This is a genomic window from bacterium (assembly GCA_024224155.1).
Classification (GTDB): Bacteria; Acidobacteriota; Thermoanaerobaculia; order Multivoradales; family JAHEKO01; genus CALZIK01.
This window is the reverse complement of the sequence record JAAENP010000114.1, coordinates 1-57,671: the sequence shown is the minus strand read 5'-3', so window position 1 is coordinate 57,671 and position 57,671 is coordinate 1. Positions and strand designations below refer to the sequence as shown.

The following is a 57,671-nucleotide window of genomic DNA, read 5'->3' as shown; positions in this document are numbered from 1 at the left end:
GTGGGCGACCCGATCGAGAAGCCCGGCCACCGAGGCGCCGGCTCCCAGTTGCTCCTGAGCTCGCGCCATCAGCCGGTGCAACAAGCGCTCTCCGGGGGCGCCTTCGTCGGCTTCCTGGGCCAGGATGTTGGCGTGAACCCGAATCTGCGTCGAGCGTTGGGCGAGCTTGGGGTCGGAGGCCAGGAAGGACTCCACGGCGCGCATCACGGTCGTCTTGCCCGAGCCCGAGGCGCCGATCAGAAGCACGTTGCCCGCGGGAAGGCCGGCGAGCTTCTTGGAGATCGCGACCGCGATCTCGCGCACGGCGGTCTGCTGGCCGAACACTTTGCGCTCGAGAGCGGCCGCGATCTCCCGAGGCGATGGAAGCGAATCTGTCACTGGCGTCCGAGTTTGGCGCTCCGGACTCACGGGCGTCAATAGCGGCCCTTTTCGCCGATAGAGCCCGGCCCAGACGCCGGCTCGACGGTCCTGGCCCGGAAAGTGTGCGGTTGATGTCGACGTTCAGCTAGGATTGGCGCCCCATGAAGAAGCTAGCGACAGTTCTCGCCGTTTTTGCACTTACAATCTGCGCTCTCGGACCGAGCCCGGCCGCTGGCGACACCGACGAAGCCCGCTTTCTGACCCGTGTTCGACGCTTGACCTTCGAAGGCCGACGCGCCGGCGAAGGCTACTTTTCACCCGACGGGACGAAGATCGTGTTTCAGAGCGAGCGCGATCCCGAGAATCCGTTCTACCAGATCTTTCTGATGGACCTCGAGACCGGAGACACCGAGCTGGTTTCGCCGGGCCACGGCAAGACGACCTGCGCCTTTCTGCGGCCGGGCTCGAACGACGTGCTCTTCGGCTCGACTCACCACGCCCCTGAGTCCCTGCGCCTGCAGAAAGAGGAGCTGGAGCTCCGCGCCGCCGGCAAGGAGCGTCGCTACGCCTGGGACTACGACCCCGAAATGGAGATCTGGGTGCGAGAGAGCGAGAGCGGCGAGTATCGGCGCTTGACGAACGCTCGCGGCTACGACGCCGAGGCCAGCTACTCGCCCGACGGAGAGTGGATCGTTTTCTCCTCGACTCGTGACGCCTACAGCCGCGAGCTCTCGCCCGAAGAGGCCAAAGCGCTCGAGATCAAGCCGTCCTTCTTCGGAGAGCTCTATCGCATGCGTTCCGACGGCAGCGATCTCGAACGCTTGACCGACGCCGAGGGCTACGACGGGGGGCCATTCTTTTTCCCGGACGGCAAGCGCATTGTCTGGCGGCGGTTCGATCGGGAAGGGCTGACCGCGGACATCTGGACGGCCGCGGCCGACGGGTCCGATGCACGCCGGATTACCGACTTTGGTGCCATGAGCTGGGCTCCCTATGTGCACCCCTCGGGCGGGTACATTCTGTTCGCATCGAACAAGCTGGGGTTCTCGAACTTCGAGATCTACATGGTGGACGTGGAGGGACTTCGGGAACCGGTGCAGATCACCTCTACCGATGGCTTTGACGGCCTGCCGGTGCCGACGCCCGACGGCAAGCGATTGTTGTGGACCTCGAGCCGCCACCAGGGCGAAGGCGGCCAGCTCTTCATGGCGGAGTGGAACCATCAGGCGGCTCTCGAAGCGTTGGCCGAGAGCCCGCTACGCTCGGTCGCTCAGTGAGACGAAACCGGCTTCGGAGGTCGGCGCGTGTGGCCGTCCCGCCACCGAGTGACGTGAACCGGGCCAGCAGGAACGAGGACTCACCCATGCTCACGCAAAGTACGCAAACACTCGCGGTTAAAGCTCTCCTGACCCTGGCGCTGATCCTGGCGTTGCCGGACCATCTCTCGGGTGCCCAATCGGATCTCCGTAACCATGTCGAGACCCTGGCGTCGGACCCCTGGCAAGGACGCATGACCGGAAGCGAGGGAGCAAAGGCTACCGCCGACTACCTGGCCGAGCAGCTCGACGCTCTCGGCGCCTCGCCGCTTCCCGGTCAGGACGGTTTTGAGATCGAGTTCGAGTTCACCGCGGGCACCAGCGACACCGGGTCATCGGTGTCGGTGGTCGCCGGGCCGGAGAAGAACAGCGGCAAGGACGAGAGCTTTGCCGGAACCGGCTTGGTGCAGGCACTCTCCTTCAGTGAAGACGGATCGGTAACGGCGCCGGCTGTTTTTGCAGGCTACGGCATGGTGGTTCCCGACGACGGCGAGTTCTCCTATGACAGCTATGCCGGAATCGACGTCGAAGGCAAGATCGTGGTGGCCTTGCGCTACTTCCCCGAAGACGCCGAGGACGAGACCCGCGGTCGCTTGTCGCGGTTCTCGGGACTGCGCTACAAGGCCCTCCAGGCGCGCGAGCGTGGCGCGAAGGCCATGGTGGTGCTCACGGGCCCGCGATCCCCGAATGCCGGCGAGGTCGTGCCGATGGCTTTCGACGCGGCGACCGACTCGGGTCTGTTGGCGGTGAGCGTCAACGGCGAGATCGCCGAGCGCTTGATCTCGTACGGCTCCAACAAGACCCTGGAGCAGATCCAGAAATCGTTCGACGACGCCAATCCGCACGTCACCGGGTTCAATCTCGAAGGCCTGGAGCTGACCGTCAAGGCCAGCGTCAAGCGAGAGCGGAAGATCGGTCGCAACGTCGTCGGCTTGTTGCCGGGCGCGCCGACGTCGGGCTCCAACGGCTCTGACGGTTCCGAGGCCGGCTTCGAAAAGCCCTACGTGGTGGTCGGGGCTCACTTCGACCACCTCGGCAAGGGCCGCACCGCGGGTTCGCTCGCCGACAAGGAGGAAGCGGACGGCATTCACTACGGCGCCGACGACAACGCCTCGGGTGTGGCCGCAGCCCTGGCTGCGGCCGGCAGACTGGCGGGGAAGGCCGGGGGGCGCCGGATCGTGCTCGCCTTTTGGTCCGGCGAGGAGATCGGGATTCTAGGCTCGGCCGACTTCGTCAAGGAGAAGGTGCTCGACCCCGAAGATATCGCCGCCTATATCAACTTCGACATGGTCGGGCGCTCGAAAGACAACAAGCTGTCACTTCAGGCCGTCGGCTCGAGCCCCGAGTGGTCGGGTCTAATCGAGAAGTCCAACGTGCCGGTCGGGTTCGATCTCAGTCTCCAGGAGGATCCCTATCTGCCGACCGACAGTTCGTCCTTCAACGTGGCTTCGGTGCCGACGCTGAATTTCTTTGCCGGCAGTCACGAGGACTATCACAGGCCTTCCGACACCGCTGACAAGATCAACTACGAGGATCTGGAGCGAATCGCTCATCTGGGGGCCCTGGTTACGACCCGCGTGAGCCGGATGGAGAAGCCGCCGGAGTTCGTCAAGGTCGAGCGCAGGGTCGAAGAGGGCGGCGGCCGCGATGGCGTCCGTGCCTTCACCGGCACGATTCCCGATTACGGCACCGAGGTCGACGGACTCATGCTTTCGGGCGTCATCGAGGGTGGCCCGGCCGACGAGGCCGGCCTCGAGGGCGGCGATGTCATCATCGAGTTCGGCGGCCAGGAGATCTCGAATGTCTACGACTACACCTACGCTCTGGACGCGGTCAAGGTCGGCGAGCCGCTCAAAGTCGTCTACCTGCGTGACGGCGAGAGGAAAGAGACCGCGATCACTCCCCGCGCTCGCTAGTCTAAGGAGGTCGAGATACGGATCCGGTGGATGGCCTCGGCCTTGCCGGTCGTGCCGATGATGGCCGCCGTGTGGCCCGACGCCAGGAGCTCGTCGAGAGCCGCTTCGGCGCGGTCGGCAGGGACGCCGAAGAGCAAGCCGCCCGAGGTTTGGGGATCGAAGAGCAGGGGAAAGTGTGGATGTCGGCGGGCTTCCGGCTCGATCTGCATGCCGCGGGCGGCTTTGGCATTGTCCTCGTGGAAGGTGCTGCGCAGGCCGGTCTCGAGGAGCTCGAGGCTGCCGGGAAGTGCCGGCAGGGAGCGCACGTCGATGGTGGCGGCGAGATCGGCGGCGCGGAGCATGCCCGCCAAGTGACCCGCCAGACCGAAGCCGGTGACGTCGGTCGCGGCGCGAGCGCCGAATCGGCGGGCTACCGCGACGGCGTCGCGGTTCAGCCGCAACATGGAGGCGAGCGCCTGCTCGAACCAGGGACCTCTAAGCTCGCCGCGCATGTCGGCCCGCATGAGCACTCCGGTACCCAGGGCCTTCGAGAGGATCAACCGCTGTCCGGCCTCGAGCCGGGCTTGCACGAGCAGCCGCTGGTCGTTGTCGGCGAAACCTTCGAGGTGAAAGCCGAGCTGAAGCTGGGCGGCGGTCATCGTGTGACCGCCGAGCAGGGTGACGCCGATCTCATCGAAGGCCGCCTGCGCTCCGGCTAGGAGCTGGAACAGGGTCTCCTCTTGCTCCGGGCCGGAATCGCGCTCGGGAAGCGCCACGAGTGCCTGTGCGAATCGAGGCTCGATGCCCTTGGCCAAGAGATCGGAGGCGGCGTTGATCGCGGCGACCCTGCCGACCAGATACGCATCGTCGGTGAAGGATCGGAACTGATCGACGCTCGAGACGATGCGTTGCCCTCCGGGAGCCGAGTAACAAGCGGCGTCGTCGGCGCCGGCCATACCCAGCTCTACCGAGCTGTCCTCGCTTCCCGGTGGCAGCCGCGACAGGGCACGCTCCAGGGCGAGCTGGCCGAGCTTGGCGGCGCAACCGCCGCAGAGTACTTCCGAGTCACCGTCCTCGAGCGTGCCAGCGTTCATGCCCGCGGAGTCGAAGGCCGTCTCGTTCCCGGGGTGGTCGAGAGGCTGAAAGCGGTACATGAACTTCCGGTCGATTCGGTCCTTGAGCCTGAACACCCATTCACCTTCGAAGGAAAGAAACCACTTGCCGCCGATCGCGCCGCCGTCTCCGGTGTTGATCAGGGTCAGAAAGTCGTGCTGTGGCCTGTATCTGTCGAGCAGGGCTTCGCCCGCGAGCAGGCGGCGGAGATTCGTGGTCAGCACCGGACCTTGGCGAACCGCGTAGACGCCCGCCTTGGGCGTCCGGGGATATCGAGTCAGGGTCGAGCAATCGCCGACGGCAAAGATGTGGTCGTGATCCTCGAGTTGAAGGGTCGAGCGGATCTTGACGAAACCGCGCTCGTCGGTGGGCAGGTTCGAGTCGCGAAACAACGGATGGCTGACCGCGCCCGTCACCCAGAGCAGGAGATCGAACGGCTGCTCGGATTTGGAGCTTGCGCCGGCTTGCTTCAGGAAGACGCGGTCGGCCTCGACGCGATCGATGCGTTGGCCGGCCACGATCTTGATGTCTCTCTGGCCTGCGGCGCGTTCGGCTCGGCGACGCATGCCGGCCGAGTAGCCCGCCAGGATCTCGGGTCCGGACTCGATGACGGTGACGTCGACCTTGCGCCCCAGTTCTCGCAGGCGGTGGTCGAGCGCGAAAGCCACTTCGACGCCGCCGGCGCCGGCGCCTGCAACCACAATGCGCACACACTCGGTGGCATTGCTTGCACGGAACTCGTCGAACAGGGAGTCGAGCCTCGAAACGAACCCGGTGATCGGCCGGGTCGGGATGGCGTGCTCTCGCACGCCGGGGGTCGAGAGGCCGGCAACGGTGGAGCCGATGTTGATCGACGCGAGCTCGAACGGTACCGGTGGCCGACCCTGGAGAACAACTCGTTTCTCCTCGGCCTCTATTCTGATGGCGCGCGCGATGATGACTCGCGCACCAATTCGACGAGCGAGCGGCAGCACGTCGATCTCGAGCTCTTCCTGTTTGTACTGGCCCGCGACGAACCCCGGGACCATGCCCGAGTACATTGCCACCGGCCGGTCGACAATCAGCGTGATCCGCGTGTTCGGAGGCGGCTCCATGGCGAAGCCTTCGAGCACCTGGACGTGCGAATGACCACCACCGACGAGGACCAGATTGGTTTGCTTGTCGGTTGGGGCTCGCATGGTCGTGGACTCTGATCGCGCGCCAAGAACTGTAACGGATTCGCGAAGCGTGGCATTGCAGTTGTTGCAGGCAAACGCTCGAGCTCCGTTTCGACCGCCTTGGCGACGGCCCGCGCCTCGGCGCCGATCCGTAAGCAGCCGGCCAGGGGACGCCGCGGGCTTCTCGGCCTGCTGGCGTTAGGCCCTCGGCTGCGCGCCGCTACGCGCAAGCCTCTGCGGTCTCCGAGTCGTCCTTTCGGACGCTTGCGGCGAGCCCCCTGGCCGGCTGCTTGCCGATCGTTTTAGCCTCAGCGCGTTCTGAAACGAAGAGCCGGTCTCGGCCTCGGTTGACCCTTCTCTGGACGTACGGTATCGATTGCTAGGATGGCTGCATGCGGGTCGCCACCTGGAACGTCAACGGCCTGCGCTCGCGCCTGGATTTCGTCAAGCTCTGGCTCAGAGAGCGCCAGCCCGACGCGGTCGCCCTCCAAGAGCTCAAACTGGAGGACGACAAGTTCCCGCACGACGCGCTCGAGTCCGAAGGATATTTTGCCGCCGTTCACGGTCAGAAAGCGTGGAACGGGGTTGCCGTACTGGCGCGGACGAAGCCGGAGTTGGTGCAGAAAGGACTATCCGGTCAAGAGGAGTTCGGCTCCAGGCTGCTGACGGCCAAGGTCGGCTCTTTGAGCTTCACCAGCCTCTACTGCCCGAACGGCAAGAGCGTCGATCACGAGGATTTTCGCCGCAAACTGGCCTGGCTCGAATCTCTGGCCGACCACCTCGAGGTGAGCTCGATAACCGCCCTGCCGGCCATCGTCTGTGGCGACTTCAATATCTGCCCGCAGGGAATCGACAGCTACAACGAAGCCGGCAAAGCCGGCAAGATCTTTCACACCCGAGAAGAGCGGCGGAGTTTCCAGGCCTTGCTCGATCTCGGTTTTGTCGACCTTTACCGGCGAGAGCACCCCGAGCGCCAGGCATTCTCCTGGTGGGACTACCGCGCCGGCTCTTTTCACAAGAACCAGGGGCTCCGGATCGACTTTCTCCTGGCGAGCCCGGGAGCGTCTGAGGTGCGCGAGGTCGAGATAGACCGAGAGTTTCGCAAGAAACAAGAGGGCCTGACGCCATCCGATCATGCTCCTGTCTGGGCGGACCTCGATATATAAATCGAACGCTCGCTCTTTATTTGCTCGATACATCCCCCTCTCCGGGGGGTGACACCCCGAGAGAGGGGTACCTACCGCCTAAAGCCTTGCCGGGGCCTCAGTCGAGCGCCGCCAGGGTCTCCAGCCGGGCCGCTTCGAACTCGTCCCCGGTGTTCCAGGTCGGCAGGTCGTCCTGTTCGGCGAGGTACAGGCCCATGTTGAATCCGAGCACGGTGTCCTGGATCATGCCGTCGAAGTCCCAGTCATCCACGAGCTCGTCCGACGGCTGGTGATAGTGGACGGCCTCCCAAGCCTCGATCTGCTCCTTGCCCCAGCCTTCCGGCCGGTCAACGAACTCGGTCCCGGTGTCCAGATAGATCGCGGGCACGCCGACCTTGGCGAAGTTGAACTGATCGGAACGATAGAAGAAGCCACGATCCGGAAACTGGTCGGGCTTGACGGTGCGCTCCTGCTCGGCGGCGAACCTCTCGACCACGGCATCCAGCGATGACTTGCCGTAGCCGATGTAGGTGACGTCCGCGGTCCTACCCCAGATGTTGGCGCCGTCGTAGTTGATGTTCGCTGCCAACCGGCCGGCGGGAACCGGCGGGTTCTTGGCGAAGTAGGCTGAGCCCAGAAGGCCCTGTTCTTCGGCCGCAACGAACGTCAGCATGATCGAGCGCCGTGGCTTGTCGGGCAGAGCCGCGAAAGCGCGCGCAATGGCCAGGACCTGGGCGCAACCGGAAGCATTGTCGAGAGCTCCGTTGTAGATCTCGTCCCCCTCGTCGTTCGCTTTGCCGATTCCGATGTGATCGTGGTGGGCTGAGTAGACGATGTACTCCTCGGCCAGCTCGGGATCCCGACCGGTGAGAGTCGCCACGACGTTGGCGGTCTGGACCCGTTGGACTTGGTTTGTGAGCGACAGCGAAGTCGTCACGCCCAGCGGCACGGGCTCGAAATCACGGCTCTTGGCGGCCTCTCTCAGCTCGTCCAGATCCAGACCTGCGAGCTCGAAGATCCGGTACATAGCATCTTCGGAAGTCCAAGCGGGGATCTGGATGCGGGGCTCGCCGGCAGCCGGAATCTCGAACTGGGGGCCGGTCCAGGAGGTTTGAACGACCTGAAACGGATAGCCCGCCGAAGGAGTCGTGTGAATGATGATCGCGCCGGCCGCACCGAGCTCGGCGGCCTTTTCGTACTTGTAGGTCCAGCGACCGTAGTAGAGCCGGCGTACGCCCTCGAAGATCTCGTCCGACCAGTCGGGATCGTTGTTGACGATCACGAGCACTTTGCCGGAGACGTCCGTGCCCTTGAAGTCGTCCCAACCGTACTCTGGCGCTTGAATGCCGTAGCCAACGAAGACCAGTTCGGCGCTGTCGATCGAGGCGGTTTCTTCCTGCACGCCGCTCGAGGCGATGTACTCGTCCCACCATTCGAGGGAAATCGACTTGCCGCCCTTGGTGAAGGTCCAGGTCTTGGGAGCCGACGAGTCGACACCGACGATGTCGAAGGGCTGTTCCCAAGAGCCGTCTTGGGCACCGGGGGCGTAACCCATCTCTTCGAGCTCGGCGATCAGGTACTGACGTGCCATCGCGTCGCCCTCGCTGCCGGGACCGCGGCCGCCGTACTTGTCGCTGGCAAGCTCGGCGATCGGGGCTCGAAGTGCGTCGGTGGTGATCTGCACCAGGGCGCCGGCGGCCTCGGCCATGACCGATTCGGTCGACGCGAGCTCTTCGGCGGGCGGAGCGCAGGCGACGGCGCCCGCGAGCGCGGCGACGGACAAGACAGAACCGATTCTCTTCATTGAAACTTCCTCCTTGTTCGGGCGGGAGAGCGAGCGTTCAGAACGAATGCCCGGAGATGCCGTAGTCGCCAAGAGTACGCCGGTTGTTGACTCGAGTCGAGCGTTGCCTGGCCGCGGTGAGGAATGACCGCGTGATATAAGTCCGGTTCGGATGAGTCGATCAACCTTTGTTCGATAGGAGAAGATGGATGAGCGAAGAAGAGAAGCAGAGCCTCTGGGACAAAGCCAAGGATCTGGCCGGCGACGCGGTCGAGAAGGTTCAGGACGTTGCCGAAGATGCCGTCGAGACGGCTGGCGATGTGGCCGAGGCGGCCATGGACAAGGCTGGCGACGCCAAGGATGAGGCCCTCGGGCTGGGTTCCTCGGCGGTGGACAAGGCGGGAGACGCGATGGGCGCGGTCGCCGACAAGGCCGGCGATGCCAAGGACGCCGTGGTCGGGACCGCCAGTGCGGCCATGCACAAGGCCGGTGACCTCGCTCACGCCGTGGGTGACAAGGTCGGCGATGCCAAAGACGCCGTGGTCGACAAGCTCGACGGTGACGACGACGACGACACCGCCAAAGCCTGAGAGCCACGATTCTCTTGAGGGTGCCGGTGCCGAGGGGCACCGGCCTTTGTTGGATAGACTCGAGACAGTGCGCAAGTGCCTCACGAGCAGTGCCGCGGTCGCTCTGCTCGTGATTGCGGCGGCGACGTTTGCCGCGACCGAGCCCGCGGAGATCTGGTTACCGTTGGGCGAGGATCTGCGAATCAGACGTCTGGCCGAGGATCTATGGCTCCATGAGTCCGACACGGAATGGGGGCAGCGGACCGTACCGGCGAACGGCCTGATCGTGCGCGGGCGCCGGGGGGTCATGGTCGTGGACACGCCTTGGACGGAAGACCAGACCGCGCGGCTTCTGGACTGGATCACCGAGAATCTCGAAGCGCCAGTTCTTGGAGTCGTCGGCACACATTTCCATCCCGATGCGTTCGGCGGCATCGCGGAGGTGCACCGCCGGGGGATCATGACCTGGGGCCACGCTCTGACCGGAGATCTTGCGGCCGAGCAAGACCGTGAGGCTCCGAGGCAGAGCTTCGAGGATCGCTGGGGCCTATCTCTCGGCGACGAGCGCGTGGAAGCGGTGTACCTGGGGCCGGGCCACTCGCCGGACGGTCTCATGGTCTGGCTCCCGGCGCGCCGGATTTTGTACGCGGGCTGTGCGGTCAAAGCGCTCGACTGGAAAAGCCTCGGCTACCTTGCCGACGCGGATCTGGCGCACTGGCCGGCAACTCTCCGGGCCGCCGAGACCTTCGAGGCGGAGACCGTGATCCCTGGCCACGGCTCCCCCGGAGGGCCCGAGCTTCTGGCCCACACGCTGGGCTTGTTGGAACAACAAGACGCCCCCTCGGGACCTTGAGGACAAAGAAAAGGAAGTCGGAGCTCGAGCTCCGACCCCCTCGTCCTACCGTGCCCGCCGAGACTAGCTCTTGGCGAGCGAATCCCGGATCTCGGTCAAGAGCTTGACTTCGTCCGAAGGCTCGGGCGGAGCCGCCGGCGCCTCCTCTTCCTTCTTTCTCATGTTGTTCATCGCTCGGATCATCATGAAGATGACGAAGGCGATGATCACGAAGTCGACGATGTTCTGGATGAACGAGCCGTACTTCATCAGCGCGGCGCCGGCTTCCTCGGCGGCCGCCAGCGATTCATAGGTGTTGCCATCGAGCGCCGTATACATGTCGGCGAAGCTGACGCCGCCGGTGAACTTTCCGATCACGGGCATCAGGACGTCGTTCACCAAGGAGGCGATGATCTTGCCGAAAGCGCCGCCGATAATGATACCGACCGCCATGTCCATGACGTTGCCCTTCATGGCGAACTCTTTGAACTCGGACACCATGCTCATACCTGGTTTCCTCCTCTAAGGATGGATAAATATTTCGCTCGGCTGTGCCGGCTGGCCGCCAAGCGGGGTAAACGGGCTGGAGCTCTGTCACCGGCGATTCTAGCGAGAGCGCCGGACGCTGCGCGACAGGCGAATTAGGAATCGTCTTGCGGCGTGCCGGAGACGAACTCGAATCTCGCCAGGATCGGGTCGTGATCCGCGGCGCGTACTCGATGCGGAAGGTCGGCGTTCAAGTGAACGATCTCGGCTGCGACGTTGGCCGCAAGACTCTCGGTGACCACGAAGTTGTCCAAGATCTGGGAACTGCCGCGATAGTTGAAGGTGTAGCGCTCGGCCTGCGGTACGCGTTCGACCAGGTTGTGGAGTCCCGAGCCGCCCAGAATCGCCAGCGGCTCGCGGTACGGGTGCTCGTTGAAGTCTCCCAGAACGATGGCTGCCGCCTCGGGGTCGAGCGCCAACAGGTCATCCAGAAAGTCGCGGATGACGCGGGCTTCGCCACTTCGAAGCTCTTCGGTCGACCGCACCGGAGGCTGAATGCTTCCGAACAGCGGCGAGTCTCCGCGTTTGGAGCGCAAGTGCACGTTGATCAGAAAGAGACGGCGACCGTTGAACTCGAACTCCGCTGCCAGCGGCTTGCGTACTCCGGCCACGTTTCGTTCCGAGTCGGCCGCAAGTGCCGGGTGGCCGGGAGCCACCCGCGCCGGGTTGGGAGAGAGAAACGGTCCGCGCTCGTCGAGAAGCCATTCGGCCGCGGCCTGAGCTTGCGGTCTGCCGCGAGGAACGAATCGAACCCGGTCCGGACGGTAGAGATAGGCGACCCGAATGTTGGCTCCGGGTTGGCCACCGTCGGCCAGATCCTCGGGGTCGACCGACACGGACTCATAGCCGGCACCTCCGGCCGCGGTGATCGCCTCAACCAGGAGCCCGAGCGTCTGTCTGGCGGAAACCGTGCCGTCGTCCTCGGGTCCGGTATCGTCCTGGATCTCCTGAAGGGCGACGATGTCCGGCGAGCCCAGAGCCGCCGCGATCGAGCGGGCGACGCGGCGGTACTTGTCCGGCCCGCTGCGCGCACTCAGGTTTTCGACGTTGTAGGTGGCGACGATGATCGCATTGTCCGATGCCGCGAGCGTGGCGTGAGCCGCCGCAGTCGCGCGCGAGGCCGTCTCGGGCAGAGCCTCGGCCAGCACCCGAAAGGCGCCGAAGGCGTAGTCCAGAACGCCGATGATCTTGTCTTCGAAGTGATCACCGACCGCCACCTGGGGAGCATCGTTCCCCGGCCGGGGCACGACCAGGAGACGTTGTGGGTTGACCTGTGTCGCCGAGGCCACCAGGCCGCCGGCGAGGGAGCGAATGCTCTCGTCTTCGGCGTGGTCGCCGGCGACCACCGCGAACTCGCCGAAGCGCGTCGTCGGTCCCACAACCGCCGCCGCTGAGACCTCGATTCGCATCCCTTCCAGGCTCTCGAAAAAGTCGATCGCGTCGTCAGCGGGCTCGAAGACTCGAAGACCGTCGTCGTCGATGTGGCTCGCTGGCAGTTCGCGCCCTCCGGCGCCGATTGCTACGGGCGCCGGCAGCGGTGCGCCCTGCCCAACGACCTCGAAGAGCGCTTCCTCGAGTCTCGTGACCGAGAGGCCGTTGGGGAATCCGGTCTCCTTGACCAGCCCGTCCACGCGGACGACCTCGCCGGGTCTGGCGGACGCTTCGCCGGAGGGAACCACCAAAAGGGCGTCACTCGTGGCTTCGTCGTGATCGCCAGCGCCTTGAATCCAGTAGCCTCGACCTCGGGCCGCCGGAGAGGTCACCGTACCCTGTACTCGGCGAACCCAGGCACCGTCGAGTGGAGAAATGTGCCCCGCTCCCTGGATACTGCTTGGGCTCAGCTCCTCCTCTTCGATCGCGAAAGCGATGATCTGATTGCGCTGGCGCAAACTGAAGTTGTTGTCCGCCACCAGCACCAGACTTCGGCGACCATCGGCCAGGCGGGGTCCGAAGGTCATGCCTTCGATGTTGTCGAGTTCGAGCCCGAAGGTCTCGAGCCGCAGGAGCAGCGTCTTGCTCACCGGTCGGAAGCTCTTGCCCGCGAGGCCGTTCCAATCTCGAACGTCGGTTGCGTCGTCCACCGAGACCGCGAAGAGCTCGATTACGTTGCCGACTCCCTGGGTATAGGCGCGCTCGAGCGTCAGCAGGCGTGAGTCGCCCAGAGCGATCAGCTCGACCAGGCCACGAGTGCGAAAGTCCTCGGAGCTGAGAGGCGCGTCGCGCACCGGCTCGACCTGGTACACGTATTCGGCGAGCCGGTGCCCGCTTTCGCGGTCCAGTCGCAGAATGCGGGCTGGGCTGCCGACGCCGAGATCGGCTACGGGGCCGTCCTGGCGGAGTGCGTTCTCGGCCGCCGTGTAGAGCCAGTCTCGCCGTGGATCGAGCGCTACGCTCTCGAAGCCGAGGTTGTGCCGAATCCCCAGGCTGTCACCGGCTCGCGGCAGGAACCTCTTCGGCACCGCAAGGTCGCGGAGATAGGTTCCATCGAGCCGGTACTCTCGAATGAAGGGTTCGACGCCCCGCTTGACCTGGCCTTCGGACGAGACATAGAGAGTGCGCTCGGGACTCAGAGCGATCCCCTCGAGGTCTAGCGTCATCTCCGCGAAGGGTGAGCCGCCCCGATCGGTCAGTTCGGTGACACCGACAACTTCGACGCGCGGAGAGCCGGAGCTCAGCTCGATATCGAGCGTGTAGAAGCGCGCCGGTCCCCGCGATGCCGGGTCGTCGGAGATCGCGTAGTAGAGATCACGCTGGGCGTCGTAGGCAATGCCCGAGAGGCCACCCACGGGCGCCTGATCAAACCCGGTGCTTGTCGGCAGGACCGCTTCGCCCAAGAGCTCGAAGGCGCTGATGGAGTGTGGCATTCCGTTCGCGCCGATGGCTGATTCAACCGGGGGTGACGAGGCTGGATCTTGCGGCGATGACGGCGGAGCGGAGGCCGCGCAGCCGAGAAGGATCCCGAAGCCCGCCACCAGGATAGCTGCCGTCGCGAGCAGGGCGGGAGCCTGTCGACGGTTGTTCCGACGAGTCATCGCCGGGGTCGTTCGGGGCGCTTTGGAGCCGGTGGGAAGCTCGTTTCGGTCTCCGCGGCGTAGTAAACCAGGGTCGTGTAGGCCGCGAGGTTCTGGGCCAGCGCTTCCGGGTCCACCTTGTTCAGGGTGTCGTCCTCGGTGTGGTGGTAGTCGAAGTAGTGGGTACCGTCCTGGGTGAGATCGGCGACCGGCACCCGGGCGGGATGGAGGAACAGCAGGTCGACTCCTCCGTGCGCGCGATTGCCGTCGAAAGCGATTCCCAGGGGCTCGAGCAGCTTGGCGAGCTTCTCGGCGGCGCTCATCGATCGGGGGTGGAGCGCGGCCGCGAAACGCCACACTCGCCCGGCGCCGAAATCCGACTCGATGGCCAGCTGATGCTTGGCGAGTTCCGCCTCGTGGGCTTGGGCGTAAGCGCGCGCTCCGGAAAGGCCGAACTCTTCGTTGGCGAAGAGGACCACTCGAACGGTTCGTCTGGGTGCCTCGCTCAGCTCTGAGATCAGCTTCGCGGCGCCGAGGGAGACCGCACACCCGGCACCGTCGTCAATGGCGCCGGTACCGACGTCCCAGGAATCCAGATGTCCGCCGACCAGGACGATCTCGTCCGGCCATTCGCGACCCACGACCTCGCCGATGACGTTGGCCGACTCGGAGTCCTCGAGATAATGACTGCCGAGGCTGAGATGAAACCGTACCGTATGCCCGCGGCCGATCTGAGCCTCTAAAATGTCGGCGTCGGAGATCGCGAGGGCGGCGGCGGGAATGCGTGGCGCATCGTCGGCATAGCGCAACGCACCGGTGTGCGGAAAGCGATGGGTTCCGGTTCCCACCGAACGAATCAGGGTGGCGACAGCCCCCTTCCTGGCGGCCGCCGAGGGTCCGCGGCCGCGCACGCCGACGGTCTCGCCATAGCTACTGCCGTCCCGGCGGCGCTCCATCCGTTTGTTGAAGAAGACGATTTTGCCGGCCACGGCCTCGTCGGACAGCTCCTCCAAAGCCTCGAGGCCGGCGACCTCGACGATCTCGGCTTCGATCCCCGCTTTGGGGGTACCGACGCTGCCGCCCAGCGCGATCAGCATTAGGTCCTGGGGATAGGGCGCGAGGATGCGACCGTGTGCCTGTCCGCGCACCCAGCGCGGCACGGGTACGGGTTCGACGCGCACGTTCTGAAGACCGATCTCGCGCATCTTGGCCTCGGCCCAGGCGACCGCGGCGCGGTCTCCCGGGGTGCCGGCAAACCGCTGGCCGACCTCTACGGTCAATGACTCCAGTAGCTCCCAGGCGATCGGAGAATCGAGCGCTCGGTCGCGTAGCTTGGCGGCGGTTGGCTCGAGCGCGATTCCGGCCGAGACCGGTTGGGCGAGGGGGATGATCGCGAGCAGTCCGGCTACCAAGCCGGCTGCCAGGCCGGTGACCAGCCCGGTTACTAGGTCGATCGCCGGGCCGATGGGCTGAGCCCTGGTTGGCCGCGGTTGCCTTCGCATTCCGTTCCCGATCATGGCGCCGGATCGTAGCAGACGAGTCGGGTCCGGTTGATACGATCGAACCGGATCACGAATGAGCGAATCCACCGACTTTCACCGCACCGCCGCCGCCGGTCAGATAGCCCGCTGCGCGCTCTTAACCGTAAGCGATAGTCGAACCGCGGAGAACGACCGCGGGGGTGACACCCTTGTCGCGGGTCTCATAGATGCCGGCCACGAGATTATCGATCGCCAGTGGGTCCGCGATGAAGCCATGGAGATCGGCAAGGTGCTGACCCAATGGCTGGGCCGGGGGGATCTGCAGGTGATCTTCACTACCGGAGGCACCGGGATCTCAAGACGCGACACGACCGTGGAGGTGGTGGAGCGGTTCTTGGAGAAGCGACTCGATGGCTTCGGTGAGCTCTTTCGCATGCTGAGCTTTCAGGAAGTGGGACCGGCGGCGATGCTCAGCCGGTCGGTCGCAGGCCTGGCGCGCGGGATCGTCGTGTTCGCCCTGCCGGGGTCGGTGGCTGCGGTCGAGTTGGCGCTCGAGCGCTTGATCCTGCCCGAGCTCGAGCACTTGGTCTGGGAGCGGCAGCGCTGACCCGCCTAGGTTCCGGGGCTCAGGCTCTGTTCCGGGACGCCCGTCGGCTCCAGCGGTGCTTCCTCCACCGGGTCCTCCGGCAGCAGCTTGTGCCAGAACGGGATCTCTCCGGCGAGGTAGAACTCCTCCAGGTCGAGGGCCGCGCGGGCAGCGAGCGGGTGGCCGGCTCTCTCATAGCAGCTGCGTCTCATCTTGAGGAAGCGCTCGTTCCAAGGCGTGTGGGGCTCGAATTCGAGCAGGGCGACCGCGCACTGCCCGGACTGGCCGAAGCGATAGGCGAGATCGGCGAGTAACGCCAAACGGGTCTGGTCGTGGAGGTGAAGCGTGAATGGCCGGCTCAGTGCCTCGAGGATCCCGGGTGCGCTCTCGGGGGAGGCCATTACGAGCTCATGCGCGAGTCGCAGCCCTCTGTCGGTGAGGTTCTGAAGGGGCCAGGGATCGCCGCGATAGGCGACCAGCGCGGCCGCCAGCCGGTCTGCGGCTTTCTCGAGCTCGCTGCGCCGAAGGAGCCAGCGCGCTTCTATCATGCCGGCCTCGATGGGGTGCGAGGCTCGAAGCGGCTCGAGCAGGTCGGGCAGGGTTTCGTCGCCGACTTCGGCCGCGCTTTCGGCGATCGCGAGTCGATCGAGTGGCTGCAGGGGAGCCTGGGTCTGTCGACCCCAGGCGGCGAAGGTCGGCTGCAGGTCTCCGGAAGCGTACCGGTTTCGGGCCTCGGCTCGCGCGAGTTGCCCGTCGTCTTCTGAGCCGTCGGTCTCGGGAACGCCTTTGAACATGACCATGCTGCTCTGGTGGCTCTCATCGACCCGATCCCAATCGATAGGCGGCGGGCGGAGCGGGCGATGCTGGCCGCGAGCCGTTGCCAAGCGCCGCAGCATGGCGACCTTGAAGCCGCTGGTGCGACCCACGGAGCGGGCAAAGCCGAACTCGATGGTTGGATGATCGTCGGTGTTCAAGTCGGCTAGACCGAGCTCGGCCACGGCCCGGGTGAAGTCATTGTTGGCGACATGCCCGGCGTAGAAGCCTTCCAAACCGGTGACCCCCCAGACTCTTTCCAGTGCTCGATCGTAAGGCTCGCCCGTGATCGCGGCTTGAATGTAGGAGGCGCTGTGGTCGATCGGCCGATGCGAGCCGATCAATACGAGATCGCTCCGATGCACCTGCCAGGTTTCGACGTAGGGAAACACCGAGGCCAGCGTTGCATACGCCGTGCGAACCACCTGGGCGTCGATTTCGTAGGCCTGTAGCCACTGAGCGAAGATGCCGTCTTCACTCAACCGCTCAGTCACCGCCCGGTAGAACTCACGAGTGAAGAGGCTCGAGATTCCGGCCCGGTACGGGTTGGAGGGCTCCGAGAAGATGACGTCATAGGTGTCTTTCGCCGAGAGCAGATACTCACGGGCGTCGGCGATGACGACTTCGACCTTGGGGTTGTCCAGGACGTTTTCGTTGACCGGCGCGCAGGCCTCGGCGACCCGCAGAATCGCCGGCTCGAGCTCGACGGCCACGACCCGCTCCATGGTCGGAACCTGCGCCATCCAGCCGGCGCTCGAGCCCGTGCCCAGTCCGATTACCAGGCCCGTGCGCGGATTGGGATGAAGCGCGGTGCCGATCAGTCCGCTCATGACCTGGGTCGGCGCGTCGCCGCGCGCGCTGCCGTCGGCCTTACCGTTGACCATGAAGGCATAGCCGGCGCCATTGGAGAGGGCAACGCTGCTCTCCCGGCCATCGACTTCCCAGGCGAGAGTGCGGTTGATACCTCGACGAATGTCGAGAAGGGCGTTCGGGCTCTTCATGATCGTCTTCATTCGACCCGCGCCGATTCCGGCATGCCGCCAGAAGCCCGTGGGGCCTTCGGCGAACGTAAGAGCGACGGCGGTTGCTGCGAGGACCGCCAAGAGGACAACTCGCCGCGGCGCCGACTTGAGCTCGTGCAGCAGGAAAACCGCGGCCAGGACGCAGAGAGCCCAGATCGACAAGCGCCAGACCGTAGGAGCCGAGAGGGCCGGAATCAGCCAAAAGCCACCGGCGATGGATCCGACGATCGCGCCGAAAGTGTTCCAAGCGTAGGTGCGGCCGACCTGGGACGCGACGCGCTCGCGCCCGCTTCCCAGAAGCGCGATCAGAAGCGGGAACTGGTACCCGGCGACGATCGCCGCCGGCAGCACGACGAGGCAGGTGACCGCGGCCCAGCCGCTAGCCAGCGCGCCAAAGCCCGCCGTGGACAAGTCCCGAAGCCTGAGAGCCACGAAGGCGATGCGGTCGCCGGCGGCCAGAGGGATGGCCATGGCCAGCGCTTCGAGGCCACAGGTGGCGGCAAACTCGAGCGGTGAGGGACGTCGACCCTGGGCCGCGAGTCCGTAGAGGAATCCGCCGATGCCGATACCCGCGAGAGCTACCCCGAGTACTACCCCGAAGGTGTAGGTCGAGCCGCCCAAGATCGGCGCCATCATTCGATACCAGACGAGCTCCAGAAGGAAGAAGACGAAACCTACGCCGGCGGCCGCGATCAGAACCAGCCGATACAGCGTCGAGCTGATCTCTTCCGAAGCGCGGGTGGTCTCGCCAGCCTCGGCGCCGGCGATGGGCTCGCGGGCTCCACGCTCGCGCGACAGCGACCGGGCCATGAGCGCGATCAGGAGGTTGAGGGCCGCGGCCAGCCAGATTGTCTGACGGATACCGAGGAGCTCGACCAGGAAGAAAGTGGTGACCAAGGCGCCGGCAACGGCACCGACCGTATTGACCGCGTAGAGGAGTCCGACTGTGTGTCTTCCGAGATCCTGTTTTCGAGTCGCGGCGCGCACCATTGCCGGCAGCGTTCCGCCCATGAGAAACGTCGGGACACCCAGGACCACCGCGGCAAAGACCAGTCGCGCCAGGGTTCCGAAGAACGATCCGAGTACGGCGGTTCCGCCCAGGCCGATGTACATCGTCCGCACCAGAGATATCAGGAGCGGGCTCAGGGCGGCGGCCACCGAGATTCCGATCTCGAGATTGGCGTAGTAACCGAGAGGGTTGCTCGATCGCTCGCTGCGTCTTCCCAGCACGAGGCCGCCGAGTCCCAGTCCGGCCATGAAGATCGCGATGACGGTGGCCGATGCCGGTGTCGAGCCGCCGAAGATCAGGCGCAACAAACGCAACCAGGCGATCTGGTACACGAGAGCGCAGAAACCGGAACCGAAAAGGAAAAGGCCGACGCGTAGAAGGAAACTCATCTCGGTAGCTAGCGCCGACCCTAGCAGGATCTGGTCCAGCTGCTGCTGCGGCTCGGCTAAGCTGGTGCCGGTGACGTCGGAGCGCGGCAGAGGACTGGTTGCGGTGAGCTTGTGTGCCCTCCTCTGGATCTCTGCCCCCCGGGGACATGCCGGGGCGATGCCGCCCTCCGCGCCGGTCTTTCTCTCGCACGCGCCGATGCGGTCCTTGCCTCAGGCATCGAGCCGACCGCTCGGAGACGGTCCGCACAAATACGTCGCGCCCGCTGGCAGCGACCGAGCGGCCGGGACCGAGGCCGAACCCTGGCGCACCGTCGCCCATGCCATTCGCCAGTTAGCGCCCGGCGATACGCTGGTTCTGAGGCAGGGTGTCTACTACGGGCCGATCGAGATCCGGCTCGCAGCCGTGGCCGGCCGGCCCATCACCATCCGTCCGCACCCGAACGAGCTGGTGATCATTGACGGCGGCTTCCGGGAGTTCTTCGAAACCCCTCGGAGCGCGTGGAAACCGGTTGGCGACGGCGCGGAGGGCGAGTACCGATCGACTCGAGTGTACCCGGGCTTGAGCGGCGCACAGGGCTTGTTCGGAGATTCGATGGTGCCTCTGCACAGCTACACCTGGCTGTCGGATCTGCGCTCGGACGAAACAGTTTTCACGAGCAGGACCGCGCCGCTCTACTGCGGCCCGGGGCTTTGGTACAACCCGAGAACGCGGAGAATCCATGTGCGGCTGGCTCACGACCGAGCCGACTACTATCCCCTCGAGAGCCGGTATCGAGGCGCCACCGATCCCAGAGAGGTGCCGATGGTGGTGACCGGAAGCAGTCGTCTGCCGATGCGCATCCTCGGCTCCAGCCACCTCGTGATTGAGGATCTCGTGATTCGAGGCGCGGGTCGCTCGGCCGTTGAGATCATCGGCTCGGAGAGCATTCGGCTCGATGGGGTCACCGCCTATTCGGGCTACCACGCCCTGGTGCTCGAGAACACGAGGGCGGTGCGGGTCATCAACTCCCGCTTTCGCGGACCGTCGGCGCCGTGGTCCTCACGGATCAGTTTGAAGTACAAGGGCACGGCGGGGGTGCTGCTGCGAACCGCTGGGGTCCTCACCAAGAACCTCGATCTCGAAGTCGCCTGGAACGAGTTCACCGATGGCCACGACGGAGTCTTTCTGGGCGAGGCCCGGAACGCGGACTTCCATCACAATCTGGTGGAGAACTTCAACGACGACGGGATCTTCTTGACCTCGAGGAGCGGCGGCAATGGACCGATTCGAGTTTTCCGCAACCGGATCTCGCGCTGCCTATCGTCGATCGTGTTTGGCTGGGGCCGCGGTCGGCGAAACGTGCCAGGCGAGGGCGTGTACGTCTACCGCAACGTGATCGAGCACCTGACCAGGGTGTATTACGAAGAACCTCGGGGCGGTTCAGGGTCGCGTGCCGCGTACGGCAATCTGGTCAGGGACCATGGTAGCCCGATCTGGGAGCCGATGAAGATCTATCAGAACACCTTCGTCGCCCGCCGGGCCGAGCGCTGGATGTGGACCTACCTGCTGGGGCTTGGGAGCCATCTCCATGAGACCACTCGCGACGTGTTCAACAACATCGTCGTGCATATCGAGGATACGCCGAGTCTGGACGTGCCGGCTGCCGGGGTCGACTTCCGCTCGGACGGCAATCTGTTCTGGAGCGCGACTCGGGACGAAGACAGCGAGACGGATTTTTTTGCTCGGTACCGCGCCTCGGAGGCTTTCGAGGACAGCCGCGCCATCTATCCACCGGGCTGGGAAAGTGACAGCGTCTATGGCGACCCGGCTTTCGTTCGTTTCGATGCGGCCGCGGCCGGCAACGACTACCGCCTGGGGGCGGGCAGCGCGGCCGTCGACGCGGGCGTGAGACTTCCCGCGGAGTGGCCCGACCCACTCAGGTCGGTCGATTCGGGAGAGTCCGATATCGGCGCACTGCCGGCCGGTTCCGAACCTCTTCGCGTCGGGCCTCGACGGTAATCGTCGCTAGGTTCAGTCCAGAAAACGATCCGAGAGGTCGGCGTCGGGCAGCTTGCAGTGGTCGAATCGGCCGAACCAGTGATAGCGATGGCGGGCGACGGTTCGGTAGACGAGGTCTCGTAGCGGTCGCGGTACGATTCTCAACCACGAGACGGCGCCCCAGACGCCCCCGAGCCGGGCGAGTATTCGAAGCACTCCTGTCGAGTGAGAGGAGACGAGCTCCCGGTCGGTGCCGTAGCTCTCGACGAACAACAGGGTTTTCAAGTCCCGGGTGATTCGGTGTCTGCGCTTCAGCTCCGCCGCCGCCTTACCCTGGAGAGGCGCGAACGACAGAGCACGAGTGCGGTCGATTCTCAGAAGCAGCTGGACCGTGCGGTCGCACAGACCGCAGACCCCATCGTAGAAGACGACGTGGGTCTCCCGATCTTGGCCGCTCAAGGCTCGCGCACCTGCCCTCGACCGCGCTTGAGGTCACCCCGCCGTTTCTTCTCCTCCAGCCGCTTGCGCCTGGCCCTCTCGGGCGTCCTCGTGCGCCGGCGCCGGCGTTCGGGTTCGAGCGCTTCTGCCAGGAGCTCGGAGAGTCTGGCTCTGGCCGCTTCCCGGTTGGCTCCCTGAGTACGGTGCTTTTGTGACACGACTCTCAGTACGCCGGCTTTGCTGATTCGCGTCGTCAGGCGGCGCCGGAGACGCGCCTTCTGGGACTCGTGGAGGACGGTCGATGCCGAGACGTCGAACAGAAGTGTCACTCGGGTCTCTACCTTGTTGACGTTCTGTCCTCCGGGACCCGAGCTCCGGGACGAGCGATAGGTCAGCTCGCGCTCGGGAATGACCAGATCGTCGCGTACGGGGAGCATCAAAGGCCTCCTGTGAACGCTAACATTTTGCTAGTGTAGCCACTTGAGCAAACAAGTCTCGGTATCGTTTTTCAGAACTCGGGTTGCGGCATGAAGCCTCCGCCCTTTGACTACCTCGCCCCCGGCTCACTGGATGAGACGCTCGGGCTTCTGGCCGAAAAGGGAGGCGAGGCCAAGGTGCTCGCCGGTGGTCAGAGTTTGGTTCCGGTCCTCAACTTCCGGTTGGCGCAACCTACCTTCCTGGTGGATCTCAACGGTGTCGATGAGCTCGACTACATCGAGGTGGAAGATGATGGATCGGTTCGCATCGGGGCGATGGCTCGACAGCGCCGGCTCGAGCTAGACACCCGGGTTCACGGGCAGGTCCCGCTGCTGGCGGTGACCATGCCGCTCATCGCACACCCCCAGATCCGAAACCGTGGCACCGTGGGCGGAAGCCTCGCGCACGCCGATCCCTCGGGGGAGTTGCCGGTGGCGGCAGTGGCTCTCGAAGCGGAGCTCGTCTTGAGAAGCCATCGCGGCGAGCGCACCGTGCCGGCCGCCGATTTCTGTCAGGGCCTGATGACCACGGCACTTGCCGAGGACGAGCTGCTCTGCGAGCTCAGGGTGCGGGCTACGCCGCGCCGGACCGGTTGGGAGTTCCGCGAGATCGCGCGCCGGCATGGCGACTACGCCCACGCCGGGGTCGCCGCGCGACTGACCCTGGGCGATGACGGCAAGATCTCGGCCGCGCGGCTGGTCTATCTGAGCGCCGGCGAGGTTCCGATGTCCGCCGTCCGGGCCTGTGCCATTCTCGAGGGCGAGCAGCCGTCCGAGGAGCTCTTCGCGGAGGCAGCATTGACGGCCGGCCGCGACGAGGTCGATCCGAGCGATGATATCCACGCGACCGCGGCCTTTAAGCGCCACCTGGCCGAAGCACTGACCCGCCGCGTGCTGGCAACGGCGCTTGATCGAGCGAAGGTGGCATGAAGTCATGAGCCGGCACGTCGTTTCCACCGAGGTCAACGGCCGAGCCTACGAGCGCGAGGTCGAATCCCGCCAGCTGCTTTCGGATTTTCTGCGCCACGAGCTGGGTCTCACCGGAACCCACGTCGGATGCGAGCACGGTGTGTGCGGAGCCTGCACGGTGCTTCTGGACGGAGCGCCGGTGCGGTCCTGTCTGCTCTTTGCCGTGCAGTCCGATGGGCGCAAGCTCGCCACCGTCGAGGGGCTGGCGCCCTCGGTCGACGAGCTGCACCCTGTCCAGACCGCGTTTCGCGACGCGCACGCTCTGCAATGCGGTTTCTGCACCGCCGGGATCCTGATGACCATGGTGCCGTTTCTGGAAAACAACCAGAACCCGACCGAGGCGGAAGTGCGTGCGGCGCTTTCGGGCAATCTCTGCCGATGCACCGGATATCAGCACATTGTCGATGCGGTGCTGCTGGCCGCGGAGCGAATGCGAAGCGCTAGCGCATGAAGACAACCGACCTTGGCAGCACCAGCGCTTCCTTGCACTCCGGGGCCGTGGCACTGACCGACTATCTCGAGGAGCTGGAAGCGCTGTTCCGGGAGCGCGAGCCCAAGCTGCATGCCTTCGTCCCGGAGGAAGGACGTTTCGAGCGCCTGCGGCGAGACGCGCGGGACCTCCTCGAGCGATTCCCTCAGGGCACTCCCCGGCCCCCGCTCTTCGGACTTCCCGTGGGAGTCAAAGACATATTTCACGTTGACGGCTTTCCGACGGCCGGCGGCAGCCGCTTGCCACCGGAGGAGCTCGCGGGGCCGGAGGCGAAAGCGGTCACTCGGTTGCGCCGGTCCGGCGCGCTGATTCTCGGCAAGACCGCTACCACCGAGTTCGCCTATTTCGCGCCCGCTTCGACCAAGAACCCGCACGATCCGGCTCATACACCGGGCGGCTCGTCTTCCGGTTCCGCCGCGGCAGTTGCGGCGGGCCTGTGTCCACTCGCACTGGGAACTCAGACGATCGGTTCGATCTCGAGACCGGCCTCCTACTGTGGCGTCGTGGGCTTCAAGCCCACCTACGATCGAGCTTCCCGCGAGGGCGTCATTCCGCTGGCGCCGTCGGTCGACCACATCGGCTTCTTCGCACCGGACGTTGCCGGTGCCGAGCGCGTCGCCGCGGTGGTTTGCGAAGGCTGGGAGAGGCTCTACGAGGAGCGGCGCCCGGTGTTGGGAATTCCCGGCGGTCCCTATCTGCGCCGCGCCGGAAGCGAGGCTCGCAGTTGGTTTCGCGAACTGTGCCAGCACCTGACAGGTGCCGGTTTCGACGTGCGCCGAGTCGAGGTCATGGCGGACTTCGAGGCGATCGAGGTGCGCCATGGCGCCATAGTCGCCGCGGAGGCGGCGAGGGTTCACGCACAATGGTACTCACGGTTTCAAGATCTCTACCATCCCAAGACGGCGCTTTTGATCGAGGAGGGCTCGAGGATCTCGGACTCCGAGCTGCAGACCGCGCTCGTCGGGTGCGAGTCGTTGCGCGACGAGCTCGAGTCTCTGATGACGACCTGGGGCCTCGATCTGTGGATTTCGCCGGCGGCGCCCGGAGTCGCGCCCCACGGACTCCGCTCCACCGGCGATCCGATCATGAATCTTCCCTGGACGCACTGCGGATTACCGACGCTCGCGATTCCGGCCGGGACCGGCACCGGTGGTTTGCCGATCGGTCTCCAGGTCGCGGCTCGGTCGCGACAGGACGAGCGGCTCTTCAGCTGGGGCCTCGAGATCGAGCGAGCGCTGGCGAGAAGCTCGAGCTAGCGCGATGCCGCAAGTTGGACACCAGATTCGCCGTGGCGCCTACGCTGATTCCATCGTCTTGATGCAGCTCCAGAGCGCGCTGGCAAAGCTCGATGGCATCGAGGATGCCGGCGTGGTGATGGCGACCGAGGCCAACCTCGAGCTGCTGGCAGCCGGTGCGCTGCTGCCCGAGGCCTTGTCCGGGGTCGGGCCGGACGACCTCTTGATCGTGGTGCGCGCCGAGTCCGAGGTCGCTGCCGCCGAAGCTCTGGCACAAGTCGATCGCCTGATGTCAAGAAGCGCAGACTCCGAGGTCGCCGCATTCCGGCCCAAGAGTCTGCGCACCGCGCTCGAAGGATCGCCCAACTCGCGCTGGGTGCTGGTGTCGGTGCCCGGTCGCTATGCCGCCCAGGTGGCTCGCGAAGCGATTCGGGCCGGTCGGCACGTCTTTCTTTACAGCGACAATGTGACCGGCGAAGACGAGGTCGAGCTCAAACTCGAGGCTCGAGAGCGGGGCCTCCTGGTGATGGGACCGGACTGCGGTACTGCGACCATCGGAGGCGTTGGATTGGGCTTCGCCAATCGGGTTCGACGGGGAGGCGTCGGGATTGTCGCGGCCTCCGGGACCGGCCTGCAGGCGGTGGCGAGCCGCATCGACGACCTCGGAGCCGGGATTTCACAAGCCATCGGGACGGGGGGTCGGGATCTGTCCCGGGAGGTCGCGGCAGTGACGACGCTGCAAGCGCTCGACCTGCTGGCGCGGGACCCCGAGACCCGCGTCATCGTGTTGATCTCGAAGCCTCCGGCTCCGGAAGTCGCAGCCAAGGTCTTGGCGGCGGCACGCGCTACGGGCAAGCCGGTGGTGGTTTCGTTGAGTGGCACCGCGCCGCCGCTCGAAACGCTTTCGAATCTCTGGTTTGCTCCCAGTCTCAAGGGCGCCGCCGACCGGGCCGTCGAGTTACTGGCGAACACACCTTCGTTCTCGGGTGTTTCAGCTCGCAGCGGGGAGCCTTTCGATGAAGGTTTCGTACGGGGGCTGTTCTCCGGGGGTACCTTGGCTCTCGAGGTCACCCAGGCCCTGAGATTCCTGCTGGCGCCGTTGACGTCGAACCTGGGAGTCGAGGGAGTTGCGGCCGCTTCGATCGAGCGTAGCGCGGGCCATGCCATTCTGGACCTGGGTGCCGATGAGTTCACCGTCGGGCGACCCCATCCGATGATCGATTCCGACCTGAGACAGCGCCGCATCGCGCAGGAGGCTTCCGACCCGGCGACCCGACTCATCCTGCTCGACCTGGTGCTCGGTGACGGCGCTCATCCGAACCCCGCGGCCGAGCTCGCGCCGGTGATTCGCCAGGCTTTGCGGGATTCGAGCGAGCGTTCCGGCGTCGAGGTGGGAGTCGTGGTGATCGGCACCGAAAGCGACCCGCAGGATCTGGTCGCGCAGATCGAGGAGTTGGAGCTGGCCGGCGCCGCGGTCTTTCGCTCCACCGAGGAGCTGGTTGGGTTCGTGGCGGAGCGAGTCTCACCCGCGGTTCTTCGGCCGGAGCACCCTGTCGAGCTCGATCCGCTCGACCCCGTGTCGTGCATCAACGTCGGGCTCGAGCACTTTCACGACAGTCTTGTCGCCCAGGACGCGGCGGTGGTTCATGTCGAGTGGCGGCCGCCGGCGGGAGGCAACGAGAGACTTCAGGCGATCCTGGCCAAGATCGGCTAGGTTGATTCCCTTGTCGAGAGGAGCAGTTCTCAAGTGAACGTCGAGCAAGCCAATCAGCAGACGGTCGAGCGGATGATCGGCGCCAGGCCGATTCTCAAGACAATAGCCCGGGCCTCCGACGTGATTCCAGCGCTCCAGGAGCGCAGGCTACTTCACGCCGGACCCCCGATCGAGTGGCAGCGCATGTCGGGGCCGATGCGCGGGGCGGTGATCGGCGCCGCGATCTTCGAGGGCTGGGCCGACAACCAGGCCGCGGCCGAGGAGTTGGCTTCATCGGGCGCGATCGATTTCGACCCCTGCCATCACCACGGCGCGGTCGGCCCGATGGCCGGTGTCACGTCGCCGTCGATGGCGGTCTACGTGGTCGAAAACGAGACCCACGGCAACTTGGCCTACTCGAACCTCAACGAGGGCTACGGCAAGGTGCTTCGGTACGGTGCCTACGCACCCGAGGTCCTCGACAAGCTCCGCTGGATGAACGACGAGATGGGGCCGGTCGTCAAAACGGCCATCGAGGCGGCGGGAGGGCTCGACATTCGGGCTCTGCTGGCCGAGGCCTTGCACATGGGCGATGAGGGGCACAATCGCAACAAGGCGGGATCGCTTCTTTTCGCCAAGCTCCTGGCGCCGCACATCGCGGAGAGCTCGGCCGAGGCCTCGACTCGACGCAAGGTGATCGAATTCCTCGGTGACAATGCCCTTTCGGTCTTGAACCCGGTGATGGCGGCGTGCAAAGCGATGGCCGACGCCGGCCACGGGATCGAGGGCTCGACCATTGTCACGGCCATGGCTCGGAACGGCACCGATTTCGGGATCCGCGTCTCGGGCCTGGAGGGCGAGTGGTTCACGGCGCCGGCGGCGACTCCAGACGGCCTCTACTTTTCGGGCTTTACGGCCGCCGACGCCAACCCAGACATCGGCGACTCGACCATTACCGAGACCGCGGGTATCGGCGCCTTCGCCATGGCCGCGGCACCGGCGATCGTGCAGTTCGTCTCAGGCAAGCCCCATGACGCCCTCGACGCCACCCTCGAGATGTACGAGATCACATTTGGCGAGCATTCGCACTTCACCATCCCGCCGCTCGACTTTCGCGGCTCACCGACCGGTATTGATGTGCGCCGGGTGGTCGAGCTCGGGATCACTCCGCGAGTGAACACCGGCATCGCTCACCGCGAGGCTGGTGTCGGGCAGGTCGGGGCGGGGTTGGTCAGGCCGCCGATGGAGATTTTCGAGCAAGCACTCATAGCCTACGCCGACCGCTACGGTCTTTCTTGACAAGGAGGACTCGCAACCATGAACCGTAACGACGCCATCGAACTTCTTGCCGACGCTCGCTGGTACGACTTGACCCAGCCGCTGTCCATCTTCACGCCGCCCTGTCCCGGCGAGATGCCGCTTCAGGTCCATTTCTTCAAGCGCCTGACGGGCTCCTGGCATGGTGGCCAGGGCGCCAACGGTCAGCTCATCGAATGGAGCAACAACTCGGGCACCCATCTGGTGGGACCGAGGGCTTTTCACTCCGGCGCCCGAGCCATCGCCGACATCCCGTTGACCGATCTCTGTGGCGAAGGCGTGGTCGCGGATGTTTCGGATGCGGTCTCCGACTACGGCTTTTACACTCCCGAGATGGTTACCGAGCAGGTGGCGGTCAAAGAGGGTGACATCCTCATCGTTCATACCGGCTATCACCGCTATGCCTATGACCAGCCGGACGTGGCCAACGCCGAGGCCCAGGGTGGAATCGAGAACAAGGAGTTCGGCTACCACGTGCGCCACCCCGGCCCGTCGCCCGACTTCTTCCCCTGGGCGCTCGAGATGAAACTCAAGGTCGTGGGCGTCGACTGCGGCTCGGCCGAGCATCCGATGAACACCCACGTCCGTCGCCTCCACAAAGCCGAGTTCGACAAGGCCGAGGCTCTCGCTCGCGAGGCCACCGGCAAGAGCTGGGACGAGCTGTTTCCGAGCGATGAATACTACGGCTTGACCCATCGGACCATGCCGAAGGCGGGCCTGCTGCTGCTCGAGGCTCTCGGTGGCGAGATCGACGAGCTCTTGAACCGGCGGGCCTGGTTCTTCGTTCCGCCGCTGCCCTTCATGGAGGTGGAGTCCGCCTGGAGCCGGGTGGTAGCGCTGGCTCCAAGCAATGGTGGCGACGGGGCCGACGGGGCCGACGGGGCCGACGGGGGCGACGAGTCGGAGTTTCTTGCCGCGATGAACGCGGTCGAGATGCTCGACATGACGTTGCCGTTCAGCGTCCAGACGCCGCAGTGGGCGAACTACGAGCCGCTGTCGATCAAGTACACCAAGCGGGTCGGAGGTCAGGATCTGGGTCTGGGCCGGAACAACGCGCACTGCCGCGCCAGCTTCCACCTCGCCACCCACATGGACGGGGAGAAGCACTTCTGGGCGGCGGGTCGGACCATCGGCGAGGTGCCGCTCGACCACTGGCACGGCCCCGGAGTCATCGTGGATATTTCAGAAGACGTCAGCGACTCGAGCGTCTATACCCCGGCGATGATCGAGGAGAAGGTCGACCTTCACGATGGCGACATCCTGCTGATCAAGGCGGGCTGGTACAAGTACGGCTGGAACAGTCCGGACTCGGACGAGTTTCGCTACATGATCCAGCATCCGGGTCCGTCGCCCGAGTTCGCGGACTGGTGCGTGGAGCGCAAGATCAAGTGGCTGGGCATTGACTGCGTGGCGATGGAGCACCCGATGAATACCATTCAGCGGATTTTCCACCCCGGGCAGTTCGCGGTCGCGAACGCCAAGCTCAAGGCCCAGTACGGCAAGGACTGGGACGAGGTCTACCCACAGGACAAGTACTACCAGGACATGCACCTCAATCTCTTTCCGAAAGGCATCGTCCACGCCGAGAATCTCGGCGGCGCCATCGCCGATGCCGAGACCGGCCGCTACTACATCGCCGCCTTCATCCAGCGCGGCATGGAGCTGGCCTCGTGCTGGGGCCGGTTCGTGGCGTTCCGGGAACAAACGTAGCCGCGTGAGGATCGGCCGCCCGGTATTGGCTGCTCCGGGGACGCCTCGGGCTTCTCAGACTACCGGCGTCGGGCCCTCGGCTGCGCGCCGCTTCGCGCAAGCCGCCAGTGGCCTCCGACACGCCCGCGCGAGCGCTTGCGTCGAGCCCCCTGGCGCAGCCCAACGCCGGCTCGGCCGTGAATCCTCACGCCTCTCGGACTCCGCTCGTCTGTGGTGCCCAGTGGCGCGGCCTACTGGCGCTGCGAGCTGCCTCAGAGTTCGCAGCAACGCTAGGCTACGGCAGCTCTTCCTCCGGCAACCCGAAGTAGTGGCCGAGCTCGTGGACCACCGTGTCGCGGATCTCGGTGAGGAGCTCTTCGCGGTCGGCGCACAGCTCGAGCAGCGGCCGGCGATAGACGACGATGCGGTCGGGCAGGTCCAGGCCGTAGGTCGAGGGGCCGCGCTCGAGTAGCGGCACCCCCTGGTAGAGGCCGAGGAGCGTGTCGGTGTCCGGATCCAGGCCTACGGAGAGCAGGTCGTCGACGCTGGGCTCGTTCTCTACGGTCACCGCGACGTTTTCGATCGCCTCCTGGAGGTCGCTGGGAATCCTCTCGAGCGCCTGGCGCACCGCTTGCTCGAAGTCTCGAACGCTCATTCGCAGCACGCTGGGACTCTATTGGAAAAGCGATGATTTCATGCGAGGAGTGTGGAAGAGTAGGGAGTTCAAAGGAGTGCAAGCAGATGAAGAAACTGGTGATATTGCTGGGCCTGGCCCTGATAGCCCCGATGGCGCTGGTTACGGCATGTGCGCCTTCCGAGGAGCCGACGACGGCAGGCTCGGGCGAAACGGTCGGTGGGCTCATGGTCGCCGCCGACATCGCCGAGCGCCTGGCACAGTACGCGCCCACCGAGTTGTCGGCGGATCTTTCCGGCGTCCCCGACGGCGAGATCGAAGTCCTGAAGGAGATCCTTCAGGCCGGGCGGGTCATGGACGAAATCTTTCTCGCCCAGGTCTGGGCCGGCAACGCCGCGATGCGCGACGACCTTGCGGATGCAAACGAGAATCTGCGTGCCTTCTTCGACATCAACTTCGGCCCCTGGGACCGCCTGGCCGAAGACGAGCCCTTCATCGGAGATGCGAAACACCCCGAAGGCGCCGGTTACTACCCGGAGGACATGACCAAGGAAGAGCTCGAGACCTGGATCGAAGAGCACCCCCAGGACCGCGAGGCGCTGACCGGGCTCTTCACCATGGTGCGCCGCGAAGGTGACGCGCTGGTCGCGGTGCCCTATTCGGAGTTCTTCAAGGGACATCTCGAGACCGCCGCGGGGCACCTGCGGCGGGCCGCCGAGATGACCGAGAACGAGTCGCTCAGGACCTTTCTCAACTCGCGCGCCGACGCCTTCTTCTCGGACGACTACTACCAGAGCGACATCGACTGGATGGAACTGGAGTCACCGGTCGAGGTGACGATCGGACCCTATGAAACCTACGAGGATGGGCTGTTCGGCTACAAGGCGGCGTTCGAAGCCTTCGTCACGGTCAACCTGCCGGAGGAGTCGGCCAAGCTCGATCGCTTCAAGAGCTTGCTGCCCTGGCTCGAGAGTAATCTCCCGATTCCGGACGAGCTCAAGAACGAACGGGGTACCGATAGCCCGATGCGGGTCGTCGACGAGGTCTACGTCGGGGGCGACTCGAAAGCCGGCGTGCAGACGCTCGCCTTCAACTTGCCCAACGACGAGAAGGTTCGCGAAGAAAAGGGTTCGAAAAAGGTCATGTTGCGCAATGTCCTGAGAGCCAAGTTCGAGAAGATCTTGGTACCGATCGCCGAGCGAGTGATTGCCGCCGACCAGGTCGACCACGTCTCGTTCGACGCTTTCTTTGCCGAGAGCCTGCATCACGAGCTGAGTCACGGGCTCGGCCCGGGCAAGATCACCAAGGACGGCCGCGAGACCGAAGTTCGCCTGGAGCTCAAGGAGGTCTACTCGACCCTCGAGGAAGCCAAGGCCGACGTCATGGGGGTCTACAACATGCTGGCCTTGATCGAGAAGGGCGAGATCGCGGCGGATTTCAGAGCCACGCTCGAGCCCTCCTACGTTGCCGGACTCTTCCGCTCTGCGCGATTCGGGCTCAACGAGGCGCACGGCCGCGGCGTGGTGGCGCAGTTCAACTTCCTGCTCGAGAAAGGTGCGCTCGAGGTCGATGAAGAGGGCCGTTTCCGAGCGGTGTCGGACAAGTTCCCGGAAGGAATCCGAGATCTTCTCAACACCATGCTCATGCTGCAGGCGAAGGGAGACTACGAAGGCACCAAGGAGTTTCTCGATACCTACGGCGTGGCGTCCGAGGCGCTCGTAGCAGCGGTGAGTCGCCTGGGCGACGTGCCCGTGGACATCCGGCCGATCTACTCACAGGCCGACGACCTCTCGCCGGCGAGCTAACGCTATGTCGACTCGTAGCTTCGGCCAACGCATCACTCGCAACGAAGACCCGCGGCTTCTGACCGGCCGCGCGCTTTTTGTGGACGATGTCGAGCTCCAGGACATGGTCCACGTGGCGTTTGTTCGCAGCCCGTTCGCTCACGCTCGTCTCGGAGCCATCGATACCCAGAGAGCCCTGGGGCGGGAGGGAGTCATCGCGGTCTACACGGCCGAGGATCTGGGGGACTACTGGCAGCCGGGGCCGCTTCTCGTGCCGCCGCCGCCGATCGAGGGAATTCGATTCAACCAGCGCACCCAGGTGCCCCTGGCCAAGGGCAAGGTGCACCACGTCGGCGAACCCGTGGTGATGGTCGTGGCTGAGAATCGCTACGTTGCCGAGGACGCGGTGGCCGAGATCTTCGTCAGGTACGAGCCGCTCGATGCGGTGGTGGATCTCGAGGCGGCGCTCGAAGAGGGCGCTCCGCGGGTCCACGATGATCTCGACACGAACGAAGCTGCGAGGGTCTTCCAACAGAAGGGCGATTACGAATCCGCGCGGGCCGAGGCGGACGTGGTTCTGGCCCGTCGCTTCACCTACGATCACGGCGTCGCGGCCGCGATGGAGAATCGCGGCGTCGTCGCCGACTGGGACGACCGCGGCCAGCGGTTGACCATGTGGGACACGACCCAGGCTCCGATTCCGATCCGCAACGGGATCGCGGCCATGCTCGGGCTCTCCGAGAGCCAAGTGCGCGTGATCGCGCCATTCATCGGCGGCGGTTTTGGGCCCAAGATCATGATGTTCTACCCGGAAGAGGTGCTGATTCCGTGGGCCTCGGTGGCGCTCCAGCGACCGGTCAAGTGGATCGAGGATCGGGAAGAGAACTTCGTCGCAACCACCCATGAACGCGGCCAGATCCACGATGCCGAGATCGCCGTGACCCGAGACGGCAAGATCCTCGGAGTCAAGGACACGTTTCTTCACGACACGGGCGCCTACGCTCCCTACGGCCTGACCGTCCCGATCAACAGTCAGTGCACGCTGCTGGGGTGCTACGACGTTCCCAACTACGCCAGCGAGTTCACGGCGGTGTTCACGACCAAGCCGATCGTGACTCCGTACCGTGGCGCGGGGCGCCAGCACGGCGTCTTCGTCATGGAGCGGTTGCTGGATATCGCGGCGCGTGAGCTCGGGATCGACCGCGCGGAGATTCGCCGGCGCAACTTCCTCGCCCCGGAGTCTTTTCCGGTCAATCACGAGATCATCTATCAAGATTTCGCTCCGCTGGTCTACGACAGCGGCAACTATGAGCCGATTCTGGACCAGGCGCTGGAGAAGATCGGCTACCAGAAGTTCATACAAGAGACCCAGCCGGCGCTGCGGGCCCAGGGCAAGCTGGTCGGCATCGGAGTGGTCGCCTACGTCGAAGGGACCGGAATCGGGCCCTACGAGGGGGCGAGAGTGCAGGTCCAGGCTTCCGGGAAGGTGGCGGTCGCCACCGGGATCGGCACTCAGGGCCAGGGCCACATGACGTCGTTTGCCCAGGTGGTCGCCGACCAGGTGGGCGTCGATGTTCGCGATGTCGAAGTCACGACCGGAGACACGGACCTGTTCCATTGGGGCGCCGGTACCTTTGCGTCTCGAGGTGCCGTGGTCGCTGGAAACGCGATCCATGCCGCCGCCAAGGCGGTGCGCAAGAAGATCCTGGCGTTTGCCGGCCGGGAGCTGGAAGTCGCCGAGACCGATCTCGAGCTCGTGGACGGCAAGGTGCGAGTCAAGGGCGTGCCGGGCAAGGAACTGCCGCTGGGCGAGTTGGCGCTCAAGGCCAATCCGATGAGGGGAGCGGTAGAACCCGGAACCGAGCCCGGTCTGGAGGCTACCGACTACTTCGGACCGGAGCGAGGCGCCACCGCGGCGGGCGTACACGCCATGATTATCGAGATCGACCCGGAGAGTCTGGACGTCGAGATCCAGCGCTACGTCGTCGTGCACGACTGTGGCGAGGTCATCAACCCGCTCATTCTGGACGGTCAGATCCACGGCGGCGTCGCGCAGGGAATCGGCAACGCGTTCTATGAAGAAGTCGTATTCAGTGAAGACGGTCAGATCATGAACGCTTCGTTCATGGACTACCTGCTGCCGACGGCGCTCGATGTGCCACGTATCGAGAGCGGTCACCAGACCACACCTTCGCCGCTCAACCCCCTGGGCATCAAGGGGGCCGGCGAGGCCGGTGCCATTCCGGTGGGCCCGCTGTTTGCCCAGGCTGTCGAGGATGCGCTGGCCGAGAGCGGAATCGAGATCCTGGAGATCCCGCTGAAGCCCTGTCGACTGTGGGAGCTGACCCGGGCCCAGCAGGACTAGCGTCCGGATGACCTCGACCTGGAGTCAGGTTTGACCATGAGGTTTGCGATGAGACCTTTGTTGATGCTGCGGCTGCTTGCCTTGGGCGCCGGGCTCGTGCTTGTGGGTTGTGGATCGAGCGATGGCGGAGCCTCGTGGCCGCAGTGGCGCGGTCCTGGCGGGCTGGGTATTTCCAGCGCCGAGGAGCTGCCGGTTCATTGGGATAGCAACGGCGAAGGCATCAAGTGGAGCGCCCGGATTGATGGTACCGGCACGTCTTCACCGATCGCGGTCGGTGACCGAGTCATCTTGACCAGCGCCAAGGCCGTCGGCAATCGGGTCGAGCTTCAGGTGCACAGCTTCGACTTGAACAGCGGTGAGAGCCTTTGGCAGACGACGGTGGCGCGCAGGAAGCGGGAGAAGATGCACCGGATGAACAGCTCGGCGGGTCCGACTCCGGTGAGTGACGGGCACCACACGTTCGCTTACTTCGGATCCCATCTCGCGGCGCTGGATGCCGGAGGCAAACCGGTCTGGGTCAACGAAATAGATCCGGCCTACCTGAAGGAAGCGCGGTACGCGGCCGGGTCGTCGCTGATCCTGGCCGGTGACCTGGTGATCGTCCTTCGAGACCGTGAGCGCGTAGCCGAAGAGCTCGTCGGTTGGATCACGGCTTACGACAAGGCCACCGGTGAGCTGGTCTGGAAGAACCAGTGGGACGACAGCTGCTGCTCGTACGTTACGCCGCTGGCGATCGGCGGCGGGAGTGAATCGGAGGCTGCGGAGCTTTTTGTCGTTCTGGCGGGATACGTGGTGTCGTTCGATCCGAAGACGGGTGAAGCGCTTCGGCGCGAAGACCAGGTGATCGCCCAGCCGGTGGCGAGTCCGGTCGTGGAAGACGACCTGATTTGCGTTGCCAGCGGCGCCCACGCCCATCGCCAGGCGCGTTGCTGGGAGGTGGTCGAAGAGGGGGGCAAGACCAGCTGGAAACTGCTCTGGGAGATCTCGAAGTGGGTGCCCGACACCTCGTCTCCGATCCTGCTGAACGGGCGGCTCTATCTTCTGACCGAGAAGGGGATTCTGCGGTGTCTCGACGCACGGACCGGCAAGATGCTCTGGCAGAAACGCCTCGAACGATCGGGCTATCGCGCCTCCCTCCTGGCGGGTGCCGGCAAGCTCTACGCCACCGGCGAAACCGGCGCGGTATCGGTGATCTCTCTCGATGATGGACAGACCATTGCGGTCAACTACCTGCCTGAGGCACGCTACGTGGCTTCGCCGGCGGTCGCCGGAGAATGCCTCCTGATCAGAAGTGCGAGCGAGCTGCACTGCGTTAACGGAACCGACGGACCATCCCAATCGGAAGCGGCCTGACGACAGTCTGGGAGAGCCTTAGATGAGATTTGCATGCAGACATTCGGAGCGAGGGAAAGCCCTGGGATCGGTGCTGCTTCTGGCGACGGCTTTGGCTTGCGCCGAGCCCGATCGAGAAGCGGGTCCCTGGCCGCAGTGGCGAGGCGTCGAGGGGCGCGGGATTTCGAACGAGACCGACCTGCCGGTCTCCTGGACCGAAGATGACGGAATTCGGTGGGCCACGGAGCTGCCGGGTCAGGGTATTTCGTCACCGATTGTCGGTCCCGGTACCGTCTACCTCACGGCGGACGAGGGCGAAGGGAGCGAGCGCCAGCTGTCTTTGCTGGCCCTCGAGCTCGACAGCGGCGAGATTCGTTGGAAGGCGGAGATCCTCCAACGTCCGGAAGAGAAGCTCCACCGGCTGAATCGTGCCGCAGCCGCCACGCCGGCGACCGACGGCAGAGCGGTATACGTCTACCTGGGCTCTCATCTGGCGGCGGTGGATCTGAGCGGCAAGGTGCTCTGGCTTCGGGAGATCGACGCCGATTACCTCGAACACTCCCGCTACGGCACCGGCTCATCTCTCGTCCTGACCGAGGACGACGTCATCGTCTTCCAGGATCTCGAGCTGTGGGAGGACGGCGCCGGCTGGATTGCGGCATTCGACAAGAAAGACGGTGAACGGCGGTGGATCACCCAGTGGGACAACTCGTGTTGTTCCTACACGACGCCGATCAAGGTCGACTTCGCCGGCGAGACCGAGATCGTGGTGGCTCACGCCCGCAAGATCATCTCCTATAGTGCGAAGACCGGTGAACGAATCTGGCAGAGGGACCAGACCGTCAACCAGCCGGTGGCGAGCCCCGTGGCGGAAGGAGATCTGCTCTGTGCGGCAACCGGGGCACACAACGTGCGTGAGATGGGTTGCTGGCGCCTGTTGTTCAAGAATGACAAGCGACGGGTGAAGGCGCTCTGGAAAGACAACAAAATGGTGCCGGCGACGGCGTCGCCACTTCTCTACAACGGGCTCTTCTTCACGGTTCACGAGAAAGGCTTCGTCGGCTGCTACAACCCGGAGACCGGCAACAGGCTCTGGCGAACACGCCTCCCGCAGGGTCCCTACCACGCATCTCCGGTCGCCGGTGACGGCAAGATCTATGCGATCAACCTGGCGGGAGGCGTGTCTGTGTTTTCGGCGACCAACAGCTTCGAGCTGCTGGGCCATGGCCAGCTGCCCGAAGGAGAGGTCGTGGCCTCGCCCGCGATCGCCGACGGGTGCTTGATCGTTCGGACGAGTGGGCACCTCTACTGCGTCGAGGGAGGTCAGCCCGGCGCGGCTATGACGCCTTCCTGAGTTGTCGCCTTGGTGCCGGCGGAGCCCGAGTCCGCTTCACGCAGCTTCTCCAACGACGGCTCCTCGGTGAACTCGGGAACAGCACCGACCTCGAGCCTCCAGATCGTGCGGTCCGAGTAGTACTCGAGCAGCTGCCGGTTTGAGTCGTCGCCGAGATCGTGCGCCCAGATGACCGCCTGAGAGTCGATTTCGGCGCCGTTGTATACCCATTCCAGATGAGGGTTGTGGCGATGGTGGTAGCGAACCAGGACCACGTGCCGGCCTGGCTGTTCCAGAATCCGTTCGAGAACTCGCGGTCGCATCCGGCGCAGGTAGGACGGCTCGCGTTCCGTAACGGCCGAAGAGTAGGCGGAGTGAGCTGCCGAGAGCGAAACCAGGAGCACGCCCAGGTAGCTCAGGTAGCGTAGGCGCCCGAGCCGTGTCAGCTCGAAAAGACCGGCGACTACAAGCAGAACCAGCGCCGCCAGGCCAGGAGCGGAGTAGTGGGGGAGATAGGGTACCGCCACGAGGTGAGCCCCCAACAGGAGTAACAGGGTGAAGCCGGCCACCGGGCCGGCCAGTCTCCGAAAGGCGAACGGCGCGAGCAGCAGGCCTCCCAGGAGAAAGTTGGGCAAGACCGAGGCCCTGGCGTAGCGCCAGTTGCGCGCGACCCGCCGGTGGTCGAAGCCGGGAGGGTTCTTCTTCGCGAAGTGACCTCGAGCCACATCCTTGCGATAGCTGTTCCAGACCCAGATTTCCTTGTGTTTCCACTTGGGTAGCTTCTGCCAGGCGAACAGCGACATGGTGGGGTACTCGGCGTGGTGCTTGGAGTAAGGCATCATCATCGGGTCTCCGGTCAGGCGCGCGTTATAGACGCCTGTCCATGCCGTCAGTGCCAGCAGGGTCCCGAGCAACGGGACCATCGAGCGCAGCACCGGTCCCTTCGGCTCCTTCGCGAGTCGGAGCAGAAAGAATGTGGCCAGGACCAGAAGCGGAACGATCGCGACGACCAGCCCCTCGTAGGGCCGCGAGTTGGCCAGCACGGCCAGGCCCAGGCCCATCCAGGCACCGTCCATGGGCCGCCAGGCGTCGACGAAGCGCTTGAAGCCCCCGAAGAGCAGCGCGCCGCCGATGCCGGCCACCGCGCCACCCCAGTAGGTTTGCGCCCATTCGTGTCCGAAGCCGAACCCCAAGAGCACCAGGCAACCTCCGAACAGCGCCCATCGCCTCGGCACGAAGGCGGCCAGCATCCAGGCCATCGACAGACCCAACGCGCCGATGCTCAGCCAGAGGCCGATGGCTGGGTGCCCCAGTACAAAGCCGATCGCGAGAGCCACTCCCTGCCCGGGCGGATACTTCGAGGCGTAGACGGGATCGTGGATCAGGAAGAACGACTGAAAGTGCTTCCAGAGGGGGTGGTGAGGCATGGCCAGGTGAAACTTCGAGAAAGTCTCGCCCTGAAGGAGGTAGCAGAGCTCGTCCGGAACGTCGGGCTCGGGCCAGCCCCTTACGACCCCGATCGTGGCGCACAGCCCGAATGCCGCCAGCCCCAGGCCGATCAGTGCCCAGCGCCATGTCCTGTCGGGTATCTCGGTCTTGGTCACTTCGGGAAAACGGGGAGTGACTCAGGAATGGGGCTGTTCTTCGAGCGAGGAGACTCTGGTGATCGAACCGATCATCAGCAACGCACCGCCCACCTGGATGGGAGAAAGCACGGAACCGTTGACGAAGTAATCGAACGTAACGGCGGAGAGTGGCAAACACAGCTCGCAGACCGCGGCGATTCGAGCAGGCACTCGCTGAAGGCCGAAGTAGAAGAGGAAGATCGCACCGCTTCCGGTCGTGACCGCGATGATGGAGATCGTCATCCAGTTTCCGGGAGTGACCCCGCCGAAGGGGAAGCCCGTGCCGGTAACCACGAGCAGCACCGCGGTGAGGGCCGTGGTAAGCCCGTAGCGGGCGAACGTGGCATCGCCGAAATCAAGCGAAGCCAGGAGCTTCTTTCCGAACACCGTTGCCGCGCCGAACGACGCCGCGGCCAGCAGCGCCGTTCCCGCGGCTTCGGTGGTTCGTGCACCCGACGAGAAGTCCGGCAGGCGCCAGCCGAAAGTCAACAGGTAACCGCCGAGAACGGCGAGGGCGGCCCCGGCCAGAAATCCTCTGGTCAGCCTTTCCCGCAGCAGGATTGCCGCGAGGCCGACGGCGAAGACTGGCTGAAACTTCTGCAGCAGGACCACGACGCTGAGCTGGTTGAAGTCGACAAGAAAAAGCGCCCGTACGATCGCCAGGGTTCCGAGCACCCCCCCGGTCACCGCCACCGCGACGAGAGTGACCCATTGACCCCCGTCCAGGCGACGGAGCCGCAGGTACGATTTGGCCAGCACCGGTTGCATGAGCAGAAACGGCACCGCGTGCAACAGAAAAACAACCAGAAGCACGGGCAGGTTGTAGAGCCGGGGCGTCAGGACGACGCCGTCGAGCCCCCACAGAGCCGCGGCCGCGCAGATGGCAAGAGCGCCCAGTCGCCGCGGGCTCATACCGTGACCGCCCCCGTCGCGCGCACCGCGAGCAGGTCGAGTCGGCCGAAGACCGTCGCAGGGCCGTCGTTCGAGTTGCCGAAGCTCATGATCTCGAGAGGGCGTTCGGTGCCGGGCTCCAGCGCGACGGCCAGGATGTGGTCTTCCGTGGGGCGAAAGAGCTCGAATTGCCAGGCCCCGGCAGAGGTCTGCTCGTCCGCGGCGGGCCTGAAGGCCAGTCCGACCTCACCGGAGAAGGCGAAACGGGCGCCGAACAGCCGAAACGGAATGCCGGATCCGCGCGCTTTGTAGTAGGCCTCTTTGAGGGTCCAGTACGAGAAAAATCGTTCACGCAACTCGGTGCCGGACCGTTGAGCCAGATCCTGAAACTCGTCGGGCGCGAAGCTGTGTTCGGCGATTCGAAGGGGCCTGAGAGGGCGCTCGATTTCTTCGACGTCCACACCGCAGTCGGCGGTCGCGGTGACGATACATGCCGCCAGCCCGCGAGTGTGGGTGAGGTTGAAGCGCAGTCTCGGAACCGGTTCCGGGCCGGTGAGCTCGGGGCGGCCGAAGCGGCCGGCGCTGAAGGTCCAGGCGGACGGTTCGAGCTCGGCGTAGTGGGAAAGCACGGCTCGGACGAGGGCACGACCGGCTAGATAGTTTTGTTGCGCGGCGGGATGCCTTAGGGTTTGCGCTCGGGCCAGCTCTTCGGGAGTCAGCAGCGCGTTGGTCGCTTCCCGGGTCCAGACGTCCAGTTCGGAGATCCAGAGATGGGCTTGGCTCGAGAGCCGCGCGCGCAACTCGTCGGGACATTCGCCTATACTGTTTCGGATCAAGGTTTCTTCCTGACTGGCTGTTGTTCGTGGGGTATGGCGTCGTAGAAAACTACTACCGGAGGGAAATCTTCGAGTTCTTCCGGGGTTACCGGAATCCGTTCTACTCGGTTTCCTTCGCGCTGGAGTTTAGCCGTCTCAAGGCCTTTTTGGATGAGCGCGGCTTCAAAACCTACCTCAACCTCTGCTACTTCTTCACCCGGGCCATGCAGCCGCTCGAGGACTTCCGCTATCGTCTCAAGGACGGCGACATCGTCCTCTACGACTCGATTCACCCGGGGATCACGGTGCCGGCGGCCGGTGGTCTATTCGGCTTCGCCCACCTCGAGTACACGCCCGACGTCGAGCGCTTCAACGCCGAAGCCGTGCTTCCGGATCCGGATCAACCGCCGAACCTGACCAAGGAAGACTCTGACAATTACATCTTCTTTACCGCGATCCCGGGAGTTCCGTTTCGGACGTTTACCCATGCCACCGACGATCCCACCGATGCGGCACCGCGAGTTGCATTCGGCAAGCCCTACGAAGAGCGCGGCGAGCTCTGGGTGCCGGTCGGCATCCAGATCAATCATGCTTTCATCGATGGCCGAGCCCTGGGCGAGCTCTACGAGAGTGCGGTCGAATGCTTCCAGAATCCAGAATGAAGAGCCGGAGGGAGAATCCGAATGAGTGACGACGTCTATACTTCGAGGGTCCGCATCGAGCGCATCCGTGGGCCGCTTCGTCGCGCTTTCCTGCCGGCCGAAGATGAGCCGGTGATGTTCGGCGTTCATTCGGAGATCGCGGCGCACTACGGCGTCGGGCCCGAGGACTTTCCCGCGACTGCGACCACGCTCGACTATGTCGTGGCCGCCGCCGGCGGCTGACTGACCGGTACCTTTGCCGGAGCGCTGGAAGCGCGCGGCCCGCGATTGGAGGAGGGCGACCTGGTCTCGGAGGTCCGGGGAACGGTGGCCAAGAATGGCAAGGTTCTGGTGATCCGCCGCATTGACGTCACCTATCACCTGAAGCTGGGCGAAGAGCACCGCGCCGCCGCCACGCGTGTGCTCGAGTTTCACGCCGACTTCTGCCCGGTGGCGAGAACCCTCAAGGACTGCGTGGAGATCGAGACCGAGCTCGAGTTCGTGTAGCGGGGAGCGGAAGCGGTGTCGGCCTTGCCACCGCTCGAGCCTTTCGGTTTGTGCGATCCAGCGGGCTCTTGGAGGGGTCGTCTCGGGCGATTTGCGCGTCTCCTCGCTGCGGCCTACTAATAGGAGCCGTGTTGCCGAGCGACCCGCTGCGGTGCGGGCAAATCGCTGCTCCTCGCCTCCCCCTCAATTCGCCACGCTGGATGCTCGCACCGCCTCAAACGGCTTCGCGTCGGCAAGGCCGACACCGCTTCTTGCTCGAAGATGTGCCGCGGACGCGCTGAGGCCAGCCGATTCGGCAGGCAGCCGGCCAGGGGGCTCGCCGCAAGCGCACCGGAGATCGAGTCGGAGGTCTCTGACGGTTTGCGCGTAGCGGCGCGCAGGCGAGGGCCTGGCATCGGCAGGCTGAGAAGCCCGAGGCGGCCCCGGGCTGGATGCACTGTCGATCGGCGCCGAAGCGCGGCCCAGAGGCTTCCGACACGCGGGCCGAATCAGTCTCGGTCTTGGCGCTCGGAGTTCTCGATTTGATCCAGATCCTCGAACGGCGCCGAAGATTCAAACTCCACCTCGAGGAGGTCGTCTTCGTAGTCCGGAAACAGCTGCCGTGCCCCACGGTCGCCGCGGATGCCTTGGATCTCGGCGAACAGGCTCCGATCGATCAGCACCGGCGCACGGCGCTTGCCCCCACAAGTGGGAACCACGATGGCCGCGGCGGAGGCGCCGTAGGCCTCGGGCAGACGGTCGATGACTCCGGCGTCGAGATGGGGAAGGTCGCACGGAATGAACATCGCCGCCTTGGCTTCGGGCTCGACTCGGCAGAGTCCAGCCTTGACCGAGGTGGACTGGCCGTCGGCGAAAGCCGGATTGTGAACCACCTCGACCGCGAGACCCGCGAGGACCGCTCCGACTTCGGCTGCGGAGTGGCCGCTGACAACCAGGATCTGGTGGAGCTTGGAAGCCAGCGCGGCGCGAGCCGTCCGATGGACCAGGCTCTGGCCGCCGATCTGGTGAAGCTGCTTGGGCACAGGACCGCCGAAGCGGCTCGAGCGTCCGGCGGCCAGCAAGATGCCGGTCACCCGGGGGGTGGCATCGGTGTCAGCCGCGGCCATGGCGGACCGCGCTCATCTCGGCGATGATCGAAAGCGCGATCTCCTCGGCCTTGCGACCTCCGAGATCGAGGCCGATCGGGTTGCGGATCCGAGCGATGTCGCTGGTCGAGAAGCCTGCCTCTGCCAGTGCCGCCACCCTTTTCGCGTGGGTTTTCTTCGAGCCCAGAGCGCCTATGTAGCGGGCCGGGCTCCGCAGGGCGACCTCGATCGCCGGCAAATCGATCTTGAGATCGTGCGCCAGGAGAGCGAAGTAGGTGTTGTCGGTTATCGAGATCTTCGCGAGTGCTTCGGCCGGCCAGTCGATCAGAAGCTCGTCGGCTGCAGCGAAGCGCTCGCGAGTCGCGAAGGCGGTTCGCGGATCGATCACCACCGTGCGGTAGCCGAGCCGTTTGCCGAACGCGACTAGGTGAATCGCGACATGAACCGCGCCGATCACGAGGATCTGCGGTGGCGGCGGGTAGACCTCGAAAAAGACATCGTGAACCTCGCCGTCGATCGAGATCGACTCGCGGCCGGAACGCATCTCGGCCAGGTAGCTCGAAGCCGAGGTCGCCACCGTCGCCGCAAGATCCTCCGATTCGAAGCCGCCCGCGATCACCGTACCGTTCCGGTCGAGAAGAGCCTGACCGTCGAGCGGGCCGGCGAGAACGGTGACAGCCGCCACCGTCTGATGGGCGTCGAGCCGCCGCTCTAGTTCTTCGAGGATGGTTTGCTTCAAGGCCCTAACCGATCCGTTCGATAAAGACCTCGAGGGTGCCACCGCAGGAGAGCCCCACGCTCCAGGCCAGGTCGTCGGACACACCGTACTCGACCAGTGCCGGCTCGCCCGACGCGATCACGGCGAGGGCCTGCGCGACGACCGCCCCTTCGACGCAGCCGCCGGAAACCGAGCCCGCCATCTCACCGTCCGCCGACACCGCCATCTTGGAGCCCAAAGGGCGCGGCGACGACCCCCAGGCCTTGACCACCGTGGCCAGCGCGACCGACTTGCCCTGGCTCTGCCAGGTCCGGAGGTCAGGAAGGATGTCGCGCATCGTCGACCTGCGGCGCCTCAGCTCGCCCGATCGCGCGCTCTCTTGAGCGCCCGCTTACCGTAGGCGGTCGCCAGGGCCGTTCGGTACTCGCCCGAGGCGTGAAGATCGCTCAACGGCTGAGGCACCGACAACCGCGAATCGACGGCCGCCTCGATGGCGTCGTCACCGACTCCGGCAGCGACCAGGGCTCGGGCAACGTCCAGAGCCGCAAGCGGCGTGGCGGTGACGCCGTTGAATACCAGGCTCGCCGAAGTACAGGCATCGCCTTCGACGGTCATGACGGCGGCAGCCCCGCAGACCGCGTAGCCGGAGGCGGGGTGCTCGACCTTGAGATAGGCTGAGCCGGTGCCCTCACCCAGCCTGGGCACCTCGATCTCGGTCACGATCTCGTTCTCGGCCATGCTGGTGGTGAGCAGATCGACGAAGAAGTCCGCGGCCGCGACCGACCGATCGCCGCCCTGACTGCGCAAATGAATCTTGGCTCCGAGCGCGACCAGCACGGCCGGAAGGTCGGACGCCGGGTCGGCGTGCGCGATGTTGCCGCCTATGGTGCCCTTGTTGCGAACCTGTGGGTCGGCGATCTTGGAGGCGGCTTCCGCGAGAATCGGACAGCCCGAACGGACTTCCGCGGAGCCGGCGATCTCCGCGTGCGTGGTGAGCGAGCCGATAGAGAGCGAGTCGCCGTTCAGGGTCACGCCCTTGAACTCGTCGAGGCGTCCGATGTCGATCAAGACGCCCGGCTGCGCCAGGCGCAGCTTCATCATCGGAATCAGGCTGTGGCCTCCGGCCAGAAACTTGGCCCCGGGGTTCTGATCGAGCAGGTCGAGAGCTTCCTGTGCGGACGACGCGCGGTGGTATTGAAACTCTGCTGGGTACATCAGGCGCCCCCTCCCTGGAGGGTTCTCCAGATCTTCTCCGGGGTGAACGGCATGTCGATAGGTGCGGCGCCGACGCTTCTGAGCGCGTCACCGACGGCGTTCGCCACCGCCGCCGGAGCCGCGATGGCGCCGGCCTCGCCGATGCCCTTGACGCCCAGCGGGTTGTGCGGGCACGGCGTCACCGTGTAATCGAGCTCGTAGGGGACCAGGTGATGGGCCCGCGGCAGGGCGTAGTCGAGAAGCGTTCCGGAAACCAGTTGCCCCGACTCGTCGTAAGCGGCTTCTTCCCAGAGCGCCTGGCCCAGACCGTGGGCAATGCCGCCGTGGACCTGACCTTCGACGATCATCGGGTTGATCTGGTTGCCGCAGTCGTCGACGCCGATATAACGCAGGAGGTCGATCTCGCCGGTTTCCCGGTCGATCTCGACCACCGCGATGTGTGTTCCAAAGGGATAGGTGAAGTTGGCCGGGTCGTAGAAGCTGGTTTCCTCGAGTCCCGGCTCGATGTCTTCGGGCAGGTTGTGGGCGAGATAGGCGTTGAGCACGACGTCCCCCCATGCCTTGGAGTGCCCGGGCGAGCCCTTGACCTTGAACTCACCGCCCTCGAACTCGATGTCGTCCGGCGAGGCCTCGAGAAGGTGGGCGGCGATTCTCTTGCCCTTGGCGATGACCTTGTCCAGCGATTTGACGATCGCGGAGCCACCGACCGCCGCCGAGCGCGAGCCATAGGTGCCCATGCCGAACTGCACCTCTTCGGTGTCGCCGTGGATCACGTCGATCTGGTCGACGTCGATTCCGAGCCGATCGGCGACGATCTGCGAGAAGGTGGTCGCGTGCCCCTGCCCGTGGGCGCACGAGCCGGTGTAGACGGTAACGCTGCCCGAGGGATGCACCCTGACCTTGGCGCTTTCCCACAATCCCGCCTGGGCGCCGAGCGAGCCCACCACCGCCGAGGGCGCGATGCCGCAGGCCTCGATGTAGGACGAAAGCCCGACGCCGAGGATCTTTGCTTTACCGCTCTGGTCGTCAAGCCGCTTGGCTTGTTCTGCCCGCAGGTCATCGTAGCCCGCCGCCTCGAGGGCCTTCTCCAGGGCCTGTGGATAGTCACCGCTGTCGTACGCCAGCGCGACCTGGGTCTGGTACGGGAAGGCATCCGGCTGGATGAAGTTCCGGCGGCGGAATTCGGCCGGGTCGAGCCCGACCGCCGCCGCGCCGGCATCCATCAGCCGCTCGACGGCATAGGTCGCCTCCGGCCGCCCGGCACCGCGAACCGCATCGACCGGTGCCGTGTTGGTGAAGGTACCGAGAACGTGAACGTGAATCGCCGGGATGTCGTACTGGCCGGAGAAAAGAGTTCCATAGAGATAGGTCGGCACCGCCGGCGCAAAAGTCGAGAGGTACGCTCCCATCGCGGCGTGGGTATCGATGCGAAGGCCAACGATCTTGCCGTCGGAGTCGATCGCGATTCCGGCGGTCGACCAGTGGTCACGGCCATGAGCGTCGGTCATGTTGGTCTCGGACCGCGTTGCCGTCCATTTGACGGGCCGCCCGGTCTGCATGGCGCACCAGGCGGTGATTGCCTCGTCGGCGTAGTGGTGGATCTTGGAGCCGAAGCCGCCACCGACCTCGGGAGCGATGACCCGGATCTTGTGCTCGGGAAGGCCGAGGGAGGCGATGGTCATAAGCAGCCGATGCACGTGGGGATTCTGGGATGTCATGGTCAGGGTGAGCTTGCCGTTCTCGGCGTCCCACTGGGCCAGGGCCGCCCGCGGCTCGATGGCGTGGGGCAGCGTGCGGTTGTTGCGCAGCGTCACGGTCGCGGTCGTGGCCGCTGCCGCGAACGCCGCATCCGTGGCTTCCTTGTCGCCCACTTCCCAGTCGAAGGCGACGTTGCTGGGGGCCTCGTCGTAGAGCAGGGGTGCTCCATCGGCCGCCGCGGCCTTCGGGTCGACCACCGCCGGTAGCGGTTCGTAGTCGACTTCGATCAGGCCGGCGGCGTCGTGGCCGGCCGGCGCACTCTCGGCGACGACAACCGCCACGGGGTGGCCGACGTAGCGCACCCGATCGGTGGCAAACAGCGTGTGGACCGGGGTCTTGAGATCGGGGAGCAGCCAGGCGGTCGGTATGACTCCCGGCGTGCCGCTGGCCTCGAGTTCCGCGGCGGTGTAGATTGCCACAACGCCCACTGCTTGCGCAGCAGCCGAGGTATCGGTCCGATTGACTCTGGCGTGGCCGAAGGGGCTGCGCACGATCACGGCATGGAGCGTTCCCGGTATCGAGAAGTCGTCGGTGTACTTGCCCTTGCCGGTGATCAGGGCGGGATCCTCGCGTCGCTTGATCGAGGTTCCGAGCACGCTCATGATGCGCCCCCGGCCTTGGCCGCGGCAGCCACCGCCTTGACGATGTTCTGATATCCCGTACAGCGGCACAGGTTGCCCTTGAGACCCTCGCGGATATCGCGCTCGCTCGCTTGCGGGTTGTTTTCGACCAGTTTGGTTGCGGCCATGATCATCCCCGGCGTGCAGTAGCCGCACTGCAGGCCGTGCTCGTCCCAGAATGCCTGTTGCATTGGGTGGAGGTTGCCGTTCTCGGCCAGTCCCTCGATGGTCGTGATCTTGGCGCCGTCTGCCTGAACCGCCAGCTGCGTACAGGATTTGACCGCCAGCCCGTCCATGTGGACCGTGCAGGCGCCGCACAGGCTGGTCTCACAGCCGACATTGGTACCGGTAAGGCTCAGCTCCTCGCGCAGGAAATGCACCAACAGAGTGCGAGCGTCGACTTGTCTTTCGTAAAGCGTGCCGTTGATCTCAACCGAGATGTTGACCCCCATGGGCAGATCTCCTTTCGGGCCCGAGGGGCCTAACCGCTGCAAGCTCGTGTGAGCAGAATGACGACGATTGTATAAGCGACCACCGCGATACTGATGGCCCAGGGTCGTGCGGACGGCGGAATCAGCTCGCCCATGAGCCCCTTGGCGAAGGTATAGGCGAACTTGGCCTGGCTCGGGGGCGCGGGTGCGGCCGGGGCGGCCTCCCGGGCCGGCGCGGAACCGGTCGTCTCTCCAGCAGTCGGTTCCTCGGGCGCCGCCGAAGCGGCGTCCTGTTTGGTCACGACTTTGACCTGTGCCGGCTGCGGGAACTGGCGCTCGATGCCTTCCAAGGTCTGGCGCGCCATGACCTTCGCCGAGCTGTGGAGGAGACGCTGGCCGACTCCCGCGATCCGGCCCCCGACCCTGGCGTCCAGATCGTAGTGGAGCTTTGTGCCGCCGCCGGATTCTTCGAGCACCAGGAGACCGTCGCCGTCGACGAAGCCGGCGGCCCCCATGCCGTTGAGGCTGAAGCGGTAGCTGGATGGGCGCTGGAGATCGCTGAGCTTCAAGGTCCCTTGAAAGTCGCCCTGTACCGGTCCGACCTTGATCTCGAGAGCCCCTTCGTACTCGTTCTCACCGATGGTGTCGAGTCTCTGAAACCCGGGCAGGCTGGACGAGAGTACCTTGGGATCGAGAACGGCCTCCCAGACCTTCTCTCGCGGCACCTGAAATGAGTACTCGCCTTGGATCTTCACGACTTGTCGGGTATTTTACAGCCGCGGGCGCGGGCGCGGAAATCAGTCCATATCGCGGACCGAAAAGTCGGTCACCAGGCCGAGGTGGTCGGAAGCCAGTTCCGAATCCCGGCGGTTGAGGCCGAGCTTCTTGCGCGCCTTGCTCGGCATCGAGCCGGTGTCCACGACGAACCCCTTCTCCAGCGTCAGGGCGTCGCCGGTGAAGATAACGAGATCGAGGCGCCCGGGCGCGAAGCTCGAACCGGCTTGTCTCCAGGTATAGGCCATGCGTCGGTGGGTGTGGCGAAGCGGCGGGTCGAGGAGCGACCCCTCGCCGCGGCCGGGCGCGAAGTCGGCACCCTTGGAGGAACCGACGAAGACCCCATCGCGGATGCTCTCGAGCTGACGGCGAAAGCCGACCAGGTTGTAATCACCGGCGAAAACGGCCGCGTCCCCGTCACCGATGGCGAACGAGAAACTACCCTGCAGGAGGTCGCGCCAGGCCGCCGCGAGGTTGTCGAACTCCGCGTCCCGACCGTCCTCGTTATCGCAGCAGGGCGGATGCATGTTGAAGAGCACAAGGTCTCTTTCTTGGGGCAGGTCGATGTGAGTCAACAGGTTGTCGTCGATCGGTGCCCAATTCAGGATCGGGAATTTGCTCACGGTGACGCAGTCGAACTGCTGTCGGGCATGCCAAGCGATATCACCCTCGGGGGAGAGCACGCTTTCGACGAAGTCGCGAGCCTGTTCGGCGTTCCAGGTAGTCAACTCTTGAAAGGCCACGATGTCCGGTTGGACCGCTTCGAGCAGCCGGCGGTAGACGTCCGGCCTGATGGCCGGCGTCGATGCCTCGACGTTCATGCTCAGGATCCGGACGACTCCACTTGCCGGAGCCCGCCCGAAATCGATCGCCTCGGGAGGCGCCACCGCGTTCTTGACGAGTTTGTATTTGACTGCGCCCCCATTGGGCAACCGGTCGCCTCCCGCGACGTCGCGCAAGACCAGTTTGATTCGCTTGCGCTTCGCCTTGGGTGCGCGCGCGCTTCCGGGCCTGAGACTCTCGGGCAGCTCGACGCGGATCTCGAACTCGTCCGAGGAATGGGTGGGAAGACCCATCACGACACCGGTCCCGGGTGCCACGCTCTCCTGATTCCCGGCTCCGTCGTAGCGAAGCACCGAGCGAAGCCCGAAGCGGATCTCGAGGTCGGCCCCCAGGTTTTCGACAGGAAACCCGGTCGACTTCTTCCGGTCGAGATCGAGATAGAGGCGCAGATCGTTGCCGATGTCGCCCGAGGGCGGGTTCTGGAGAATGGTCTCGCGACCGACCTCGAGCCTGAGGTAAAGCGCTTCGCCGTCATCGCCGACCCAGAGCCGGCCGAGGTCCAGCCCGCTGGCCGCGCCATCTCCCGATGGATCGTTCTTGGCGAGCTTGGCGCCGTCCCATTCGTCGAAGATGCCGTCAGGGACCGCCTCGATGGCCTTGGGCCAGGCCGGGACGCTCACGAAGATCGCCATTCCGGCGGCGGCCAGGATAGGGACTAGCCTCATCTCGCTCCTGCCTACTCCCCGATTCGATTGCCGTCCGCGTCGAGCAGCTCGATCTGCGCGATGCCGAGCTCACGAATGCCGTCCTCGATCTCCGAACGATCCCCGACGATTACCCACACCACGTCGTCCGGGTGCAGTACCGATTTTGCGGCGTTGGCCACAGCCGCCTGTGACAGGCCTCGAACCTTGCCCGCGTAGCTGTCGAAATGATCGTCGGAATACCCGAATCGCACCAGCTCGGAGAGCGAGCCGGCAACATCGGCGACCGTTTCCCACTGACCGGGAAGGGTCAGCGTGCGGCTGTCTTTGGCCCGCGCGACTTCTTCTTCGGTGGCCGGTTTGTCGCCGATCAGGCCGGCAAGCTCCTTTGTCAGTTCCTGAATCGATTCCTTGGTCTTGTCGGTTTGCACCGGCGCGAAAGCGAGAAAGATACGCTGTCCGCGCGCTCCGGGGATGAAAGTGCCGGCACCGTAGGACCATCCTTTGTCCTCGCGCAGGTTCATGTTGACGCGCGAGGTGAAGTCGCCACCCAGAACGGTGTTCATGGTTTCGATGGCAACCTCGTCGGGATTGGCTTTGGGCGGTGCCAGGTGCCCGGCCAGTAGAACCGACTGCTCGGAGCCGGGCCGGTCGATCAAATAGATCGACTGACCTTTCCTGATCGCAACCTCGGATAGATCCTTGGTCGGGACTTCGCCAGTTTTCCACTTCTTGAATCGCTTCTCGATCATCGGCACAATCTCGTCCATCGTCGTGTCGCCGACGACCACCAGGGTGGCGTTGTTGGGCTTGAACAGAGAGCCGTGAAAACCGGTCAGGGTCGTCCGCGAGATCGAGGCCACCGATTCTTCAGTGCCGGAACCGGTGAACGGCGTCGCGTAGGCATGACCCTCGCCGAAGAGAAGCCCAGGAAACACGCGCAGGGCCATCTGGATCGGCGTCTTCTTCTCGCGCTGGATGCGGGCGAGCTGTTGCTGCTTCAGACGGGCGAACTCGGTCTCGGGAAAGGCCGGGTTGAGCACTACGTCGGCAAAGAGATCGAGTGATTCGGCGAGGTTTGCTTTGAGCGCCGAGAGCTGCACGGCCGAGAGATCCAGGTTCGAAGAGGTCGAGAGCTCGGCTCCGAGCATCGCCAGCTCGTCCGAGATCTCCAGTGCCGAACGCGATGCGGTGCCTTCGTCGAGAACGTCCATGGCGAGGCGGGCGGTGCCCGGCACAGCATGCTGATCCGAGGCATAGCCGGCGTCGACGAGCAGCCGAAACTCGACCAGCGGCGCCGCGTGGCGCTCGGCCAGAATGATCTCCAGGCCGTTGTCGAGCGCCGTCCGCTGAATGTCGGGGAAGTCCGCGGCCGGGGCCTCACCCGTGTCCGGCAGGGCCGAACGGTCGGCGCCGGTCTCGGCGACCTGGTAGTCGTCGAACGGATGGACTTCGACTGCGAGCTGGCCCGCCGAAAGCCAGTCGGCCGCGGCTGTGCGCACGTCGCCGACGGTCGCGGTCTTCATCCACTCGAGACGCTGTTTGTAGAACCCGGGGTCGCCGCCGTAGACCCGATGCCGAGCAAGGAGGTCGGACTTGCCGCCGAAGCCACCCACACCTTCGATGTTGCGAACGAATTCGGCGAACTGCTGCGTCTTGACGCGCTCGAGCTCGGCCTCGGTCGGCCCCTCTTCGATGAAGCGCCGGATCTCCTCGTCGACGGCCTTCTCCACAGCCGCCAGGTCACCACCGGGTTGCGCCGTGGCGTAGATTCGGAACTGCCCCGAGATCTCGAAAGGCCAGACGAAGGAGACGACGTCGGTGGCTATCTGGTCGTCGTATACGAGGCGCTTGAAGAGCCGAGAGTTCTTGCCTTCGGTCAGGATGCTGGAGACGAGACCGAGGTGCTCGTTTTCTGGCGTGCCCCACTGGGGCACGTTCCACTGCTTGTAGATGCGAGCCTGGGCAACGCGGTCCTGGAGCGCAATGCGCTGATCAGCGCTGCGCTTGGCGATCCACGCCTCCTGCTTGGTAACCGGAGGTCCGGAGGGAATGTCACCGAAGTAGAGACTGGCCTTCTGCTTGGCGGTCTCGACGTCGATGTCTCCGGCCAGAACCAGCACCGCGTTGGCGGCGCCGTAGTAGGTCTTGAACCACTCCTGGACGTCCTCGAGAGAAGCCGCTTTCAGGTCCTCCATCGAACCGATGGTCGACCAGGAGTAGGGGTGTGCGGCGGGGTAGGCCGCGGGCGGTATGAGCACGCGAACCTCGCCATAGGGCTGGTTCAAGCCCTGTCGCTTCTCGTTCTGAACCACGCCGCGCTGCTCGTCCAGGCGTTCTTGGTCTATGGCGCCGAGCAAGTGTCCCATGCGATCGGACTCCATCCAGAGTGTCAGATCGAGGGCGTTGGTCGGCACATTCTGGAAGTAGTTCGTTCGATCGAACCAGGTCGTGCCGTTGAGCTCGGTGGCGCCGATGCGCTCCATGATCTTGAAGTAGTCGAAGTTGTAGTTCTCCGAGCCGTTGAACATCAGATGCTCGAACAGGTGAGCGAAGCCGGTCTTGCCGGGTTTTTCGTTCTTGGAGCCGACGTGGTACCAGATGTTGACCGCCACGATCGGCGCCTTGTGGTCCTCGTGAACGATGACGGTCATGCCGTTGTCGAGAGTGAACGATTCGTAGGGCACGTCGGGGATCTCGAAGTCGGCCGCAGGCGCCATGGTGCCGCTCAAGCTCAGAGCGGCCACGGTCAGTAGTCCCAGTAATCTGCGCATATCGAGAGTCTCCTTTGGATGAAAGGGGCGCCGGGAACCGGCGCAGCCGGCGAACGCCGAGAGGTTCGAGTATAGCGGGGCATGTTGTGCTCGGTTCTGGATTTGATACGCAAGAGGACCCGGAGTGTTCTCGGGCATCGGGGACACGATTCCTTCGTGTCCCCTACCGACTGGTTTTCGAAGCCTCGGAGGCTCAGCGGAGTCGATCACCGCTTGCCCTCGAGCGAAGCGAAGGGTCTCGACCGAATCAGCTGCCGAATCGCCGCCGACACTTCGCTTGACGAGAGAGGATCCCGATAGACTCCCCAGCGTGAAGAACATCCGCAACTTCTGCATCATCGCGCACATCGACCACGGCAAGTCCACGCTTGCCGATCGGTTGATCCAGACCTGTGGTGGTGTCGAGGATCGCGAGTTTCGCGACCAGATCCTGGACTCGATGGACATCGAGCGCGAGCGCGGCATCACCATCAAGAGCAACACCATAACGCTCAATTACAAGGCGAAAGATGGCAACGAGTACCAGCTCAACCTGATCGACACGCCGGGCCATGTGGATTTCTCGCACGAGGTGCGCCGATCCCTGATGTCTTGCGAGGGCGCGTTGTTGGTGGTCGACGCGGCGCAGGGGGTCGAGGCACAGACCGTGGCCAATCTCTATCTCGCGCTCGAGTACGACCTCGAGATCGTGCCGGTGGTCAACAAGATTGACCTGCCCTCGGCTGACGTCGATGGCGCCCTGGAAGAGATCGAAGAAGACCTCGGCCTCGATCCGTTCGACGCCGTGCTCTGTTCGGCGAAGAAGGGCACGGGCATAGAGGACGTCCTTGAGGCGGTCGTCACCAAGCTGCCGGCGCCGAAGGGCGACGCGGACGCTCCGTTGCAGGCGCTGATTTTCGATGCCCAGTACGATCCTTACCGCGGCGTGGTTCTGCTGGTGCGAGTCAGGCAGGGCACGCTCCGAGCCGGTCAGAAGGCGCGCCTGATGCACACCGCCAAGGACTACGAGATCGAGGAAGTGGGGCTGCTGCAGCTCGAGCGGGTCAAACGCAAGAGCCTCGAAGCCGGCGATGTCGGCTATGTCATCGCAGGTATCAAAGCGGTGCGTGAGATCGCGATCGGCGACACCATCACCGACTCCGGGCGGCCTGCCGAGGAGCCGTTGCCGGGCTATAAAGAAGCCAAGCCGGTGGTCTTCTCGTCGATGTATCCGCTCTCGAGCGACGACTACCCGGACCTGATCAAGGCCCTCGACAAGCTGGTCCTCAACGATGCCGCGCTGACCTATGAGAAGGACTCGTCGGTTGCCCTGGGATTCGGCTTTCGCTGCGGATTTCTGGGTCTGCTACATCTCGAGGTCGTCCAGGAGCGATTGCAGCGCGAGTACGGCCTGTCGCTTCTGCTTTCGGCGCCCTCGGTTCGATATCGGATGGAGCTCGTAGACGGCGGCGAGGTGAGCATCGACAACCCCGCGCTTTACCCCGATCCGACCAACATTGAACAGGCCTATGAGCCCTATATCAAGGCGTCGATCCTCATGCCGGAGCGCTACATCGGGGCCGTGATGGAGCTGTGCCGCGATCGGCGCGGCGAGCACACCAGCTTCAACTATCTCGCGGTCGGCCGGGTCGAGCTGACCTCCGAGCTGCCGCTCGCGGAGGTTCTATTCGATTTCTATGATCGCCTGAAGAGCCTCACCCAGGGCTACGGCTCGTTCGACTACGAGGTGCTCGATCGCCGTCCGACGGACCTGGTCAAGGTCGACATTCTGGTCAACGAAGAGCCGGTCGACGCCCTGTCGCAGCTCGTACACCGGGACAAAGCGCGGGCTCGGGCGCTGCACTATTGCGAGAGGCTTGCCGACACCATTCCCCGGCAGCAGTTCAAGATCAAGATCCAGGGTGTCATCGGCGGCAAGATCATCGCGCGCTCGACCATCAACGCATATCGCAAGGACGTGACCGCCAAGTGCTACGGCGGCGATATCACCCGCAAGCGCAAGCTGCTCGAGAAGCAGAAGGCCGGTAAGAAGAAGATGATGGTGGTCGGCTCGGTCGAGATACCCCAGTCCGCCTTTATCGCCGTGCTCAAGTCCGACGCCGGCTCCTAGGTTGGGCTTCGGGTTTCTCGCATTCATCTGGTAGATTAAACAGAATATTTCACTCGGGCCGCACCGGTCCGAGCGGCTTCAAAGCCGTTTTTCTTCATTAGGAGGAGGTCCTTTCGATGAAACCTGACACCAGATGTGTCTTCGCCGTGGTCGCAACGGTACTGGTTCTCGCGGCAGTTCCGCAGACTGTCGTTGCCGAGCACCACGAGGAGGCGGCGCCGCAATACACGATGATCCACTACGATGACGTCGGCCCGGCCAACGCCCCGGCCTACGAAGAGAACGCCAAGGACTGGGTGGCGGCATTCAAAGAGGCCGGCATGGGCGAGGAATGGGGATGGCAGACCTATTCCGGCCCCAATTTCAGCTATGCCTTCCTCACCGACGTACCCAACTATGCCTTCATGGACATGCAGGCCGAACGGGAGAAAGTAATGGTCGAGGCCATCGGCGCCGAGAAGATCGCCGAGCTTTCCGCCGGTGGCGGCGGTTCCAGCCGGCATCGGCACGAGTTGACCAAAGACATGCCGGAATTCAGCTATACGCCCGAGGGGGGCATAGGCGAGTTTGGCTTGGTCCATCTCTCGACGCACTACGTCAAGCCCGGCATGGCCGAGCAGTTCAAAGAGCTGGTGGCCAAGGTGACCGAGGCCAGGAAGAAGGTCGGTGGCGGCCTGGCGGTGCGTGGCTCGGAGGTCCAGTTCGGCAACGGCTCCTATCAGTTCGCGACCCTCGCCAAGGACGCGGCGGAGTATTACTCGGCGACTTCGGTCGGCGCGATACTCGCAGAGGCCTATGGGCCCGAGGAGGCCAAGGCGATATTCGATCAGTGGCGCGAGTGCATCACCGACTACAAGACCGCCGACTGGCGTTTCGAACCGGAGCTCTCCTACATGCCCGGCATGGATGACGACGACGAAGAGATGACGGACGACAAGGAAGGAATGGGAGAGGAAGAGTAGGAGTCTCTTTTCTGGCAGAGTTTCCCGAGAGCGGCCGGCCTGGAGCCGGCCGCTCTTGTTCTATTCTGGTTGCGATGTCGAAGAGCCCGGGCCTCTACCTCCACATACCGTTCTGCTCCGCGATCTGTCCCTATTGCGACTTTGCGGTCACCACCGGTGGCGAGGAGAGGCGAGAGCGGTTCACACGTTCGCTGATCAAAGAGATCGCCATGGATCACGGTTCTTGGGAGACCTTCGACACGGTGTATTTCGGCGGCGGTACACCCACGGCCCTCGACGAGGAGCAGCTCGGAAGACTTCTGGAGGCGGCCCGGCGGAGCTTCGAGATCGCCGAGGATGCCGCCGTTTCGATCGAGGCCAATCCCGAGGACGTGACCGAGATTCGGGTTCGAGGCTGGGTGGGCCTCGGCGTGGGCCGACTCAGCCTGGGAGTCCAGTCCTTCGATGCCGGCGAGCTCGGTTTCCTGGGCAGACGGCACTCGCCCGGGGAGGCCCGGCGCGCCGTGGAGTACGGCCTGGCCGAAGGGTTGACGGTGTCCCTGGACCTGATCTACGGTCTTCCGGGCCGCGGCTCCAAGGCCTGGCTGGAGAACCTCGCAGCGGCGGTGGCGCTGGCGCCCGATCACCTCTCCTGCTATCAGTTGACAATCGAGCCCGGCACCCCGTTTGCCCTCCGCAGCCGACGGGGAGATTGGACCGAGCCGAGTCGCGACGCGGTGGCCGGTCTCTTCTATTCGACCCACGATTTCCTTGGCGCCGCGGGGTATCCGGCGTACGAGGTGTCGAACTTCGCCAGTGCGCCGGAGAATCGGTGCCTGCACAATCGCAAGTATTGGGAGCGGACGCCCTATCTCGGATTGGGTCCGTCGGCGCATTCGTTCGACGGCTGCCAACGCTGGTGGAATCAGCGCTCCGAAACCGCCTGGCGGCGAGAGATCGCCGCCGGCCGGAGTGCGGAAGCCGAGCGCGAAACACTGTCCCGCGATCAGCGACGGCTCGAGACCGTAATGCTGGGCCTGCGCACGCCCGGGGGCGTCGATCTCGGCTCGATCGAGGGCGTCGACGTTGCCGCGTGGCTCGACAGAAACGCCGGCGTCTTGTCCGGAATGATGGAACAGGGTTTCCTCCGCCTTGAAGGCGAGCGTCTGGTGCCGACCCTCCGGGGCATGGCCCGCGCCGACGCCCTGGCTCGTTCTATCGAGCTTTGATCGGCTTGCTAGCATGGCCTCGATGACCGGGGTCGATGACCTGACCGAAGCGCCGTCGATCGAGGCCGTCCGCGAAGCGCGCGCTCGACTCGGCGACCGCGTGCGCACCACGCCGGTCTGGCGCTGGCAGGGACGGTTTCTCGAAGCCCTGATCGGCGCCGAGACCGAGGTGTGGATCAAGCTCGAGCTTTTTCAGTTTGCCGGCACCTTCAAGCCGCGCGGTGCGCTGCTCAACATGATGGCTCTGGAACCGGAGGCGCTCGAGCGTGGCGTGACCGGGGTCTCGGCCGGCAACCACGCCATGGCCATGGGCTACGCGGCGCGGGCCCTCGGCACGTCCGCCAAGGTGGTGATGCCGGAGAACGCCAACCCGGCGCGAGTGGCGGGCTGCCGCGCCTTCGGGGCCGAGGTGGTCCTGGCGCCCGATGTTCACGCGGCACTCGACGAGACCCATCGAATCGAGAGCGAAGAAGGCCGCGCGTTCATTCATCCTTTCGAGGGCTTCTGGACCGCCACCGGGACCGCGACCGTGGGCCTCGAATGGTGCGAGCAGGCGCCGGACCTCGACGCCGTGATCGTGCCGGTCGGCGGAGGCGGACTGATCGCGGGGGTTGCGAGCGTCTTCAAGCAGATGGCTCCTGACTGCATGGTCTTCGGCGTCGAGCCGGAGGGCGCCGATACCATGCACCGCAGCTTTGCCGCCGGCTCGCCTCAGGCCATCGACAAGGTTCGGACCATTGCCGACAGCCTGGGCGCGCCCCATGCCCGCCCCTATAGCTTCTCGCTCTGCCGACGATTCGTAGACGAGCTGGTCATGATCGACGATGCCGAGATCCTCGCGGCGATGCGACTGCTATTCGACGATCTCAAGCTTGCGGTCGAGCCCGCCTGCGCTGCCGCTACCGCGGCCCTGGTCGGCCCTCTGCGAGACCGGCTGCGGGGGAAACGGGTAGGGATTCTGGCCTGCGGCTCGAACATAGACAGCGTTACCTTCTGCTCCCTCGTCGCCAGAGGCTGATCCCGCTGCGGCGGGAGCCGGTGTGGAGTTTCTTACAGCGGTGGTTACCTGCCGCGACTACGGTTGTGTTTCGGAGTGCAAGTGAACGAGCAGAAATGGAGCCTCTGATGCGATCGAAAAACTCTAGAATCTCTTGGACGGGCTTTCTGACGCTTGCGGCGCTAACGATGAGCCCGGCTGCGGCTCTCGCCGCCGACAGCGGCTTTGCGAACAACAACGGCGCCAGCGTTTTCTTCAGTGACGAGCCCAGTCTTCTGAGGAAGTTCCCGACT

At 64.8% G+C, this 57,671-nt stretch carries 46 protein-coding genes and 1 pseudogene (1 of these 47 running past the window's edge); 25 read left to right on the top strand and 22 right to left on the bottom strand.

Annotation, left to right across the window (positions count from 1 at the left end):
• On the bottom strand, window positions 1-378 hold the start of the coding sequence (locus GY769_06605; GenBank protein ID MCP4201591.1) for an AAA domain-containing protein. Its footprint begins 696 nt before the window's first position; the window shows 378 of its 1,074 coding nt (coding positions 1-378); its start codon is at window positions 376-378; the stop codon falls past the left edge of the window.
• A gap of 143 nt (window positions 379-521) precedes the next feature.
• Between GY769_06605 and GY769_06600 the strand changes: the two genes are divergently transcribed.
• On the top strand, window positions 522-1,637 hold the full coding sequence (locus GY769_06600; protein ID MCP4201590.1) for a hypothetical protein: 1,116 nt from the start codon (window positions 522-524) through the stop codon (window positions 1,635-1,637).
• 86 nt (window positions 1,638-1,723) lie between these two features.
• Window positions 1,724-3,592 carry a M20/M25/M40 family metallo-hydrolase gene (locus tag GY769_06595; protein ID MCP4201589.1) on the top strand — a complete coding sequence of 623 codons (1,869 nt, stop codon included), beginning with the start codon at window positions 1,724-1,726 and terminating at the stop codon, window positions 3,590-3,592.
• Here GY769_06595 and selD read toward each other — a convergent pair.
• Entirely contained in the window at window positions 3,589-5,862 is a 2,274-nt protein-coding gene (gene selD / locus GY769_06590) for a selenide, water dikinase SelD (GenBank protein MCP4201588.1), read from the bottom strand. The two genes, GY769_06595 and selD, sit on opposite strands and share 4 nt — an antisense overlap.
• 371 nt (window positions 5,863-6,233) lie before the next feature.
• Between selD and xth the strand changes: the two genes are divergently transcribed.
• On the top strand, window positions 6,234-7,007 hold the full coding sequence (xth, locus tag GY769_06585) for an exodeoxyribonuclease III (GenBank protein ID MCP4201587.1): 774 nt from the start codon (window positions 6,234-6,236) through the stop codon (window positions 7,005-7,007).
• Between the two features lie 97 nt (window positions 7,008-7,104).
• On the opposite strand, the gene GY769_06580 is transcribed toward xth, so the two are convergent.
• On the bottom strand, window positions 7,105-8,790 hold the full coding sequence (locus tag GY769_06580; protein MCP4201586.1) for a M28 family peptidase: 1,686 nt from the start codon (window positions 8,788-8,790) through the stop codon (window positions 7,105-7,107).
• Between the two features lie 188 nt (window positions 8,791-8,978).
• On the opposite strand from GY769_06580, the gene GY769_06575 reads away from it, so the two are divergent.
• Both GY769_06575 and bla read left to right on the top strand, forming a co-directional pair.
• Complete coding sequence (locus GY769_06575; GenBank protein ID MCP4201585.1) at window positions 8,979-9,359, top strand: YtxH domain-containing protein; 381 nt, start codon at window positions 8,979-8,981, stop codon at window positions 9,357-9,359.
• A 49-nt stretch (window positions 9,360-9,408) separates the two neighbouring features.
• On the top strand, window positions 9,409-10,191 hold the full coding sequence (gene bla / locus GY769_06570; GenBank protein ID MCP4201584.1) for a subclass B1 metallo-beta-lactamase: 783 nt from the start codon (window positions 9,409-9,411) through the stop codon (window positions 10,189-10,191).
• Between the two features lie 63 nt (window positions 10,192-10,254).
• Here the strand turns inward: bla and mscL are convergent, their stop codons facing one another.
• From mscL to GY769_06555, 3 genes are all read right to left on the bottom strand, one after another.
• Complete coding sequence (mscL, locus tag GY769_06565) at window positions 10,255-10,671, bottom strand: large conductance mechanosensitive channel protein MscL (GenBank protein MCP4201583.1); 417 nt, start codon at window positions 10,669-10,671, stop codon at window positions 10,255-10,257.
• A 140-nt stretch (window positions 10,672-10,811) separates the two neighbouring features.
• Entirely contained in the window at window positions 10,812-13,580 is a 2,769-nt protein-coding gene (locus tag GY769_06560; protein ID MCP4201582.1) for a hypothetical protein, read from the bottom strand.
• Window positions 13,581-13,744: 164 nt separating this feature from the next.
• A complete protein-coding gene (locus GY769_06555; protein MCP4201581.1) occupies window positions 13,745-15,229 on the bottom strand; it encodes a M28 family peptidase in 1,485 nt (494 codons plus the stop codon).
• A gap of 73 nt (window positions 15,230-15,302) precedes the next feature.
• Between GY769_06555 and GY769_06550 the strand changes: the two genes are divergently transcribed.
• Window positions 15,303-15,815, top strand: coding sequence for a MogA/MoaB family molybdenum cofactor biosynthesis protein (locus GY769_06550; GenBank protein MCP4201580.1), 513 nt, complete (start codon window positions 15,303-15,305; stop codon window positions 15,813-15,815).
• 5 nt (window positions 15,816-15,820) lie between these two features.
• Here GY769_06550 and GY769_06545 read toward each other — a convergent pair whose 3' ends face one another.
• Entirely contained in the window at window positions 15,821-19,027 is a 3,207-nt protein-coding gene (locus GY769_06545; protein ID MCP4201579.1) for a methyltransferase domain-containing protein, read from the bottom strand.
• A gap of 205 nt (window positions 19,028-19,232) precedes the next feature.
• Between GY769_06545 and GY769_06540 the strand changes: the two genes are divergently transcribed.
• A complete protein-coding gene (locus GY769_06540; protein MCP4201578.1) occupies window positions 19,233-21,026 on the top strand; it encodes a hypothetical protein in 1,794 nt (597 codons plus the stop codon).
• 12 nt (window positions 21,027-21,038) lie between these two features.
• On the opposite strand, the gene GY769_06535 is transcribed toward GY769_06540, so the two are convergent.
• Window positions 21,039-21,464: a DUF393 domain-containing protein gene (locus GY769_06535; GenBank protein MCP4201577.1), complete on the bottom strand. Its 426-nt coding sequence runs from the start codon at window positions 21,462-21,464 to the stop codon at window positions 21,039-21,041.
• Window positions 21,461-21,880 carry an aminoacyl-tRNA hydrolase gene (gene arfB / locus GY769_06530; protein MCP4201576.1) on the bottom strand — a complete coding sequence of 140 codons (420 nt, stop codon included), beginning with the start codon at window positions 21,878-21,880 and terminating at the stop codon, window positions 21,461-21,463. The genes GY769_06535 and arfB overlap by 4 nt, the downstream gene beginning before the upstream one ends.
• A gap of 90 nt (window positions 21,881-21,970) precedes the next feature.
• Between arfB and GY769_06525 the strand changes: the two genes are divergently transcribed.
• The 7 genes and pseudogenes from GY769_06525 to GY769_06495 all read left to right on the top strand — a co-directional run bounded on the left by GY769_06525 (window position 21,971) and on the right by GY769_06495 (window position 29,333).
• Window positions 21,971-22,849, top strand: a complete 879-nt coding sequence (locus GY769_06525; GenBank protein MCP4201575.1) for a xanthine dehydrogenase family protein subunit M — start codon at window positions 21,971-21,973, stop codon at window positions 22,847-22,849.
• A 4-nt stretch (window positions 22,850-22,853) separates the two neighbouring features.
• Complete coding sequence (locus GY769_06520; GenBank protein ID MCP4201574.1) at window positions 22,854-23,339, top strand: (2Fe-2S)-binding protein; 486 nt, start codon at window positions 22,854-22,856, stop codon at window positions 23,337-23,339.
• Window positions 23,336-24,634: an amidase gene (locus GY769_06515; protein ID MCP4201573.1), complete on the top strand. Its 1,299-nt coding sequence runs from the start codon at window positions 23,336-23,338 to the stop codon at window positions 24,632-24,634. The genes GY769_06520 and GY769_06515 overlap by 4 nt, the downstream gene beginning before the upstream one ends.
• Window positions 24,635-24,638: 4 nt before the next feature.
• A complete protein-coding gene (fdrA, locus tag GY769_06510) occupies window positions 24,639-26,327 on the top strand; it encodes an acyl-CoA synthetase FdrA (protein ID MCP4201572.1) in 1,689 nt (562 codons plus the stop codon).
• A 72-nt stretch (window positions 26,328-26,399) separates the two neighbouring features.
• Window positions 26,400-27,605, top strand: coding sequence for a DUF1116 domain-containing protein (locus tag GY769_06505; protein MCP4201571.1), 1,206 nt, complete (start codon window positions 26,400-26,402; stop codon window positions 27,603-27,605).
• A gap of 18 nt (window positions 27,606-27,623) precedes the next feature.
• A pseudogene (locus GY769_06500) lies at window positions 27,624-28,469 on the top strand (cyclase family protein).
• A gap of 72 nt (window positions 28,470-28,541) precedes the next feature.
• Window positions 28,542-29,333 (top strand): cyclase family protein, encoded by a 792-nt coding sequence (locus GY769_06495; GenBank protein ID MCP4201570.1) that lies wholly within the window; start codon window positions 28,542-28,544, stop codon window positions 29,331-29,333.
• A gap of 274 nt (window positions 29,334-29,607) precedes the next feature.
• On the opposite strand, the gene GY769_06490 is transcribed toward GY769_06495, so the two are convergent.
• On the bottom strand, window positions 29,608-29,967 hold the full coding sequence (locus tag GY769_06490) for a metallopeptidase family protein (GenBank protein ID MCP4201569.1): 360 nt from the start codon (window positions 29,965-29,967) through the stop codon (window positions 29,608-29,610).
• A 206-nt stretch (window positions 29,968-30,173) separates the two neighbouring features.
• Between GY769_06490 and GY769_06485 the strand changes: the two genes are divergently transcribed.
• From GY769_06485 to GY769_06470, 4 genes are read left to right on the top strand one after another with little or no spacing between them, the layout of a single operon-like run.
• Window positions 30,174-31,751, top strand: coding sequence for a hypothetical protein (locus GY769_06485; protein ID MCP4201568.1), 1,578 nt, complete (start codon window positions 30,174-30,176; stop codon window positions 31,749-31,751).
• Window positions 31,752-31,755: 4 nt separating this feature from the next.
• On the top strand, window positions 31,756-34,095 hold the full coding sequence (locus GY769_06480) for a xanthine dehydrogenase family protein molybdopterin-binding subunit (protein ID MCP4201567.1): 2,340 nt from the start codon (window positions 31,756-31,758) through the stop codon (window positions 34,093-34,095).
• Between the two features lie 48 nt (window positions 34,096-34,143).
• Window positions 34,144-35,448: a PQQ-binding-like beta-propeller repeat protein gene (locus GY769_06475; GenBank protein MCP4201566.1), complete on the top strand. Its 1,305-nt coding sequence runs from the start codon at window positions 34,144-34,146 to the stop codon at window positions 35,446-35,448.
• Between the two features lie 22 nt (window positions 35,449-35,470).
• A complete protein-coding gene (locus GY769_06470) occupies window positions 35,471-36,781 on the top strand; it encodes a PQQ-binding-like beta-propeller repeat protein (protein MCP4201565.1) in 1,311 nt (436 codons plus the stop codon).
• Here the strand turns inward: GY769_06470 and GY769_06465 are convergent.
• The 3 genes from GY769_06465 to GY769_06455 are packed head-to-tail and all read right to left on the bottom strand — an operon-like array spanning window position 36,751 to window position 40,112.
• On the bottom strand, window positions 36,751-38,364 hold the full coding sequence (locus tag GY769_06465; GenBank protein ID MCP4201564.1) for a hypothetical protein: 1,614 nt from the start codon (window positions 38,362-38,364) through the stop codon (window positions 36,751-36,753). The two genes, GY769_06470 and GY769_06465, sit on opposite strands and share 31 nt — an antisense overlap.
• A 21-nt stretch (window positions 38,365-38,385) precedes the next feature.
• Window positions 38,386-39,297 carry a DMT family transporter gene (locus GY769_06460; GenBank protein MCP4201563.1) on the bottom strand — a complete coding sequence of 304 codons (912 nt, stop codon included), beginning with the start codon at window positions 39,295-39,297 and terminating at the stop codon, window positions 38,386-38,388.
• Window positions 39,294-40,112: a 4'-phosphopantetheinyl transferase superfamily protein gene (locus GY769_06455; GenBank protein MCP4201562.1), complete on the bottom strand. Its 819-nt coding sequence runs from the start codon at window positions 40,110-40,112 to the stop codon at window positions 39,294-39,296. The genes GY769_06460 and GY769_06455 overlap by 4 nt, the downstream gene beginning before the upstream one ends.
• Window positions 40,113-40,138: 26 nt before the next feature.
• Here GY769_06455 and GY769_06450 point away from each other — a divergent pair, with 26 nt between their 5' ends.
• Genes GY769_06450 through GY769_06440 form a run of 3 tightly spaced genes read left to right on the top strand, consistent with a single transcriptional unit; the run spans window position 40,139 to window position 41,239 of the window.
• On the top strand, window positions 40,139-40,753 hold the full coding sequence (locus tag GY769_06450) for a hypothetical protein (protein MCP4201561.1): 615 nt from the start codon (window positions 40,139-40,141) through the stop codon (window positions 40,751-40,753).
• Between the two features lie 21 nt (window positions 40,754-40,774).
• Window positions 40,775-40,975: a hypothetical protein gene (locus tag GY769_06445; protein MCP4201560.1), complete on the top strand. Its 201-nt coding sequence runs from the start codon at window positions 40,775-40,777 to the stop codon at window positions 40,973-40,975.
• A 45-nt stretch (window positions 40,976-41,020) separates the two neighbouring features.
• Complete coding sequence (locus GY769_06440) at window positions 41,021-41,239, top strand: hypothetical protein (protein ID MCP4201559.1); 219 nt, start codon at window positions 41,021-41,023, stop codon at window positions 41,237-41,239.
• A 488-nt stretch (window positions 41,240-41,727) separates the two neighbouring features.
• Here GY769_06440 and GY769_06435 read toward each other — a convergent pair whose 3' ends face one another.
• Genes GY769_06435 through GY769_06395 form a run of 9 tightly spaced genes read right to left on the bottom strand, consistent with a single transcriptional unit; the run spans window position 41,728 to window position 52,101 of the window.
• On the bottom strand, window positions 41,728-42,345 hold the full coding sequence (locus GY769_06435) for a nucleotidyltransferase family protein (protein ID MCP4201558.1): 618 nt from the start codon (window positions 42,343-42,345) through the stop codon (window positions 41,728-41,730).
• Window positions 42,332-43,063: an XdhC/CoxF family protein gene (locus GY769_06430; protein ID MCP4201557.1), complete on the bottom strand. Its 732-nt coding sequence runs from the start codon at window positions 43,061-43,063 to the stop codon at window positions 42,332-42,334. The genes GY769_06435 and GY769_06430 overlap by 14 nt, the downstream gene beginning before the upstream one ends.
• 4 nt (window positions 43,064-43,067) lie before the next feature.
• Window positions 43,068-43,379: an XdhC family protein gene (locus GY769_06425; GenBank protein ID MCP4201556.1), complete on the bottom strand. Its 312-nt coding sequence runs from the start codon at window positions 43,377-43,379 to the stop codon at window positions 43,068-43,070.
• 17 nt (window positions 43,380-43,396) lie between these two features.
• Window positions 43,397-44,257 carry a xanthine dehydrogenase family protein subunit M gene (locus GY769_06420; protein MCP4201555.1) on the bottom strand — a complete coding sequence of 287 codons (861 nt, stop codon included), beginning with the start codon at window positions 44,255-44,257 and terminating at the stop codon, window positions 43,397-43,399.
• Window positions 44,257-46,617: a molybdopterin-dependent oxidoreductase gene (locus GY769_06415; GenBank protein MCP4201554.1), complete on the bottom strand. Its 2,361-nt coding sequence runs from the start codon at window positions 46,615-46,617 to the stop codon at window positions 44,257-44,259. Before GY769_06415 ends, GY769_06420 begins: the two co-directional genes overlap by 1 nt.
• Window positions 46,614-47,087, bottom strand: a complete 474-nt coding sequence (locus GY769_06410; GenBank protein ID MCP4201553.1) for a (2Fe-2S)-binding protein — start codon at window positions 47,085-47,087, stop codon at window positions 46,614-46,616. Before GY769_06410 ends, GY769_06415 begins: the two co-directional genes overlap by 4 nt.
• 29 nt (window positions 47,088-47,116) lie before the next feature.
• Entirely contained in the window at window positions 47,117-47,821 is a 705-nt protein-coding gene (locus GY769_06405) for a carbon monoxide dehydrogenase subunit G (GenBank protein ID MCP4201552.1), read from the bottom strand.
• A gap of 42 nt (window positions 47,822-47,863) precedes the next feature.
• Complete coding sequence (locus GY769_06400; GenBank protein MCP4201551.1) at window positions 47,864-49,348, bottom strand: endonuclease/exonuclease/phosphatase family protein; 1,485 nt, start codon at window positions 49,346-49,348, stop codon at window positions 47,864-47,866.
• A gap of 11 nt (window positions 49,349-49,359) precedes the next feature.
• Entirely contained in the window at window positions 49,360-52,101 is a 2,742-nt protein-coding gene (locus tag GY769_06395; protein ID MCP4201550.1) for an insulinase family protein, read from the bottom strand.
• A 310-nt stretch (window positions 52,102-52,411) separates the two neighbouring features.
• On the opposite strand from GY769_06395, the gene lepA reads away from it, so the two are divergent.
• The 4 genes from lepA (at window position 52,412) to GY769_06375 (ending at window position 57,399) form a co-directional block, all read left to right on the top strand.
• Window positions 52,412-54,211 carry an elongation factor 4 gene (lepA, locus tag GY769_06390; protein MCP4201549.1) on the top strand — a complete coding sequence of 600 codons (1,800 nt, stop codon included), beginning with the start codon at window positions 52,412-52,414 and terminating at the stop codon, window positions 54,209-54,211.
• Window positions 54,212-54,327: 116 nt separating this feature from the next.
• Complete coding sequence (locus GY769_06385; GenBank protein ID MCP4201548.1) at window positions 54,328-55,173, top strand: hypothetical protein; 846 nt, start codon at window positions 54,328-54,330, stop codon at window positions 55,171-55,173.
• 74 nt (window positions 55,174-55,247) lie between these two features.
• On the top strand, window positions 55,248-56,381 hold the full coding sequence (gene hemW / locus GY769_06380) for a radical SAM family heme chaperone HemW (GenBank protein ID MCP4201547.1): 1,134 nt from the start codon (window positions 55,248-55,250) through the stop codon (window positions 56,379-56,381).
• 22 nt (window positions 56,382-56,403) lie between these two features.
• Window positions 56,404-57,399: a threonine/serine dehydratase gene (locus GY769_06375; protein ID MCP4201546.1), complete on the top strand. Its 996-nt coding sequence runs from the start codon at window positions 56,404-56,406 to the stop codon at window positions 57,397-57,399.
• Window positions 57,400-57,671 lie beyond the last annotated feature (272 nt).

Coding starts and splice junctions, on each gene's coding strand:
- GY769_06445 (MCP4201560.1), top strand. CDS start 40,775: ATGAGTGACGACGTCTATACTTCGAGGGTCCGCATCGAGCGCATCCGT.
- xth (MCP4201587.1), top strand. CDS start 6,234: ATGCGGGTCGCCACCTGGAACGTCAACGGCCTGCGCTCGCGCCTGGAT.
- GY769_06420 (MCP4201555.1), bottom strand. CDS start 44,257: ATGTACCCAGCAGAGTTTCAATACCACCGCGCGTCGTCCGCACAGGAA.
- GY769_06435 (MCP4201558.1), bottom strand. CDS start 42,345: ATGGCCGCGGCTGACACCGATGCCACCCCCCGGGTGACCGGCATCTTG.
- GY769_06525 (MCP4201575.1), top strand. CDS start 21,971: ATGAAGCCTCCGCCCTTTGACTACCTCGCCCCCGGCTCACTGGATGAG.
- GY769_06485 (MCP4201568.1), top strand. CDS start 30,174: ATGGTCGCCGCCGACATCGCCGAGCGCCTGGCACAGTACGCGCCCACC.
- GY769_06545 (MCP4201579.1), bottom strand. CDS start 19,027: ATGAGTTTCCTTCTACGCGTCGGCCTTTTCCTTTTCGGTTCCGGTTTC.
- GY769_06595 (MCP4201589.1), top strand. CDS start 1,724: ATGCTCACGCAAAGTACGCAAACACTCGCGGTTAAAGCTCTCCTGACC.
- GY769_06395 (MCP4201550.1), bottom strand. CDS start 52,101: ATGCGCAGATTACTGGGACTACTGACCGTGGCCGCTCTGAGCTTGAGC.
- GY769_06575 (MCP4201585.1), top strand. CDS start 8,979: ATGAGCGAAGAAGAGAAGCAGAGCCTCTGGGACAAAGCCAAGGATCTG.
- GY769_06400 (MCP4201551.1), bottom strand. CDS start 49,348: ATGAGGCTAGTCCCTATCCTGGCCGCCGCCGGAATGGCGATCTTCGTG.
- GY769_06475 (MCP4201566.1), top strand. CDS start 34,144: ATGAGACCTTTGTTGATGCTGCGGCTGCTTGCCTTGGGCGCCGGGCTC.
- GY769_06520 (MCP4201574.1), top strand. CDS start 22,854: ATGAGCCGGCACGTCGTTTCCACCGAGGTCAACGGCCGAGCCTACGAG.
- GY769_06460 (MCP4201563.1), bottom strand. CDS start 39,297: ATGAGCCCGCGGCGACTGGGCGCTCTTGCCATCTGCGCGGCCGCGGCT.
- GY769_06415 (MCP4201554.1), bottom strand. CDS start 46,617: ATGAGCGTGCTCGGAACCTCGATCAAGCGACGCGAGGATCCCGCCCTG.
- GY769_06385 (MCP4201548.1), top strand. CDS start 54,328: ATGAAACCTGACACCAGATGTGTCTTCGCCGTGGTCGCAACGGTACTG.
- GY769_06580 (MCP4201586.1), bottom strand. CDS start 8,790: ATGAAGAGAATCGGTTCTGTCTTGTCCGTCGCCGCGCTCGCGGGCGCC.
- GY769_06480 (MCP4201567.1), top strand. CDS start 31,756: ATGTCGACTCGTAGCTTCGGCCAACGCATCACTCGCAACGAAGACCCG.
- mscL (MCP4201583.1), bottom strand. CDS start 10,671: ATGGTGTCCGAGTTCAAAGAGTTCGCCATGAAGGGCAACGTCATGGAC.
- GY769_06505 (MCP4201571.1), top strand. CDS start 26,400: ATGATCGGCGCCAGGCCGATTCTCAAGACAATAGCCCGGGCCTCCGAC.
- GY769_06560 (MCP4201582.1), bottom strand. CDS start 13,580: ATGCCACACTCCATCAGCGCCTTCGAGCTCTTGGGCGAAGCGGTCCTG.
- GY769_06550 (MCP4201580.1), top strand. CDS start 15,303: ATGAGCGAATCCACCGACTTTCACCGCACCGCCGCCGCCGGTCAGATA.
- GY769_06600 (MCP4201590.1), top strand. CDS start 522: ATGAAGAAGCTAGCGACAGTTCTCGCCGTTTTTGCACTTACAATCTGC.
- GY769_06470 (MCP4201565.1), top strand. CDS start 35,471: ATGAGATTTGCATGCAGACATTCGGAGCGAGGGAAAGCCCTGGGATCG.
- arfB (MCP4201576.1), bottom strand. CDS start 21,880: ATGCTCCCCGTACGCGACGATCTGGTCATTCCCGAGCGCGAGCTGACC.
- GY769_06410 (MCP4201553.1), bottom strand. CDS start 47,087: ATGGGGGTCAACATCTCGGTTGAGATCAACGGCACGCTTTACGAAAGA.
- GY769_06425 (MCP4201556.1), bottom strand. CDS start 43,379: ATGCGCGACATCCTTCCTGACCTCCGGACCTGGCAGAGCCAGGGCAAG.
- GY769_06375 (MCP4201546.1), top strand. CDS start 56,404: ATGACCGGGGTCGATGACCTGACCGAAGCGCCGTCGATCGAGGCCGTC.
- fdrA (MCP4201572.1), top strand. CDS start 24,639: ATGCCGCAAGTTGGACACCAGATTCGCCGTGGCGCCTACGCTGATTCC.
- GY769_06495 (MCP4201570.1), top strand. CDS start 28,542: ATGAACGCGGTCGAGATGCTCGACATGACGTTGCCGTTCAGCGTCCAG.
- selD (MCP4201588.1), bottom strand. CDS start 5,862: ATGCGAGCCCCAACCGACAAGCAAACCAATCTGGTCCTCGTCGGTGGT.
- GY769_06490 (MCP4201569.1), bottom strand. CDS start 29,967: ATGAGCGTTCGAGACTTCGAGCAAGCGGTGCGCCAGGCGCTCGAGAGG.
- GY769_06515 (MCP4201573.1), top strand. CDS start 23,336: ATGAAGACAACCGACCTTGGCAGCACCAGCGCTTCCTTGCACTCCGGG.
- GY769_06555 (MCP4201581.1), bottom strand. CDS start 15,229: ATGCGAAGGCAACCGCGGCCAACCAGGGCTCAGCCCATCGGCCCGGCG.
- hemW (MCP4201547.1), top strand. CDS start 55,248: ATGTCGAAGAGCCCGGGCCTCTACCTCCACATACCGTTCTGCTCCGCG.